The following is a 56,484-nucleotide window of genomic DNA, read 5'->3' on the forward strand; positions in this document are numbered from 1 at the left end:
GTGAGTGAGGCGGTTGCCACCGGGTTGGCGCCGGTGCCGTGGTAGTCGCTGAACGCCGCCGACTGGTTCACGAACACCTGCCCGGTGAGGTTCGCGGACAGGTTCACCCCGGCCGCCATCGCGGTCTGCTCGGCTGCCTCCAGTACCCGCTCGGTGGTGGAGTACACGCTCGCGGTGAGCGCCCCGCCCGCGGTGATGGTCTCGCGCATCAGCCGCAGCGAGTCCGGGGTGTCGTCGGTGGTGATCACGAACGACACCGGGCCGAAGCGCTCCCTGGCGTAGGTCTCGCGCTGTTCGGCGTCCCACGTTCACGATGGCGGGGGTGCGCACCCGCGCGTCGGCGAACTCCGGGTGGGTGACACTGTGCGGCCGCAGCGCCGCCTCGCCCAGTTTCTCGGCGTGTTCCAGGCGGTGCAGGATGTCCTCGTTGGCGATCGCGCCGAGTACGCCGGTGGCGGTCGCGGGGTCCTCCAGCAGTCGGGACACGGCCTCGGCCAGGTCGGAGCTGACCTCCCCGGGGGTCTTGTGCCCCTCGTCGGTATCGACGCCGCGGCGCGGCACGAAGATGTTCTGCGGGGTGGTGCACATCTGCCCGCTGAACAGCGACAGCGAGAACGCGAGGTTGTCCAGCATGCCCCGGTAGGCGTCGGTGGAGTCCACGACGACCGCGTTCACCCCGGCCTTCTCGGTGTTCACGAACGCCTGCCGGGCGTTGGCCTCCAACCAGTCGCCGAAGGCGGTGGAACCGGTGAAGTCCACGATCCGCACCTCGGGGCGCAGGGCGAGGTCGGCCGCGCGCTTCTCCTCGGGGTGCTCGGTGGCCAGCAGCACCGTGTTCGGGTCGAGGCCCGCCTCGGCCAGCACTTCCCGCGCGATGGCGACCGTGATCGCCAGCGGCAGCACCGCGCCCGGGTGCGGTTTCACGATGACCGGGTTTCCGGTGACCAGGCTGGCGAACAGCCCGGGGTAGGCGTTCCACGTGGGGAAGGTGTTGCACCCGATGAGCAGGGCGGTGCCGCGTCCCACCGCGCGGAACCGCTTGTCCATCACCAGCGGGTCACCCTTGCGCTGCGGTTTCTCCCACCGCACGGTTCCGGCGTAGGAGGTGATCATGTCGTAGCCGTAGGCGACGGCCTCCAGGCCGCGGTCCTGGGCGTGCGTGCCGCCGGCCTGGAACGCCATGACGAACGCCTGCCCGCTGGTGTGCTGCACCGCGTGGGCCATCTCGAAGCTGCGCTCGTTCAGCCGCCGCAGGATCTCCAGGCACACCCCGGCCCGCCCGTCGGGGCCCGCGTCGCGCCAGGACGGCAGGGCGTCGCGGGCGGCGGCCAGCAGACTCTCGGTGTCGGTGCGGGGGTAGCGCACGTCCAGCTTGATTCCGTAGGGGGAGCGCTCGGTGGCGATCCGGTCGCTGGTTCCGGGCTGGTCCAGCGGGAAGTCCGCGCCGAGGTAGCCCTCGAAGGCGGCCTGCCCGGTCGGCGCGGCCTCCTGGCCGTACACCTTGGGGCTGGGCGACTCGGGGTAGGGGGTGTAGAAGTGCCGCCCGTGGATGGCGGCTACTGCGGCGTCGAGGGTGGTGCGGTGCTGTTCGGCGAGTGCCGCGGGGGTCGTGCTGGCTGTGGCCACGATCCGTTCTCCCAACCTGGAGGCTGTGCGCCTATTGACAGGACGCCTGCGGGGAATGCTTCGCTATGCGGTATTACTAACCGACCGTTCGTTCAGTACGCAAGGTCCCTGGGCCGGAGGCGAAAGGACACTCACGATGGCCCACCACACCCCTTCCCGCGACTCCCGCCCCGCCCGGCCGCACGGCATCGGCGCCGCACCCGACCCCGGACCGCTGGACCCGATGGAACGCGCCTCCCGCGACGAGCTGGAGACCCACCAGCTGCGCCACCTCCGGTGGACGCTGCGCCACGCCTACGAGAACCAGCCCTTCTACCGGCGCAAGTGCGACGACGCCGGTGTCACCCCCGACGACCTGCGTGACCTCACCGACCTGACCCGCTTCCCGTTCACCACCAAGCAGGACCTGCGCGACGCCTACCCGTTCGACGCGTTCGCCGTCCCCATGGACCGGGTGGTCCGGGTGCACGCCTCCAGCGGCACCACCGGCGGAGCCTCCGTGGCGGGCTACACCCGCGCCGACGTAGCGACCTGGTCCGAGCTGGTGGCCCGCGCCATCCGCGCCTCGGGCGGGAAACCGGGGGAGAAGGTGCACGTCGCCTACGGGTACGGCCTGTTCACCGGCGGGCTCGGCGCCCACTACGGCGCCGAGCGGCTGGGCTGCACCGTCATCCCCGTCTCCGGCGGCAACACCGCCCGGCAGGCCGACCTGATCGCCGACTTCCGACCGGACACGATCATGGTCACCCCCTCCTACCTGCTCACCATCGCCGACGAGCTGCGCGCCCGGGGCACGGACCCGCGGGCCACCTCGCTGCGCACGGCCATCCTGGGCGCCGAACCGTGGACCGAGGACATGCGCCGGGAGATCGAGGACACGTTCGACCTGCATGCCGTGGACATCTACGGCCTGTCCGAGGTGATGGGGTCCGGCGTGGCCAACGAGTACGTGGAGACCAAGGACGCGCCGCACGTGTTCGAGGACCACTTCCTGCCGGAGATCGTGGACCCGGACAGCGGGCGGCCCGTGCCCGACGGCGGCGCGGGCGAGCTCGTGTTCACCACCCTCACGAAGGAGGCCATGCCGGTGGTGCGCTACCGCACCCGCGACCTGTCCCGCCTCCTGCCGGGTACGGCCCGGCCGGCGTTCCGCCGCATGGCCAAGGTGACCGGCCGCAGCGACGACACGATCATCCTGCGCGGTGTGAACCTCGTCCCCTCCCAGGTGGAGGAGCAGGTGCTGCGCCTCGGCGCGCTCGCGCCGCACTTCCAGCTGGTGCTGCGCCGCCCGGACCGGCTGGACGAGCTCACGGTGCGGGTGGAGCACCGGCCGCAGGCGGGCGAGGCGGCCGCGGCCGCAGAGGAGCAGCTGGCCAGCGCGGTCAAGGAACGGCTCGGAGTGAGCGCCGCTGTGGAGGTGGTGCCGCCCGGGACGCTGCCGCGCTCCTCCGGCAAGACCTCCCGCGTCCGCGACGAGCGCCCCGGGTGACGGTGTGGCGTGCGGCACCGCTGCCCGCCCCGCCCGGGCGGGGCGGGCGACGCCGGCCCGGCAGGGGCGGTAGATTCCCGTACCATGCCTCCTCCACCCGGCGCTGCCGACAAACCCTCCCCGCGCCGTACCGGCCGTCCGGGGTACGACGCGGAGTCCGTGCTGCGCGTCGCCGTGCGGCTGTTCAACGAACAGGGCTACGACGGCACCAGCATGGGTGACCTGGCGCGCGCCCTCGGCGTCACCAAGTCCGCCATCTACCACCACGTCTCCGCCAAGGAGGAGCTGCTGCGCCGGTCCCTGGACCGGGCACTGGACGCCCTGTTCGCTGTCACCCGCGAACCCGCCGCCACCAGCGGGTCGGCGATCGACCGGTTGGACCACGTGTTGCGGGGCAGTGTGCGGGTACTGGTCGCCGAACTGGAACACGTGACGCTGCTGCTGCGGGTGCGCGGCAACACCGAGGTGGAACGCCGCGCCCTGGAGCGGCGCCGCGAGTTCGACCACATCGTCAGCGAGCTGGTCCGCCACGGTGCCGAGGAGGGGGACATCCGACCCGACATCGACCCGGCGCTGGCCAGCAGGCTGATGTTCGGAACGGTGAACTCGATCGTCGAGTGGTACCGCCCGGGCCGCGGCCTGGAGGCCGACGAGCTCGCCGACGCGCTCGCCGCGATGGCGTTCAACGGGTTGCGGGCCTGACCGCGGAAACCCTCGCCGTTTGTTCCCCGCCGGAGGAGACCACCCGGATCCCGTCAGTGGAGAAACAGGATGAACCTGCTGCAGCTGCCGTCCGTACTGGTACACGGGATCGCCGCGTTGCAGCGCGGCCGGCGGGTGGCGACGGCGCGGGAGGAACTCCGGAACCGCACCCCGCGTGAGGTCGGCGAAACCCTGGAACTCCACGGGAACGACCCGCAGCCTCGCCAGCCCCGGCTGTGTTCGGTAACCGGAACCACCCTGCGCGGCGGCGCGGAACCCGAACGGGCGCCGCTGGTGGGGGACGAGTGCGTGTGGTGGGCGCTGCGGGTGCACCCGCGCAGCGCCTGGTACAGCAGAACCATCCACCTGCCCGTGGTGGAGGTGTCGCGCGCGCCCTTCCACCTCACCGACGGCCAGCGCAGCATCCGGGTCGCGCCGGACACCGCGACGACACACGAGCGGGTGCGTGTCACCCGCTATTCCGAGGAGCACCCCCGGGCGTTCGCCGACCGGCGCACCCCGGTCACCAACCGGGTCAACGCCCGCTTCCCGGAGGTCGCCGACTACGTGCGGGGCCTGATCGGTGTCGCGCGCGTCGACTTCACCGAGTGGGCGGTGCCGGAAGGGGTTCGGGTCACGGTGTCGGGGTGGCTCGTCGACGACGGAACCGCGGACGAACCGGTACTCACCGCGTGGCCGGACCCCGACGGAGGGAAGGAGGCCGTACTCACCATCAGTGTCGCGCAGGACGCCGACATCCGGGAGGTGTCCGGCCTGTCTCCCGAGGGGGCCGAAAGCCAAGGTTCCCTGAGCCAGCAGCAGCGCATCCTTCAGGCCGGCGGCGGCTGCCTGGTGGTGTTCTGCGTGGCCGCCGCCCTCGTCGTGGTCGTGGGCGTCGTGGCCGCGCTCGCCGGGTAGGGGGTGGTTGCTGCTGTAACGGGGAGTGCCTCGCGTCTCGGACACCGCGCGTTCGGTCCTGTAGAGACCAGCAGCCCCAAGTGGTGCCATACCTTGTACGAGTTGGAGGTAGCCATGGCGATCACAGCATCCGAGGCCCGAAAGAACCTGTTCCCCTGATCGAGCAGGTCAACAACGACCGCACCTCCGTGGAGATCAACTCCCGACGGGGCGATGCGGTGCTGGTCTCCTGCGAGGACTACGAAGCGTTGGAGGAGACCGCGCACCTGCTGCGTTCTCCCGCGAACGCCCAACGGCTGTTGGAGAGCCTCGCTCAGGCCCGTCGTGGCGAGTACGAAGAACACCCGCTGTCACGATGAGGCTTGTCTTCACCTCCCACGGTTGGGAAGACTACAAATACTGGCTGGCCACGGACCGGGCGACTCTGAAGCGTGTCAACCGGCTCATCGACGACATTCTCCGGGACCCGTTTGAAGGATAGGAAAGCCCGAGCCACTGCGCCATGCCTTCGCTGGCAGTTGGTCCCGGCGCATCAGCGAGGAGCACCGGATCGTCTATCTCGTCGCCGGGGATGACGTCGTGCTCCTGCAGGCCCGTTACCATTACTCGTAACCGGTCGGATCCCAAGGACCGGGACGTTCTTCGCTCACCGGCCGACCCGTTACTGGACCCGACCGAGGGCCACGTATGGGTGCGAGGTACGTGACCTGGCCGACACTGTCGGTCTTACCGAGAGCATGGGAGCCTTACGGCGAGTGTGCGGCAAGAAGAACATCGCTCGTGTGCATTCGGTGATCAGCGACAGGATCTGAGGGAACACATGAACGCGGTCGAGGTGGAGCGCAAGCGTGACCTGGGGAGCAGAGCCGATACAGTGCTCACCCGGCTGGTAGAGCACGGATGGATCCCTTCGACTCCGGTAGCGGAGACCGACGATTACTACTCGCGTCCCGACGTCGACTTCATGGCCACCGTGGAGTGCCTCCGGCTGCGCCAGCGGGACGACTTCGCCGAACTCACCTACAAACCCCCCTCCAACGCGGCGACACACTCGGCCGAGGAGGTGATCTCCAAGACCGAGGTGAACACGGAGCTGGCGCACGGCCAGGCGCAGCAGGCGCAACAGCTCCTCGCCGCCCTGGGTATGGTTCACCTGGTCCAGGTGGCCAAGACACGCACGACGTATCACCACCCCCGAGAGAACGACCTGGTGGTGACGGTCGACGAGGTGGTCGAGGTCGGCACGTTCGCCGAGGTGGAGATCCTCAGCGCTGACACCGGAACAGCGGTAACGAAGTTGACAAGGACGGAGACCGAGCTGGAGCTGTCGGAGCTGCCACCAGTGTCCCTGCCCTACCGGGACCTGGCCATGCGAGCCGGGTCGCCACTCCAACGGACCGGCGGAACGTGAACGGCTCTCGCTTAGTTGCCCCAGCCCTGGGGACGAGGAGATGCACCCCCGTGCGGAACATGGGGAACGACAGGTGGCCCAGGCTCGCGGTTCCGGGGTGGAGAGGCTCCCCGGGGCCGGTAGCAGCGCATTCTTCAGGCCGGCGGCGGCTGCCTGGTGGTGTTCTGCGTGGCCGCGCTCGCCGGGTAGGGGAGGGCTCGGCGGAAAATCCGGGTGACGTGACCGAGTCCGCGTTTCGTGTACTCGGGAACCACCCTGCTCGTCACCGGTTGTGGAACGGCAGCATGGCGTCGCCGAGCCGCCGTCGCTCCATTATGTCGATCACGTAGTTGAGTACGTGGCTGGGAGAGTTGGTTCCGGCGAAAACCATGGGATCCACGCCCAAACGGGGATCGAACTTCGCGGCATGATAGATAACCGGAACCCGAATTCCAGCGCGATGGAATTCGCGCACCATGTCGATGCCGGCACCAGGATCACCGTGCCGTTCTATGTCGCTGATCACCAGGTCGTAGGAATATCGGTAGAGGAGCTCCAACGCCTCCCCCGTTGTGGTGGCCTGGTCCACCCGCATGTCCATCTCGGTGAACAACCTGGTCAGTGCGCTGTTGTTGCTCGGTATGTCGTCAACCCACAGTATCCTGCCGCTCCTGAGGTAAACGGCGGCGTGTTCCAGTCGGTTCACGGCCGAACGCCGCTGCTTCACGGTGTCGGGCTCTGCGGAATGAGACTCCCCGCCGGTAGTGTCCTCGTCCGCTTTCTCGATGAGCTGTTCCGCGTCCTTCAGGGTTATCTCCAGCCCGGGGCCCTTGATCTCCGCAATGTGGGGAACGATCCTGTTGAGCAGCGGCCGGCGTAACGAGAGGAACACGACGGAGGCGAAAACGACCCAGAGCAGGGTGGGAAGCGCACTGGCCAGTTCCACCCACAGGGATTCCGGCATTGGTACTCCTGAACCGCGGCGGTTGCGGACATACGCGGAATCCTAGTAGGGAATTTTCCTCCCGGTGCTGGAGGTGCGGGTGCTATTTCCGGGATTCCGTACGTGCGGCGGTGCCGGGCCGGCGGAACACGCTGGGAAAATGCTCCCCGCGGTGCGATCGTGGCAGTTGATTTCCCCTCATCACCGTGTGACACGTTTTCTTTACCCGAGGAGTCCTGGCGCGGTGGAGGATGCGGTGTTCTCCCGCTGAATCCTCGTGGTGGCACGATTCCGTGTGCTGTGGATGCTGCGCTCTGAAAACAGTCGCCAGGAACGCGCTGTTCGCCGCGTTCTCGCGGCCTCACCACGAGCACCCGCACGGTTCGTTTCGGGGTGCCGCAGCCTCCACGTGGCGCCCGCTCCGCCGCGTCTGTACGCCTACGCCACGGGAGCCCCCATGACACCCCCGCCCCACCTCCGCAACCGCCGAAGGCCGGCATGTCCACCGGCGCCAAGCTCGGCATCGGCTGCGGTGGATGCGCCGGCGCCCTCCTCATCGCCGCAGTGTTCGCGGTCCTCATCCAGACAGTCGTCGGCGACGGCGACAGCAGCCCCAGCCAGGCCGACCAGGACCAAGAGCAGCAGGATGAGGAGGGCCAGGATTCCGGCGATAAGGACGCCGACGAGAACGATCAGGAGGACGACCCCCCGGAGTGGCTGGAGAACGGCTACGTCAGCGAGGCCATGTTCAAGGAGCGAGACCTCACGTGGCCGCTGACCGTGGACGAGGGATCCCTGCGGTGCGAAGCCGATGAGGCCGTCGTCTTCGTCGACCCGGATAACAAGGACTACGCCGTCAACGGCGCCGCGACCGAGGCAGGCTACGACGACATCGACCCGGTGTGGGCCGACGATGAGGACACCATTGCCGAGCTGGAGGACGCGGGTGCCGACGAGGGCAACCATCCCCGACCTGAAAGTTTCCATCGGTGATCTGGTCGACACTGGCCTGGAGCTGTGCGAGTGAGGCCGGATCCGGCCGTTCCCCTGACACTGCGCGACCGCCGGGCTACCGTCGTGGTGTAGCGTCCCCGCCCCCGGGCCAAGGAGACCGGAATGACCCCCGGCGAGAAAACGGTCGCCACCGTCGACCGCGAACCGTTCATCCCCACAACGATCTACGTGCGCAGCGAGGAGACCGGGTGGTTGGTCCCGCTGTACCGCGACGACGACCCCGACACGTGGCGCTCCCACGTCCATTCCGACCAGCCCGTGGTCACCGCCACCGAATACGACCCGCGCCTACCCGAACACCTGCGTGACCCCACCACAGGGCGGGGGGTGATGGCGACCTCTTCCAGCAGCGGCCGGTCGATCATGGCCCGCATGATCGACACGTTGGAGCTGGAGCCGGGCATGCGGGTGCTGGAGATCGGCACCGGAACCGGCTACTTCGCCGCCCTGCTGGCCCACATCGTCGGGGATGGCCTGGTCGCCAGCGTCGAGAGTGATCCCGTCCTGGCTGAGCACGCCCGGACCGCGCTGGATACGGCCGGGTACACGGTGCGGGTGGTCACCGGTGATGGCGCGGCCGGCTGGCCCGAGGGAGCCCCGTATGACCGGGTGGTGGCCACCGCCGCCGTGCACACGGTGCCGTATGCGTGGGTGGCCCAGACCCGACCCGGCGGGGTGGTGGTCGTTCCGTGGGCGCCGACGTTCCACCCGGATGGCCCATTGGCTGTGCTCACGGTTGGTGAGGACGGCACCGCCCAGGGCCGGTTCGCGGGGTCGGCGCACTTCATGCCGCTGCACGAGCAACGCCTCGACCCCGCCGAGGTCAACCGGATGCACGAACGGTGGGACGTCGAGGGGGTTCCGGACTGCACCCGGTTCGGGGTGACCATCACCCCTGGCGATCAGCGGGTGTGGCTGGACGGGCCGGACAACCGGATAGTGCCATTGGAGGATCACGGCTGATGGGTAAGCATGAGAAGGAAGTGAACTGCTCCGGGTGTGGCGGGAAGAAGCAAGTGCAGCGGTCGTATGACGGCAAGGTGGTGTGGGAGCCGTGTCAGCTGTGCGGCGGCACCGGTAAGCAGCCCTCCTGAGCAAGCAAGGCCCGGTGCCACACGGTGCCGGGCCTATGAAACGAACCGTCCCGTGGCAGGGGGCGCCACGGGGCCAGGGTTACAGCCGGTCGGCACGGACCTCGTCGAGGAACGCTGTCTATCCGGAGATGGAGTTGGGTGGCACTGTTCCTGGGATGGGGTAGAATGACGCTGGGAATTGAGTACAGAAGACCCCCGGCATCGCATCGCCGGGGGTCTTCTTGTTGTGTTACAGGCGGTCGGCGCGCACCTCGTCGAGGAACGCCTTCCACTCGGTGGCGGAGAACGACAGGTGGCCAGCCTGGCGGTTTTGGGTGTCGCGGACAGCGGTCACCGGACCCTCAGCGACCTCGACGCACGCGCGTTCGCCGTTGCTGTAGCTGGACTTGTGCCATGTCGTGGTGGGAGCGTGAGCGCTCATTTCGCGATCTCCTTAGCTGCCGTGGTCAACATCTGTTCTGAGATGGTCTCGTCTAGCGACACAGCCCATAGGTTGGCAAACACTGCGTCGTACCGGTCCACCTCGCGATCCTTGTCAAGGTAGAGCTCACCTGCGAGATGGTTCAGATACACCGTGGTGGGCTCCGAAGGTTCGCCCGTGCCATTGACCGGAAAGCCCAGCATGATGAACGCGCCGGATCTGACCCCGGGGTGCATCCCGGCGGCAAAAGGGACCACCCTCAAGTCGATGTTAGGCCGCTGACTCAACTCAGCGAGGTGCTGGAGCTGGGCAGCCATGACATCCGGGCCGCCGACCGGGCGTTTCAGTACTGCCTCGTTAATCACCACCCGCAACATCGGCGGCTCGATGGTACGTGTGACCAGGGCCTTTCGAGAGGTTTGGACGTGAACGAGGCGGTCGATTTCCTCGGCTGCGGAATTTGGCCTTGATTCCGTGATAAGAGCCCGCGTGTAGGCCTCGGTTTGCAACAGCCCCGGAACAAGCTCCGGCTCGTACCAGCGGAAGTCCGAGGCTGCTTCCTCCAACCCGATGTACACGTCGAACCCCTCAGGGATCACATCCCCGAAGCTGTGCCACCATCCACGCGCTTTGGTCTCCTTGGCGAGTGCCTTCAGTGCGTCGGTGAGGTCGTCGGGAGCGCCGTAGAGCCTGCACATCGCCTCGACGTCGAGGGAACGCAGTGCAACCTGCCCGCTCTCGATACGCCAAACTTTCGCTTCCGAGAACTCCATCTCATGCGCAGCCAGTTTGACCGTAAACCCCGCTTGGTTGCGCAGCTTTCGGAGGTGGCGGCCGAGCTGGCGCTTGGGCACTGTCGAGCCGGTCGTGCCTGTCGCCGTATTGCCCATAGGGCCTCCACGCTCGGTTTGGGGCAGTGCGTTCCTTCGCAATGAGAGCACCAAGTACATCACATTGCAATGCCCCGGTAGCAATCGAACCCATCATTGCGAAGATTCGCAGTGAAGTATTGCACAGCGAGTTTTTCGAATGACAGACTCACTGTCACGTACCCCACCCCCTACGTGACAGTGCTTGGGACACAAGAAACCCCGGGCGCGGTAATGGCTGGCTACCGACCGCGCCCGGGGCGTTACAAGAAGCCTCCGCGAGAGTGGACGCTCTCCGGAGGTGTGGCCACCGACTGGAATGGAGTCGATGACATGCCCCAGTTTATTCGCACTCTCGCGTCCCTGTGGACGCTGCTCCTGATGCTGGCTGTCGCCTTGTTTCCGCCCGCGCGGAGCTACCGGGACCGCCAGGAACGCCTGGAACCGTGCGTCGCGGTGCCGCTGGCGGCCCGCCGTCGGGAATCAGCACGCCGATTCGCCGTGCCGCCGCCGAGAGCGTCGGAAGTACTCCCGGAGCCACTGACCCACCCGCTTCCCGAACCCGAACTGCTCGATCCCGAGGAGTACAGTCTGGTGCGGCCCTACGTGACCGAGCTCGAGCGCCTGCGCCAGGCGCGAGAGGAAGAGGGGTACTGCCCCGCCTGTGGTACCGCCGTCCCCGCGCCGGGCCCTTCCGCCCCACCGGCATACGGCGACGGGTTGGACGACCTCCGCGCGGAACTGTCCCCGCTGGTGCGCGCGTGGAAGTCCCAACGCGAGGAGAACCGTGCGGGGGTGGTCCGGTGAGTATCCCCGGGAGTTGGTCTTCTCCGTTGCTGCGTCCGGGTGATGTGGCTGAGGTGTTCGGTGTCACCACCTCGACCGTCAACGCCTGGGTGCGTGAGGGCCGCCTGGCCCCGGTGGTGGTTACTCCGGGCGGGCACCGGCGGTTCGCGCCCGGCCAGGTTCAGGACCTTATGGCCGCCACCCGTCACCAGAACGGGAGGGGTGGTGACACGTGAATCTCACCCCGCAGGAACGCCAAGAGCTGCGTGACCTACTGGAGCAGCTCTCCCAGGCTATGGACGACGACGCCCTGTGGCCCGGCCAGATCCGCGACATCCTCCGGGAACTGCACGCACGCGTGGTTGCCTGGCTCGGCGACGAGGACGCGGAGACGGTTCCCCACCAGCACAGCGCTGGGGGTGGTGGTGGCCCGTGCGAGGAGTAGAGCCCGGGTGGGGGCCCGGCATGTGGGTGCGGTTCCCCCACGAGGAAGATGGCACCACCCCGTGGGATGTCGTCACACAGCAGGCTGACGGGATGCTGCGGATCGCACCCCGCGACAGGGTCGGCGACGCCCCCACGGTCACCGTCCACCCGGACACGGTGGAGCGGCTCTCCAGTGGAGACCTGTCGTTCCTGCAATGCCGGTGGCCCGTGGGGCTGCCAAGGGTGGGCCGGTGCGGCACGCCAACCCGCGCACCCTGACCGACTGGATCCCGGTCGAACTCCGCGAGTAGACCCCACTCTGACCGCGCGCCTTTTCTCGACCGGGCGCACACCTCCCGTTGCCCGGGTGCTGCCACTATCTCCCAGTACCCGGGCGTCCCACTCTGCCCGCGGGTGTCCTTCCTCTTCATCGTGCGTCCGGGGGCGGCCGGATTTCCGTGTTCCCATAGGGGCGTGCGCACAGCGGTGGAACGGTATGGTCAGATCCTGACCGCATTTGCCGGCATACCGGCCATGTGGAATCACAAAAGAATAACGCCACGCATTGTCGCAGGTGAAAAAGGGTGCGCCCCACGCATGTGGGGATGGGGCCGGGCGAGGTCACCTGTGAGCTGCGCTGGCAGCGGGTGCACATACGGGCGGGAGTCTGGTCGCGTTCTCGGCCTCGGTGCCCCAACGGGATCGCGTGTGATCGTGTCCGGCAGGGCGTGCGTCGCAAGGACGGATGTGGTCTCCTGGCTTCGTCGTGGTGATGGAGGCCACGCCGCCTGGCAGTGGTCCGTTTTTGAGGGGTGTGCGTGCTATGTCCAAATATCCAGAAGTTGCACACACGGGCATGCGCGCGACCTAGAAGACCAGGTCAGAGAGGATGCTCCCCGCGCACGCGGGGATGGACCCGCCGGTCACATCATCGGTGTGTTCCAACAACGATGCTCCCCGCGCACGCGGGGATGGACCCGCGGCCGCGCCCACGCTGCACGCCGCCCCGACATGCTCCCCGCGCACGCGGGGATGGACCCGCGCGACATCCGCAGATTTATACCGTCCGCTTATGCTCCCCGCGCACGCGGGGATGGACCCCTGATGGAAGAGCAGTACGTAGAAACTCCGGAATGCTCCCCGCGCACGCGGGGATGGACCCTCACAACACAGCGAACACAGCGAGAGGGCGTCCATGCTCCCCGCGCACGCGGGGATGGACCCGGCGGAGAACGCTGACCGCCACGAGGCGGGGAATGCTCCCCGCGCACGCGGGGATGGACCCACCGGAAGGGCTCCGAGAATCCCGCCTATGATATGCTCCCCGCGCACGCGGGGATGGACCCAAGATTTGATGCGTTGGTGCGGGTCGCACATGATGCTCCCCGCGCACGCGGGGATGGACCCTCCGAATGCCATGCCCCGACACGCTGCCGGTGATGCTCCCCGCGCACGCGGGGATGGACCCTGCGCATGGTCGCCAGAGCGAGCACGGCCCGCATGCTCCCCGCGCACGCGGGGATGGACCCCGGAGGTCAGGCCAGAGACTGCCCCGCTGTCCATGCTCCCCGCGCACGCGGGGATGGACCCGCTGCGCAGTTCCGCGGTGTGGCGATGGCCGTATGCTCCCCGCGCACGCGGGGATGGACCCGGCGTCCTCGTCCTCGTCGCCCTCAGCAGCGAGATGCTCCCCGCGCACGCGGGGATGGACCACGGGAATCCGGGAAATGATAACGAGAGTTCAGATGCTCCCCGCGCACGCGGGGATGGACCCGTGACCGCTACCAGGTGGTTGTGGCGCCACTCGATGCTCCCCGCGCACGCGGGGATGGACCCCGCTTCCACCTGCGCGGGAGGACGAGTTCGAGATGCTCCCCGCGCACGCGGGGATGGACCCCCCAGGCGCGGGCCGCGCTGATGGTCGGTCCATGCTCCCCGCGCACGCGGGGATGGACCCTTTTCCGCCAGATCGGCATACGGCACCGGCACATGCTCCCCGCGCACGCGGGGATGGACCCCGAGAAGCGGTGCGGGAGTACCTGGAGAAGGAATGCTCCCCGCGCACGCGGGGATGGACCCAGGTCGCGGCGCACCCGGCCGCCCAGAGGCTCAATGCTCCCCGCGCACGCGGGGATGGACCCGGATCGCTCAAGTACTCAGCAACGAACTGGGTATGCTCCCCGCGCACGCGGGGATGGACCCAACCCCCACCTGCTGCAGCAGGTCCAGCAGGAATGCTCCCCGCGCACGCGGGGATCACGCGGGGATGGGTCTTGGTTCGTGGGGAAGGTAGCTGCGGACCCTCTCTGTCCTTGCTGTTCAGGGCGCTGTTCGCTCGCCCCCGACACAAGTACTACAGTTCGTAGTGGTCGTTTCCGGTGGGGAGCGTACGCACAGTGATCCCGACAGTGGGCGGAGGTACGGGGCGTGGTTGAGGGGCTGACCACCACCATCCACATCGCGTCGCTCGTCATGGCCGGTTGGTGCCTGGTCTCCACGTTCCGCGACCAGCCGATGGTGGTGCCGCACCTGGCCGGCATGACCGTGCTGTGGCTGATCCTCATCGGCCAGGCCGTGACCTCCACCGTCCTTATCACCGGCGGCGCGCGCCCGGCGGAACCCGTGGTCTTCGTGTCCTACCTGGCCACCGTCGTCCTGCTGCCGCCCGCCTGCGCCGTGTGGGGGCTCATGGACCGCAGCCGCTGGGGCCCCGCCGTCATCGCCGTCGCCTGCCTGGTGCTGCCGGTGCTGATGGTGCGGCTGGAACAACTCTGGGGGCCCGCCGTTGCCTGACCCCGCCAGCAGCCGCTCCGGACCGGGCCGGGTCCTGGTCGCGGTCTACGCCGTCTTCGCCCTGGCCGCCACGGCCCGCGCCTCGGTCCAGATCCTCACCCGCTTCCACGAGGCGCCGCTGGCCTACCTCCTCTCCGCGGTGGCCGGGCTCGTCTACATCGTGGCCACGGTCGGCATCGCCCGCCGGGACCGCGCCTCCCACCGCGTCGCGCTGGCCTCCTGCACCGTCGAACTCGCCGGGGTGCTGATCGTGGGCGCCGCCAGCATCCTCGACCCCGCCGCGTTCCCCGACGACACCGTGTGGTCCCGGTTCGGCAGCGGCTACCTGTTCATCCCCCTCGTGCTCCCCGTACTGGGGCTGTGGTGGCTGTCGCGGCTGCGCGCCGGCGAACGCGAACCCGCCCGTTAGGCGGTGCCGCTACTGCCGCGCAACCCCGCCGGCGGATATCCTCGCTCCCATGGCACAGCAGGAACGTCCCACCGAACTCCCCGTCGTCGTCACCCCCGCGTGGCTGGCTCGGTACCGCGACACGGTCGTCGTCGCCGACGTGCGGTGGTACCTCGACGGCCGTTCCGGACGGGACGCCTACCTCGGCGGACACATCCCGGGGGCGGTGTTCGTCGACGTGGACACCGATCTCGCCGCCCCGCCCACCCCCGAGGGCGGCCGCCACCCGCTGCCCGACCCGCGGGACTTCGCCGCCTCCCTGGCGGCGCTCGGGGTCGGTGACACCACACCCGTCGTGGCCTACGACGACTCCGGCGGCGCCACCGCCGCCCGGCTCGTGTGGATGCTGCGGGCGCTCGGCTCGCCCGCCGCCGTACTCGACGGCGGCATCCAGGCCTGGGAAGGGCCGCTGGAGACGGGCAACCCCGCACCGCCGCGCCGGCACCGCACCCCGGTCCCCTGGCCGCCGGACCGCGTCGCCGACACCGCCACCGTGCGGGAGGAACTCGACGATCCCGCCCGGCTCGTTCTGGACGCGCGCACCCGTGGCCGGTTCACCGGTGCCGAACCCGCACCGGTCGACGCCCGCCCGGGCCATGTTCCCGGGGCGCGTAACGCCGCGTGGCAGGACAACCTCACCGCCGGCGGCGGGTTCGCCGACCCCGCCGTGCTGCGCGAACGTTTCGCTGCCCTCGGCGCGGACACCGCCGACACCGTCACCGCCTACTGCGGGTCGGGGGTGACCGCCTGCCACGACCTGCTCGCCTTGGAGCACGCCGGCTACACCCGCACCCGCCTCTATCCCGGGTCGTGGAGCGCCTGGGGCGCCGACCCGGAACTCCCGGCGGAAACGGGCGAGGGGTAGCCGGGAGAGCACCGGGAGATCTTCGGTTTAACACCGCGTGACCTGCGATGTTGGGTCAGCGGGCGGTCACGCGGTGCGTCTGGCGGCTCGGGGCGCACCTGGAGCCATGGTCGGTTATACCCTGCCGAACACGGCGGCGGCGCGCCGGGGCGGTGAATTCGAAACCGGAACTAAGGGCTGTTTCACTTCGTTCTAACCCGTGCGAGTGACGCTGGGAAACGAAACCGAGCCCGGCGGTGCAGTCTCCCCGCCGGGAACCGTACTCGTCGTCCGGAGGATCCACGTGAGCGAGACCGGACTCAACAACGGCGCCCCGTTCAACCAGAACCAGAACGCAGGCGACCCACGGCCGGAGAACGGGGAAGGCCAGCAGCCGCCGGCTCCTCCGCACGGTTCCTGGGCCGCCCCGGCGGCACCCCCGCCCGGTGGCGCTCCCGGCGGTGCCGCCGGCGGAGGGACCATGCCGGGAGGGGGAGCGGAGGGGCCGCCGCCGTTCCCGCCCGACCCCGCCGCCGGGGCTCCCGCGCCGCCGCCCGGGCCGCAGCGGGAGAGTTTCTGGAAACGGCACAAGGTTCCCCTCGTCGCGGCGGTGACGGCACTGGCAACCAGCCTCGTCGTCGGTCCGGCCGCGGCGGTCGGGACCGTCGCCCTCCTCGGCGGTGAGCAGAACCAGCCCCAGAGTTCCCTGTCCGGGAACCAGGCCAGCAACGTCTCCAGCGGCGACGTCAGCGAGGTCGCCGAGAGCGTGCGGCCCAGCGTCGTGTCGATCGAGGTGGGGGAGGGCGCCGGGAGCGGCGTCGTCATCAGCTCCGACGGCCGGATCCTCACCAACAACCACGTTGTCGCCCAGAGCGACGGCGACGCCGTGAAGGTGCAGTTCAACGACGGCGACACCGCCAAGGCGAAGGTGCTCGGCAAGGACCCGGTCTCCGACCTCGCGGTCCTCGAGGCCCAGGGGAAGAAGGACCTCGCACCCGCGGTGTTCGGCGACTCCGACAAGGTCGAGGTCGGCGCGGACGTGGTCGCCATCGGGTCCCCGCTGGGACTGTCCGGAACGGTGACCTCCGGCGTCGTGAGCGCCAAGGACCGCCCGGTCAACACCGGAGTCGTCGAGGGGGACCAGGGCCAGGACCGCCCGGACTCGCCGTTCGACCTTCCGGGCGGCGGCGAGGACTCCCCGCAGGCGCGGACGTCGACCGTCATCAACGCCATCCAGACCGACACCCCCATCAACCCCGGCAACTCCGGCGGGCCGCTGGTGAACATGAACGGTGAGGTCGTGGGGCTCAACACCGCCATCGCCGGTACCGGCGGCGGAGCGTCGAGCGAGTCGGGCTCCATCGGTCTGGGGTTCGCGATCCCGATCAACCAGGCCAAGCCGATAGCCGAGCAGCTGGTCGACACCGGGACCGCCACCTACGCGGCAGTCGAGGCCACCATCGCGCCGAACCGGGACGGCGCCGGGGCCAGGGTGGTGGAGGTCAACGGCGGCGGTGCCGCCGACGAGGCCGGCCTGGAGAGCGACGACGTCATCACCAGTGTCGACGGGGACGAGGTGGACGGCCCCGACGCCCTCATCGCGGCGATCCGGTCGCACCAGCCGGGAGACACGATCACGGTCGGCTACCAGCGCGGCGGAGACCAGGAGGAGACCGAGGTGACCCTCTCGGCGCAGTCAGCGGACAGTATCGGCGGCTGATCCGGCGGTGCCGCTCCGGACGCGGCGGAACAGCGCCTCCGCGTGCGAGTAAAACCGAAAACAACGGGAACGTTCTCACATGAAGTTGGCGGCGGGCGGACCGTCCCCGTCGCGCCCGCCGACGGTGGCCGTCTGCGCATTCCTTCCCCATGCGCAGGCGGCCGCGCGTTTCGGGGGCGGCTACCGGGAGGCGAGGGCGTGTTCCGGCTGCCGCGTCCCGTCGGCGGGCACCCGCGCCGCGTTCCCGGAACGGCCCGGGGAGCGGGCCAGCGTCACCACCCCGGTCGCACCCAGCAGGGTCGCCCCGCCGGCGACGGCCGCGTTCCACGGGTCGGTGGGAAGCCGCTCCCCGAGGAAGGCCACGCCCACGACGGTGGCGGCCAGCGGGTCGCTGAGCAGCAGGATGGCGTAGGCGAGCGCGAACCGGCCGCTGCGGTAGGCGTTCTGCACCAGCACCGCGCCGCACAGCCCCACCGCGACCGCGATCGCGGTCAGCGGGTGCACCAGCGCCACCGGGTTCTCCAGCACGGCCACCCCGACGAGGCGTGCCAGCGCGGAGGACACCCCGTAGGCGGCCCCGCCCGCCAGGGCGAGCGCCCCCGCCCGGACCGTGCCGCCGCCCCACCGCGCGACACCCAGGCACCCCAGCATCACCGCCGCGCACCCCACCGACAGGGCGACCGTCTCGCCGGGGGACAAGACGGGTGTTTCCGTGTCCTGGGGGAGGCTGCTCACCAGCCCCGCCAACGCGACCGTGACCGCGAACGACCCGGCGACCTGGGCGAGGGTGAGCCGCCTCCGGGTGAAGAACGCCGACAGCAGCACCGCGAACGGCAGCCCGCTGATACTGATCGGCTGGATGACGACCAGCGGAGCCTGGGTCAGCGCCCAGATGTGGGCAGCGACCCCACTGGCGGTGAGCAGGGTTCCCGCCAGCCAGTGCGGGCTGCGGCAGAGGTGCCGCAACAGCCGCAGCTGGTTGATGCCGACGGCTGGAGCGCTGAGGACGGTCCGCTCCTGCAACGCCGCCCCGGCGGCCACCGCCAGAGCGCCCGCCACGGCGACGAGCACGACTCCTGTCATGGGCGGTTCGACTCCTTCCCGACGCTGCTGGTTGGCCGCCCAGGCCCTGTTCAGCGGACGCGTGTCCGTACTACGCGGCGCCCCGGCACCGTGCTGGCCGCGTTCCCGTCAGTGGACAGAGGATCCGCTCCGCCTCCCTCCCGGCCGCGCCGGCACGGCACCGGCCGCGCCGCCCGCGACGGACGATGCCCACCGAACAGGACCCAGGGCACACCACTGCCCCCGGCATGGTCGGACAGGGAGGGTGAAACACCGGTAAAGCTCTGCGGTGCGGAAGCTCACTCCCACAGGGTAGGAAGGTGGAAACCGATGACCGCGCCGCCGCCCTCCCGGTTCCGGGCGAACACGGTACCGCCGTGTTCGGCGGCGATGTCGGCGACCATGGACAGTCCCAACCCGGAGCCGGACATGCCCCGCGCCGCGGGGGAGCGGTAGAACCGCTCGAAGACGTGGCCGAGCTCCTCCTCGGCGATGCCGGGGCCGCGGTCGCGGACCTCCACCCGGCCGCCGGCTATGGCGACCTCGATGGGCTGGGAACCCTCGGTGTCGAACTTGGCGGCGTTCTCCACCGGGTTGGACAGGGCCCGCTCCAGGGAGCTGGGGCGTCCCCGCACCACGCTCCCGTCGGCGTCCACGGTGACCTCCCGGCCGGTGCGCCGCTGCACCCGTTGGGCCACCCGCTGGGCCAGCTCCCGCAGCTCCACGTCCTGTTCCGGTTCGTCGCGCCGGTTCTCCGTGGCCAGCTCGACGAGCTCGTTGACCAGGTCGGTCAGTTCGCGCGCCTCCCCCTGCAGGTCGTCGATGAGGCGCTGGCGGGCCTGCGGGTCGAGCTGGTCGAACCGCTGCAGCACGCTGGCGTTCGTCCGGAGGCTGGTCAGCGGGGTGCGCAGCTCGTGGGAGGCGTTCTGCACCAGGCGCCGCTGCTCCTCCCGGGAACTGGCCAGCCGGGCCAGCATCGCGTTGAACGCCCGCCCGAGCCGGCGGACCTCGTTGCGCCCCGCCTCACCCAGTTCCGGGGTGACCTGGTCCACCCGGCCGGTGGAGGTGACGTACTCGGCGGTCTCGGTGAGCCGCACGAGCCGGCCGGTGGTGCCGCGGCCCACCAGCCACCCCGTCAGGGCGGCCCCGACCAGTACCGCCAGACCCACCACCAGCGTCTGCAGCGCCAGCGAGTCCAGGATGCGCTCCGTCGGCGAGAGGCGCTGTCCGACCAGGACCGCACCGTTCCCGCCGCCGAGCGACACGGCGGCGATCCGGTAGTCCTCCTCGTTGGCGCTGTCGTTGCGGGTGGCCACCACACCGGGCTCCCGCTCGGCGGCGGTCTCCCGGTCCTCCTGGCGCACCGGCAGGATCTCCAACGCGTCCCCCTGCCGCACCGGAACGGCGACGCTCCCGTCGGGGCGCAGCACCTGGAAGGCGAACGTGTCCGAGTGCAGCACCTGCAGCGAGTCGGGACTGATGCTGTCCCGCCCCGCCTGCGGTTCGCTCAGGTCGGAGGAGAGGCTCTCCACGGTGGAGTCGAACTCGTCGCGCGCGTCGGTGCGGATCAGTGAGGCCGCCGTGTTGTAGGCCAGCGACCCCACCAGGGCGATGACGAGGGCGGCCACCAGCGCGAACGCCACCGCGAACCTGCTGCCGAGTTTCCACTGCCCCACCGGGGCCGGGCGCGGGACACGCATCACTGGCCGTCCTGGGGCCGCAGGGTGTAGCCCACGCCGCGCACCGTCTGGATGAGCGGCGGCGCCTGCGGGTCGGACTCGAGCTTACGGCGGAGGTAGCTGATGTACACCGCGAGGTTCTTGGACTCGGGCCCGAAGTCGTAACCCCAGATGCGGTCGTAGATCGTGACGTGCTCCAGGACGATGCCGGCGTTGCGCACCAGCAGTTCCAGCAGGTCGAACTCCGTCTTGGAGAGGTCCACCTCGCGGCCTCCCCGCCACACGCGCCGCCCCGCGGGGTCGAGGTACAGATCCCCCACCTGCAGCGGGGGCTCGGGCCGCCCGTCCTCCAGCGTGGGGCTCGAACGGCGCAGCAGGGCACGCACCCGCGCCAGCAGCTCCTCCAGCTCGAAGGGCTTGGGCAGGTAGTCGTCCGCGCCGGCGTCCAGCCCGGCAACCCGGTCGGAGGTCTCCACCCGCGCGGTGAGCATCAGGATCGGCGTGCGGTCGCCCTCGGCGCGCATCACCCGGCACACCCCCAACCCGTCCACGCTGGGCATCATCACGTCCAGAACGACCAGGTCCAGCGGTTCGGCGTGCACCGCGGCCAGGGTCTGGGCCCCGTCGCTGGCGGTGCGGACCTCGTAGCCCTCCAGCTGGAGGGCCCGTTCCAGGGAGTCCCGGATAGCGCGGTCATCGTCGGCGATGAGGAGACGGCCGGCTGAACTCATGGCAGCCATACTGACGCATTCGGGTAAGGGGCTGGTAAACGACACGATGCCGCTGGCCGGTCGGGGCGCCGCGCGGAACACGCGGCCGGGTGCGGAACGCGCGGCCGGTGTGACCCACCATCGGGGGCGGGTCCCGTTCGACGGGCGCGTGCGCGTCGTCGTGGTGCCGCGCCGGCGGTGTCCGCGTGAGTCGGCGGAGGAGCCGCGGACAGCGCCCGTTGAACGGGACCCGGTGGGCTGAACCCGCTGCTGGCGGGTAGTACGGAACCGTTGACGGAAGGAGGTGCACCATGGACAGCACTGCCCCGGACCGGTGGGTGGTCGTCGGCGTGGACGGGTCGGACTCCAGCCGCTACGCCCTGGAGTGGTCGGGAAACGAGGCCGCCCTGCGCGGGTTGGGGATACGCATCGTGAGCGCTGTCGGCAGGATCGAGGCGGACGGCCCCTTCGGCGACCTCGTCGGCGGCGGGGACGCGTCGGCGTGGTCGCGTTCGCGCGACGCCCGGGCGCTGGTGGACTACGCGCGGGAGTGGATACTGCGGATCTTCCCGGAACTGCACGTCGAGACCCGCATCGCCACCGAACGGCCCGCGAACGCCCTCCTCGCCGAGGCCTCCGCGGACGACGCCGCCGCTGTCGTCGTGGGGTCGCGCGGTCTGAGCGGGCTGGCCGCGGCGTTCATCGGTTCGGTCGGGGTGGAGCTGGCGGCGGACTCCCCGGTGCCGGTCGTGGTCATGCCGAAGAAGCACGAGAACGTCCAGGGGGTCAAGGGCCGCATCATCGTCGGCGCCGACGGGTCCGAACCCAGCCGCAGGGCCGTCGAGTTCGCGTTCACCCAGGCCTCCCAGCGCGGTACCGAGGTGGTGGCGGTCTGCGCGTGGCAGCCGATGGCGGCGTTCGCGTCCTCGGTGGGGCCGGTGCCGCCGGACGCGTTCGACGACGACGCGGTGGCCGAGTCGGCGCGCAGGACGGCCGAGCAGGAGGTGTCCGGGATGCGGGAGCGCCACCCCGACGTGGAGGTGGACATCCGGGCGGTGCGCGCCCACCCGGTCGTGGCGCTGCTGGAGGTGGGTACGCCCGCCGACCTGATCGTGATCGGCTCGCGCGGCCGCGGCGGTTTCGCGGGTCTGCTGCTGGGGTCGATCAGCCAGTCGGTGCTGCACGGCGCGAAGGGGCCGGTCGCCATCGTGCACTGACCCGCCGCTTGACGCCGGGACGGTGGCGCGATTCACTCGGTACCGACTGGTTGGTATCCAATGAGCGGAGGCGGACAGTGCAAGCATTGCGGGTACACGAGCCCGGGGAGCCGCGCGACGTGCTGCGACCCGAGGAGATCCACCCTCCCCGGCCCGGGAAGGGTGAGGTGCTGGTCCGGGTCCGCGCCGCCCCCGTGAACTTCCCGGACGCCCTCCTCTGCCGCGAGATGTACCAGGTGAAACCGCCCATGCCGTTCACCCCCGGTGTGGAGCTCTGCGGCGACGTGGTCGAACCGGGAGAGGGCGTCACCGGCCTCGCCGAGGGCGACCGGGTGATCGGCGGGGCCGAGCTCCCCGCCGGCGCGTTCGCCGAGTACGCCCTCATGTCCGCCGACAGCGCCTACCCCGCCCCGGCCTCCCTCGGCGACGACGCGGCCGCGGCGATGTTCATCGCCTACCAGACCGGCTGGTTCGCGTTGCACCGCCGTGCCGGGCTGCGCGAGGGCGAGACCGTGCTGGTGCACGCCGCCGCCGGCGGTGTCGGCAGCGCCGCCATCCAGCTCGCCAAGGCCGCCGGGGCGCGGGTGATCGCCGTCGCCGGCGGCGCCGAGAAGGCCCGCACCGCCAGCGAGCTCGGCGCGGACATCGTCGTCGACCGCAGGAGCGACGACTTCGTCCCCGTGGTGAAGGACGCCACCGACCAGCGCGGCGCCGACGTCGTCTTCGACCCGGTCGGCGGGGACGCGTTCGCCCGCTCCACCAAGTGCGTCGCCTTCGAGGGCCGCATCGTGATCATCGGGTTCGCCAGCGGAACCATCCCCACTCCGGGCCTCAACCACGCGCTGATCAAGAACTACAGTCTGCTGGGGCTGCACTGGGGGCTGTACCGGCAGCGCGCCCCGGAACTCGTCACCGAGGCGCACCACCACCTCACCGACCTCGCCGACAGGGGGCTCATCTCCCCGCTGGTGAGCGAACGCGTCGACGCCGGATCCCTCCCCGACGCGGTGCAGCGCGTCGCCGAGGGGTCCACGACCGGACGGCTCGTCTTCCGTCCCCAGACCGGAACAGGAGAACCCCCCCATGCCTGACGCGTTCACCGCGGACGGCGCGACCGTCGTCGTCACCGGCGGCGCCAGCGGCATCGGCTACGCCCTGGCCCAGCGTTTCCTGCGCGAGGGCGCCGCGCGTGTCCTGGTGGCCGACCGCGACCCGGACCGCACCCGCAACGCCGCGATCGAACTGGGGGAGCGGGCCCACCCGGTCACGCTCGACGTGACCGACGAGGACGCCGTCGCGAGCGCGGTCGCCAGCATCGAGGAGGAGCACGCGCCGATCGACCTGTGGTGCTCCAACGCGGGGGTCGCCGCGGGGGACGGGCTCGGCGGCGACGCCGACTGGGAGGCCTCCTGGCGGGTGCACGTGCTCGCGCACGTCCACGTCGCCCGCGCGCTGCTTCCCCGCATGGCCGAGCGCGGCCGCGGGCACCTGCTCGTCACCGCCTCCGCCGCCGGCCTGCTGACGCAGCTGGACAGCGCGCCCTACTCGGTGACGAAACACGGAGCCGTCGCGCTGGCCGAGTGGTTGGCGATCCGCTACGGCGACGCGGGGGTGGGCGTCTCCTGCCTCTGCCCCCAGGGGGTGCACACCCCCATGACGGCCGGGGACGGCGCGGACTCGGCCACCCGGTTGGGCGGGGCCTACCTGGAGCCGCACGAGGTCGCCGACACCGCGGTCTCGGCCCTGCGGGAGGGACGGTTCCTGGTGCTGCCGCACCCCGAGGCGGCCGAGTACGAACTGCACCGCAGCCAGGACCGGGACCGGTGGATCGCGGGCATGCGGCGCGCCTGGGCCAAACTCCGCGGCGCGGCGCAGGGCGGTACGCGTTCCCGCTGATTCCGCGGTCGCCCACGCGACGCACGCAGCGTGGAGGTGTTTTCCGCCGGTTCCGGTGCGAGTGGCGCGTTTCGCCGGTCACGGGCTCGGATGCGCATTCCGTGAATAACATATTTTGTGGAATTTCCTGAAAATTCGGTTCCTTTTCTTACTGTTCGGTGGCCCCGCCTGTCGCGAAAAGCCTGCGGGATTCGCGGTTGGATAATGGAATGGTCGGGGAGGGGTTTCCACGGAACACGGAACCGGAAGGAAGAGCATGCGGATCTCGGGCAGGGTGCTCGCGCTCGGCGGGTGCGTGGTGCTGGCGGTGGCGGGCTGCGACGGCGACGGCGGTGACGGTGGCTACGGCGCCCCGGAGACAACGGGGGAGGAGACCACGGCCTCCCCCGAGACCGACGGGTCCACGCTGAACGCCACCGAGGACAGCGACGCGGGGGAGGCGGTGGTCGACGCCGAGGGCTACACCCTCTACCTGTTCACGGCCGACTCCAACGACCCGCCGGCGTCGAACTGCACGGACGCGTGCGCCGAACAGTGGCCGCCCGTCACCGTCGACGGGAAGGTGACCGCCGACGGCATCGGAAACGACCGCACCGGAACCGTCGAGCGGGGGGAGGGGGAGGAACAGGTCACTCTCGACGGTTGGCCGCTCTACCGCTACGCCGGTGACGTCTCCCCTGGTGACGCCCATGGTCAGGGAGTCAACGACTCGTGGTTCGTGATTACCCCAGAGGGAGAGAAATCTGACTATTCGGGCCCCGAGTCGCCGTCCACCCCCGAGGACGGTGGGGGCGGCGGGTACTGACACTCCCCGCCCGGGCGGGCCACACCGCCGCTCACGGCCGGAATGCTTCCGAACACGGCGGTGATGCCGGTGTTTCTAGACCTTTGGTCTAAACCAATTAGCCGGACAGCGGTTTCGTACTCCATGATGCGAGAACTCGATTACCTACGAGGAGCCGCTGTGACTGATCTGGTAGCTGATACCGACGTGGCGCCCACTCGCCACCAGGGACTGATCGAATGGGTACGCGAGATCGCTGCCCTGACCCAACCGGACGACGTCGTCTGGTGCGACGGTTCCCAGGACGAGTGGGAGCGCCTGACCGGTCTGCTGGAAGAGCAGGGATCGTTCATCCGCCTCAACCCCGAGCTGCGGCCGAACAGCTTCCTCTGCCGTTCCGACCCCAGCGACGTCGCCCGGGTCGAGGACCGCACGTTCATCTGCTCCGAGCGCAAGCAGGACGCCGGCCCCACCAACAACTGGGCCGAGCCCAACGAGATGCGCACCACGCTCAACGGCCTCTTCGACGGCTGCATGCGCAGCCGCACCATGTACGTGGTCCCGTTCTGCATGGGCCCCCTGGGCGGCAACATCTCCCAGCTCGGCGTGGAGATCACCGACTCCGCCTACGTCGCCGTGTCCATGCGGATCATGGCCCGGATGGGCGAACCGGCCCTGCGCGAGATCGAGAGGAACGGCACCTTCGTCAAGGCCGTGCACTCGGTCGGCGCGCCGCTGGAGCCGGGCCAGCAGGACGTCGCCTGGCCGTGCAACAGCACCAAGTACATCACGCACTTCCCCGAGACCCGCGAGATCTGGTCGTTCGGTTCCGGCTACGGCGGTAACGCCCTGCTGGGCAAGAAGTGCTACGCCCTGCGCATCGCCTCGGTCATGGCGCGCGACGAGGGCTGGCTCGCCGAGCACATGCTCGTCCTGAAGGTCACCCCGCCCAAGGGAAGCCCCCGCTACATCGCGGCGGCGTTCCCCAGCGCCTGCGGCAAGACCAACCTGGCCATGCTGAACCCCACCATCCCCGGGTGGAAGGTGGAGACGGTCGGCGACGACATCGCCTGGATGCGCTACGGCGAGGACGGCCGGCTGCGCGCGATCAACCCCGAGGCCGGGTTCTTCGGCGTCGCCCCCGGCACCGGTGAGGACACCAACGCCAACGCCGTCAACACGCTGTGGGGCAACAGCATCTTCACGAACGTCGCGCTGACCGACGAGGGCGACGTGTGGTGGGAGGGCCTCACCAAACAGCCGCCCGAGCACCTCGTCGACTGGAAGGGGCGCGACTGGACCCCGGACTCCCCGGAGCCGGCCGCCCACCCCAACGCGCGCTTCACCACGCCGGCCGGGCAGGCGCCCACCATCGCCGACGAGTGGGAGGACCCCGCCGGGGTGCCCATCGACGCCATCCTGTTCGGCGGGCGGCGCGCCTCCACCGTGCCGCTGGTCACCGAGTCCTTCACCTGGCAGCACGGCGTCTACCTCGGCGCCAACGTCGCCTCCGAGAAGACCGCCGCCGCCGAGGGCAACGTCGGTGAGCTGCGCCGCGACCCCTTCGCGATGCTGCCGTTCTGCGGCTACAACATGGGGGACTACTTCGGCCACTGGCTCCGCGTCGGCAAGGCCACCGAGGCGGAGAAGCTCCCCCGCATCTTCTACGTCAACTGGTTCCGCAAGGACGGTGACGGCCGCATCGTGTGGCCCGGCTTCGCCGAGAACAGCCGCGTCATCAAGTGGATCGTGCAGCGGCTGGACGGGGAGGCCAACGCCGCCCGGACGCCGATCGGCAACGTGCCCGACCCCCAGGACATCGACACCAGCGGGCTGGACACCACCAGGGAGGACATGGACTTCGTCCTGTCCGTGGACCGCGACGCCTGGCGGGAGGAAGCCGACCTGGTGCCGGAGTTCTTCCGCACCTTCGGCGAGCACCTCCCCGACGAGCTCTGGGACGAGTACCACGCCCTGCGGGAACGGCTCGGCTAGCGCCCGTCGGACAGGCCCTCAGGGCCTACTCGGAGCGGCGGCCCCCTCCAGGGGTGGGGGCCCTGCGCAGGGGCGGCCGGGTGCGGCCGCCCCACCACAGCCGCACGGCCGAGCGGGAGCGGCGCCCCGGGCGCCGGTAGAGGCGGTTACGGGCGGCCTGGCGGCGCATGTCGCGCATGTAGGCGTTCTTCGGCAGCGTGCGCACCGGCCGGGGAAGCCGCGGGTAGACGACACGCAGCACCCTGCCCAGCCGGTCGAACCTCCGCTGCTGGCGCGGCCCCCACGCGATGCCGAACCCCTCCCGCAGCCGGGGCGGGAGCACCCCCGCCGCCAGGAAACGCTGCGCCCGCACCGCCGGGCGGAGCAGCGGGTTGGCGGGGGCGAACAGTTCCGCCGCGATCTCCCTGCCCTCGGGGGGAACCTCGATGCTGTCCACCATGCCGGCCCAGTAGCGGTCGAACGCGGCGCGGCTCGCCGGCCAGGAGTCGGCGGGACAGCCCAGCGCGGTCGCGAACACCGCCGACTGGGCGTACAGCTCGTCCTTCTCCCCATCCGGCATCGGTCCCATCGCCAGTTCGTGGAACCGCACCGCCCCGGCGTACAACGTGGCCGCCACCCACACCTGCAGGTCGGGATCCAGACCGTGGTAGCCGGGACCGGCCACCTTCGTGTGCATCGCCCGCACGATCGCCGCGATCCGGTCGGCCTCGGCGCGGGTGCCGAACACGGTGCCGTACACGAACGTCAACGTCCCCCGCAGCCGATTCACCGGGCGGGAGGTGAAGTCGCTGTGCTCGCGCACCCCCCGGCCCACGCTCGGGTGGGCCACCTGCAGCAGGATCGCGTAGGCGGCCCCGCCGAGGACGGCCGCCTCCCCGGTGACCCGGCGGATCGCGGTGTCGTCGCGGAACAGTCCCTCGACCATACCGGCAATCCTAGTCGCCGCGTCCGCGCCAGTCGGGGAACCCGGCGGCCGGGTCACGTCCACGTCAGCGGCAGCTCCACGGGGGAGCGGTGGATCAGGGTGGGCTCCATCCCCACCTCGGCCCCGCGGGCGATCCGCACCTCGGGGATCTCCCGCAGGAGAGCCCGCAGTGTGGCCTGCACCTGCTGCCGGGCGAGCAGTATCCCGGGGCAGGCGTGCGGGCCGTGCCCGAACGCGAGGTTCGGCCGCACGCGGCGGGTCACGTCGAGAACGTCGGGGCGCTCGTGCGCCGCGCCGTCCCGGTTCGCCGAGCCGAACGCGACGAACACGACACTGCCGGGCGGCAGCTTCACCCCGGAGAGTGTCACCGGGGCGGTGGTGAGACGCCGGAACCCCTGCAACGGCGGGTCGAAGCGGGCCGCCTCCGCCGCCGTGTTCGGCACCAGGCCGGGGCGCCGGCGCAGCGTCTCCCACTGCCGCCGGTCGGCCAGCAGGTGCAGGACGGAACTGCCGAGCAGCGCCGTCGTGGTGAGGTAGCCGGCCAGCAGGAAGTTCTGCACGCTCGACACCACCTCCCCGCGCCGCTGCCGGGAGAGCCCCTCGTCCCCGGGAACGAGGGCCCGCACGAACTCGGTGCACACGTCCGCGCGCGGGTGTTCCCACCGGTCGCGGACGTAGCTGTCCAACAGGTGCTGCAGCGCCGCCACCTCGCGGGCGGCGCGGAGCTGTTCCTCGTGGCCGAGGGGGCGGAACAGCAGCTCCTCGGCGCGGCGGATGCCGTGGAACACGGTGGGAACGTCGCGCGGGCCGAGCCCCACCAGCCGCCCCAGCACCTCGGCCGGCAGCACCCGGGCGTAGTCCCGCATCCACTCCGCACCGCCGCCGGCCGCCCGGCGGACCAGGTCAGACGCGCGTTCGTCGACGAACGGCGCCAGCTCCTCCACTCGCTGGCGGGACAGGCCCCGGTTGTGCGGGACGCGCAACCTCCGGTGCTGCTCCCCGTCCGAGGAGATCACCGTGGGTCCACCGCCGATCCCGTTGCCCAGCTCCGCCAGCACGTCGCCCGGCAGCGCCACCTCGGGCCGCAGCGCGTTCGCCGAGGAGAACTCCTCCGGGCGGCGCAGCACCTCGCGGGCGTCGGCGTCCCGCGCCACCAGCCACGCCTCCAACTCGGGGGAGAACGTGAGACCGCCGGCGCGGCGGGCCCGCGCGTAGTGCGGGTAGGGGTCGCACTGGAACGCCTCGAACGCGGCACGGTCCACGGGAAGCCTCCGGGAAGGGGCCGGGAAAACCACCACCGCGATCCTGTCCCATCGCGGGCGGCGCCACAAGGGCGGCCGGCAGGCAGCGGTGCCCCTCGGCCGCCGGGGCACTGCGGGTGGTGGCGCTATCCGCCGGTGCCCGGGAACACCTCCTGGGCCTTGGTCCTGATGCCCTCCCGGAGCACGGACCACGCCTCCGGGTCGCCCTTCGCCAGCGCGGCCGCCGTCGACTGGATCTGCTCCAGGGAGGCGTGCGGCGGGATGGGCGGGACGGCGGGGTCGGTCACGAACTCGATCACGCTGGGACCGGGGGTGTCCAGAGCGCGCTGCCACGCGTCCCGGACCTGGTCGGGAGAGTCCACCCTGGTGCCGCTGGGTCCCAGGCTGGTGGCGAACTCGGCGTAGGGCAGGTTCGGGAGCCGCTGGGACGGGAGGAACTGGGGCGATCCGCTCATCGCCCGCAGCTCCCAGGTGACCTGGTTGAGGTCGCCGTTGTTCAGCACGCCGACGACCAGGCGCGGGTCGGACCACTCCCGGGCGTAGTGCGCGATCGTGATCAGCTCGTTGATGCCGTTCATCTGCATGGCGCCGTCGCCGACCAGGGCGACCACCGGCCGGTCCGGGTGGGCGAACTTGGCGCCCGTGGCGTAGGGCACCCCCGGTCCCATGGTGGCCAGTGTCCCGGACAGCGAACCGCGCATGCCGGGCCGCATCGAGATGTAGCGGGCGTACCAGTTCGCCGCTGAACCCGAGTCCGAGGTCAGGATGGCGTCGTCGGGAAGCAGCGGGGACAGCTCCCAGAAGACCCGTTCCGGGTTGACGGGGTCGGCCTCCACGTGGGCGCGGCCCTCCAGTACCTCGTGCCACCGGCGGACGTTGGACTCCACCGTCTCGCGCCACGAACGGTCCGTGTTCCGCCGCAGCAGCGGCAGCAGTGACCGCAGTGTCGCCTTCGCGTCCCCCAGCAGGTTCACCTCGAACGGGTAGCGGAGGCCGATCATCGTGGGGTCCGCGTCGATCTGCACCGCCCGCGCCTGGCCGTACTCGGGGAGGAACTGGCTGTAGGGGAAGCTGGAGCCGACCATGAGGAAGGTATCGCAGTCCCGCATCAGCTCGTAGGAGGGGCGGGTCCCGAGCAGCCCGGCGGCGCCGGTGACGTAGGGGAGCTCGTCGTCGAGGACGTCCTTGCCGAGGAGTGCCTTGGCCACACCCGCGCCGAGCGTGTCAGCGACCTGCGACAGTTCCTCCCGCGCCTCCCGCGCCCCCTGGCCGGCGAGGATGGCCACCCGCCGGCCGGAGTTGAGGACCTCGGCGGCCCGCCGCAACTCCTCGGGTTCCGGCTCGACCCGCCCATGCGCCGCGTCGAGGCTTCCGGGAACCATCCTGAAATCGTGGGTCGGCGGGGAGTAGTCCAGTTCCTGCACGTCGCCCGGGACGATGACGGCGGTGACGGTGCGGCGGCTCTCGGCGATACGCATGGCGCGGTCGAGGACGTTGGGCAGCTGTTCGGGAACGTTCACCGTCGCCAGGTAGTCCGAGGCGACGTCCTTGTACAGCGCGTGCAGGTCCACCTCCTGCTGCATGGACCCGCCCATGGCGCTGCGGTCCGTCTGCCCGAGGACGGCCACCACGGGAGTGTGGTCCAGCCGCGCGTCGTAGAGCCCGTTGAGCAGGTGGATCGCCCCCGGACCCGACGTGGCCGCGCACACCCCCACCTTCCCGGAGAACTTGGCGTAGCCGGCCGCTTCGAAAGCCGCGAGCTCCTCGTGGCGGGACTGGACGAACACGGGGGCGTCGCTGGAGCGCTGCCACGCCGCCAGCAGGCCGTTGATGCCGTCGCCCGCGTACGAGAACACCCGCTCCACGCCCCAGTCGTGGAGCCGTTCGAGAATGTGGTCGGACACCTTCTGTGACACCCTCGCTCCTTGCGCGCTGCGATGGGACACGAGCAGGGGCCGGCCGTACCGGGCCCCGCACGGACACGGGGCCGCTATCCGACCGGAGGGAAGCGGAAACCCGCGCCGGCGCGTCCACCGCGCCCGGCGGCCCGCCTCCGGCACCGCGCGGCCCCGCGCCGCGCCTCGGACACAGCGCGTCGGGGCTACCCCCGGGTGCGGTTCGACCGCGCCAGCAGGTACAGCAGGTAGGGCGCCCCCAGGATGCCGGTCACCACGCCCACCGGCAGCTCCCCGCCGCCGAAACCGGTGCGGGCGAGCGCGTCGGAGAGCAGCACGAGCACCGCGCCGCATCCGGCGGCGGGAAGTATCCCGACCGCGCGTTCGGCCAGCAGCCGCCGCACGATCTGCGGCGCCGCCAGCGCCACGAACGCCACCGGCCCGGCCACCGCCGTCGCCAGCGCGGAGAACCCGGCGGCGGTGAGCAGCAACCCGCCCCGCGCCAGCCGCACCCGGCCGCCCAGCGCCACGGCGAGGTCGTCGCCCAGCTGCAACAGCCGCAGCTGGCGGGACAACCCCAGCGCCAACGGGGTCAGTACCGCCAGCGCGGCCGCGATCGTGGCCACGTGCGCCCAGTCCCGGTTGGCGAGGCTGCCGGTCAGCCACACCGTGGCGCGCTGGGCCGTGTCGATGTCGGCGCGGGTGATCATGTAGGAGGTCACGGAACCGAGCACGGCGCTCACCCCGATCCCCAGCAGCACCAGCCGGTTCCCGGAGACGCCCCGCTGGTAGGCCAGCAGGTACAGCAGCACCGCGGTGGCTACCGCCCCGCCGAGCGCGAACCCCGCCACCTGCAGGGCGGTGCCGCCGAGCACGGCGATGGCGGCCGTGGCGGCCGCGGCCGCGCCCGCGTTGATCCCGATCACGTCCGGGCTCACCAGCGGGTTGTGCGCCAACCGCTGCAGCAGCATCCCCGACATCGCCAGCGCCGCCCCCACCCCGGCGGCGGTCAGCGCGCGCGGCAGCCGCATCTGCACCACGATGTGGTTCACCATCGGGTCGGCGGTGCCTCCGGTGAGGGCTCGCACCACCTCCCGGGGCTCCACCGGGAAGTCCCCCATCGTCAGGGACAGCACCAGCGCCGCGGCCGCGAGCGCGGCCATGGCGGTGCCCACCGTCAGAGCGGGGGCGTCCAGCCGCAGCGACACGTCCCACGCCCGGGCCCGCACGATCCACGCGCCGGGCGGGCGGGCGCGTACGCGCCGCGGCGCGGCGGCGGTTCCGGCGGAGGCCGCCATCACATCCCCGCCCGCCGCTGGCGACGCACGAGGTAGATGAACACCGGTGCCCCGACGAGCGCCATCACGATCCCCACCTGCAACTCCTCCGGGCGGACCGCGACCCGCCCCACGATGTCGGCGGTCAGCAGCAGAGCCGGGGACAGCACCGCCGTCCACGGCACGATCCACCGGTAGTCCGGACCGGCCAGGGCGCGTGCCGCGTGCGGCACCGCCAACCCCAAAAAGCCGATCGGGCCCGCCGCCGCCGTGGCCGTGCCGGCCAGCAGCACCACGGTGACCCCGCCCAGCAGGCGCACCAGCCACAGCCGCAGCCCCAGCGCCTGGGCGAGTTCGTCCCCCAGCGCCAGCGCGTTCAGCTGCCGCACCAGCGCCACGGCCATGACCAGACCCACCGCGGCGAACGGCAGGGCCTGCGCCAGCATCTGCGACTCGGCGCCCGCCAGTGAGCCCACCGACCAGAACCGGTACTCGTCCAGACTCGTCCGGTCCCGCAGGATCACCGCCGAGGTCACCGACCCCAGCAGCGCCGACATGGCCGCACCCGCGAGCGCGAGCTTCACCGGGGTGACACCGTCGGAGCCGAGCGACGCCACCCCGTAGACCACCACCGTGGCCACCGCCGCGCCGACGAACGCGAACCACACGTAGCCGTTCACCGCCGTCACGCCGAGGAAGGTGATGGCCAGCACCGCCGCCAGGGACGCGCCGACGTTCACCCCGAGAATCCCCGGCCCGCCCAGCGGGTTGCGGGTCACCCCCTGCACCACCGCCCCCGCGACACCGAGGGCGACTCCCACCCCCACACCGGCGAGAGTGCGCGGGACCCGCAGGTGGGTCACGATCAGGTCGGTGTCGGAACCGGTGAAGTCGGCGTAGGCGGCGTACACGTCGGCGGGGGACAGCACCTCGCGTCCCACCAGCAGCGACGCCAGTGCCACGGCGGCCGTCACCAGGGCGGCCACGGCCAGCCCCGCGCCGCGTGCCCCGGCACCGCGCAGTAGCCCCGCCTCGGAGGTGCGCTCGTGCTGGCTGGTTCGGGCGGCCGCACCCGCGTACGTGGTGCCGGTCGCGGGGGCCGCCATCAGTCCCGCGTGTCGAACTGGTCGGGGTGGATGGTGCGCGCGATGTCCGCCACGACCCGGGCGCTGCGGACCCCGGCCGAACGGTCGGCGAACGTCCACTCGTGCACGTTGCCCTCCTCGACGGCGGTGACGTTGGCCAACGCCGGGTCGGAGGTGATCTCCTCCACCGACGGTGCCGCGTCGGCCGCGGTCATGTCGGCGTCGCAGCACACGTCGACGAAGATGTGGTCCGGGTCGCGGGCGATGATCTCCTCGGTCCCGAAGTTGGCGTGCCGCTCGTCCTTGACGTCGGCGGCGGCGTTCGTCCCGCCGGCGAGGTCGATCATCTCGGTGGCGAAGTCCGACGCCGCGGCGGCGCGGAACCCGTCGTCGCTGGGCCGGGCCACCATGACCTCCGGTTCGGACCCGGCGTCCTGAACGGCGTCCTCGACGTCGGCGACCGTCTGCTCCATGTCGGCCACGACCTCCTCGGCGCGGTCCTCGACGCCGAACACCGTGCCCAGGTCGCGCAGGTCGCCGTAGATGCTGTCCATGGTGACCGTGGAGGGGTCGATGGCCTGGTCGCCGCGCCCGTCCTCGCTGGGGCACAGCGGACTGAAGATCCAGCTCTCCACGCCGAGCTCGCGCAGGCTGGCGCGGGTGTCGAACCTCCCGTCGGTGAAGACGTCGTTGAACCCGGACAGGACGAAGTCGGGCTTGCGGCTGAGCATCTCCTCCCGGCTGGGGATCTCCGGGTAGTACTTCTGCTCGGACTGGACGTCGGCGTAGTCGTCGATGACCTTCGCGTCCAGGTAGGCGGTGCCGACCAGCCGGTCGCTGATCCCCAGGGCGTGGGCCATCTCGATGGCCGGCTGGTACACGGCGAACACCCGCTCGGGCGGGTTCTCGGCGGAGATCTCGACGTCGATGTCGCAGTTGCGGACCGTCTCGGCGTCGCCTCCGGCGTTGTCGGAGGACGCCTCGGGGGAACCACACGAGGCGGTGGTGAGGGCGGCGCAGAGCGCCACGAGCGACGCGTTCCGGATGCGGCGCGCCGCGGCGGGGTACGCGTTGTGTGCTGGCATGCGGGCCAACCATCCTTCGTGGTTCGGGCAACCGGACAGCCGTAGCCGGTCTCCTGGCTCCCGGAGCCGGGTGTCACCACCCCACACCCCTCCGCCTTCCCGGGACGAACGCGCCCGGTGGCGCCGTGGAGGAGTGTCCTCCGGTCACAGTGGCGAGGACCGCGCCGGATTCCCACCGGCTTCCCGTTCACTACGACAACGCGGAAGAACGTCTCATAACGGGAGGTAAGCCGCAACCCTCCCACGGTGAACATCCCCGGAAAAGAACGTCGTGACCAGCGAAAACGCGAGTCCGAATGTGTGGGGTGTCACCGGTGAGCACGGTGCGTGCGGGAGCGCCGCTCCCTGTGAGGGAGGGGTGTCTACGGGGCGGGCGGCGGGGGCGACTTTCCCGTCACCGGGCCGTGGAAGGTGGACCCGCGGAAGTCGACGTGGTCGCCGCCGTAGGAGGGGGCGGAGACGTCGCCGTGCACAGTTCCGGCCTGCACCGCGGTTCCGCGCACGTCACCCTCGACCCGGTTCCCGGCGTCCGTTCCGGGAGGCGGGGTGAACTCGTCACGCAGGGCACGCACCGCGGCGGTCGTGTCCGGGTCGTCGGTGAGCAGGCGGCACAGCGCGGGCCGCCACTCGGCGACCACCTCGCTGGCCAGTTCCGGTGAGTCGAGCGCCTCCGAGCGGGAACGCTCCAACTCCGCCGCCACGTCCTCACGCCCGTCCCCGAGCAGCACGGCCACCCGGTCACGCACCTCCGGCCACCGGTCCGTGGCCATAGCTCGAACCAGCGCCCGCGCTCCTGAAGTGGCCAGCTCGCCGGTTACGTCCATGCCCGGACCTCCTTCCGCCGCGGCCCGGGAGGACCCGAACCCGTTCCACTACCCAACAGAACGGTTCCCGCCGCGACTTCGTTGTATGCGGGGCCGGGGACAGTGGCCGGATCGGGCCACAACCCCCCGTGTGGCGGATCTCGGGGTTCCCCGGTGGGGTGTTCCTCCCGCATCCTGGGACCGCGCGGGACCGAGCGGCCCACTGTGGGACGGCGCGGCGGGGCTCCCGCGCGGGGAAGGCGGGTGCGATGGCGGAGCGCTACGGCGGCGACCACGTGGACTTCAGAAACGGCACGTTCCACGGTCCGGTTGTCGGTGTCCAGCACGTCTACGGTTCCGGCATGGCTCCGGAACGCAGCCCGCTCGGCATACCCCTGGGCGATCTCTCCGACCACCACGCGCTGCAGTTCGAGGTGCACGAGGCACTCGACACCGGAAGCGGGGAGGACTCCTCCCCGCTTCCGCCCTACCTGTACCGGCCGCGTGTCGACGACCGCCTGCGCGCCGCCGTGTCCGGGGCGTCCCGGACCAGCCGGATGGTGATGGTGGTCGGCCGCTCCTCCACCGGGAAGACCCGCGCGTGCTGGGAGGCGCTGCACGCCGCCCTGCCTCCCGACTGGCGCATGTGGCACCCGCTGACCCCGGACCGCCCCGGCGCGGTGGTCGAGGCGCTGAGGGAGGGGCGGGTGCGTCCGCATACCGCCATCTGGCTCAACGAGGCCCAGATGTACCTGCGGCCCGGGGAACGGGGCGGGGTCGCCGAGGCGCTGCAGGAGCTGCTCGCCGATCCGGCGCGCGGCCCGGTGCTGGTACTGGGCTCCCTGTGGCCCCAGTACTGGGCGGAACTGACCGGGAACCGGCGCTCCCCGGTCGGCACACTGCTGGAGAAGGCCGAGGACATCCGGATGCCGGACGCCTTCACCGGCGACGAGCTGCGGGCCAACGAGGACCTGGTGGCCTCGGACCTGCGGCTGCGGCGCGCCGCAGCCTACGCATCGGAACGGCGCCTCACCCAGACCCTCGCCGGCGCACCGGAGCTGCTGCGCCGCTACGAGCACGCGAGCCCTGCAGCGCGGGCGGTGCTGGAGGCCGCCATGGACGCCCACCGGCTCGGCGACGTCTACCTGCCACTGCCGCGCGGTTTCCTGCGCGAGGCCGCCATGGGATACCTGTCGAACGAGGACCGCGCGGCGTTGGACAAGGGCTGGTTCGACACCGTGGCGGCCGAGCTCGGAGAGCCCCTGGACGGGATACCCGGCCCCCTGACGAGAGCGCGGAAGAGGCCGTACCAGGAGGATCCCAGCTACGAACTCGCCGACTACCTGAAACAGCACGGGCGCGAGACGCGCGGCTGGATCTGCCCGCCCGCCTCCCTCTGGGAGGCGGCCTGCTCCGAGAACCTCTACATCCCGGGGAAGGAGACGTTCGCGCGTGCCGCGCAGGACCGGCTCCGGTACGCGCACGCCGAGGCCCTGCACCGCGCGCAGAACGATCCGGCGGGCCTGGTTCAGGCGTCGGCATTGCGGTTGCGGGCGGGAGACCGTTCGGAGGCGGAACAGCTCGCTGCGGACGCGGCGGTCCAAGGCCGCACCGCAGCGCTGTGGGAGCTGGCCCGTACCGAGCTCGACGGCGACCGCACCGCCGCGCGTCGGGCCTACCTGCGCGTCGCGGAACTCGACGACCCGTCCAAACTCGCTGACGAGGCAGCCACCCGCAACACCGGGGAGGAGCGGGCGCAGTTGATCGACCTCCTGGGGGAGAACGGCGGCGTGGGGGCGCTGCTGCACTGCGCGGATCGGCTCAAGCGCCGAGGCGACTGGGACAACGTCCGGCGGTGCTACGGCTATGTCGCCGCGTCCGGGGACAGACTGGCCAGGGACACCGAGTGGGAACGAGCACAGTGGGAGGACCAGCAGCGCCGAGCGTGTGAGGCCGCCTCCATGGGTGACACCGCGGAGCTGAAGCACCTGCTGGAACAGCGCTTCGACACCGGGTGCCCGGACGCCTTCCTCGAACTGGCCCGGGAAGCGGTGGCCTCCGGCGCCGCGACCGTGCTCACGAGGTGGATATCCCCGGTATGGAACCCGAACGCCCGCGAAGCGAGGGGGACACCTGTCGGTTCCGGGATCCTCGACGTCGCCGCCGAGTCGGGTGACAACGCCTTCCTGGACGATGTCGCCCTCCAACTGACACGCCAGGAAGAGTGGGAGCAGGCCGTGCGCTTCGCCCTCCGCGCCCTCGCGGAGGGCGGCGGCGTTACTGGCGGGCCCAGGGTCGTCATGGCCGTGGAGAGACTGGTGCTGGCGGGGCGGATCGACGAGGCGGAGCGGGTCTGCCGTCAGGGAGGCGGGGAACTCGCGGCGTGGCTGGTGCGGATACACCTGCGCAGAGGTGACTGGGACAGGGCCGAGGAGGAGGTGTTCGCGCGGACCAGTGAGCGGGGCGCGGCCACGCTGGAGAAGGAGGGGGCGGCCCGGATACTCATCCGCCGGAGGCAGCGGATGGGGGAACGGGCGGAGGCCGAACGGCTGCTGCGTTCCCTCGCCGGGACCGACGCCGGATCTGTCCCCGCGTCCCACGAGCTGGCCCGGATGCTGTACCGGGACGGGCGCACGGCGGAAGCGGTTCCCCTGCTCACACCCGACCTCGGCAGCCCGGACGTCCACACCTGGATGAGCCGTGTCCTGCTGCGCGACGACGGAACGGAACGGGTCGCCCGCTGCCTGGCGGCGGAGTCGGACGGGGACGACCTCGGCCGGGTGTTCGTCCTCCTGTTCACAACCGGCTGGTTCGCCGAACTCGCCGGGGACCCGCAGCGGTCCGCGACGATCCACCGGTACGCCTTCGGCCTGGGGGAGGAAGCCGCCGCTGCCGGACTGGAGGAACTGGTGTGCGGTGCTCCTCCGGAGGGGGACGGCACGCGCGGGGGCATCGACGCGGAGACGGCCGACGTCCTGAGGGAGATGGGCCGGCTCGCCGAACTCGCGGGGGAGGACGAGAGAGCGCTGCGCCTTTACCAGCGGCTGAGCGGCCACGGGTATCCGGTCCCCGATGTCCCCATGGGCGACGTGCTGCCGGCGTACCACCCTTGCGACGCCATGGAGGAGGAACTGCTCGGCAAGAGAAGAGCGGAACTCACCCCCGAGGAGTCGGAACGCGTGCGGCAGGCTGAAGGAGAGGACACTGACGCCGTCCGCCTCGCCGGAACGCTGGTCTGGGCGGGGGTCCTGTTCTACGAGAACGGCAGACCCGGCAACGCCGAGGTCCTCCTCGACCGGGCGCTGCGCCTCGGCGGACCCCGCGCGGTACCGCACCTGGCGCGTGCGCGCCTGGCTCCGCCACGAGACCTCCCAGGGCCGCACCCGCCAATCCCGTGATTCGACCGGGTTTTCCACTCTGACCGGCCTGGGGGCACGGGCGGAGGAACGGACGGTTCGGGAGAGCGTCGTCAGTATCCGCCCCGTACTCGCGAGGGACGCGGCCCTGCGGGTAGCCGCCGACATGGTCCGTTCCGGGGAGGCAGCACTCGCGGATGAGGCACTGGGGGCCGCCCACGGCGAGCGTCTCCACCTCGGTTCGGACACCAAGTACCTCGGTATCGACCCGCCCCCGGTCGAGGAGCTCGTGCACGAGGGTGACCGGGAGGGTGCCGAGGCGGCCGCGGAGCTGCTGCACGAACTCGGCTACTTCATGGACCTCGACAGGGCCGCTCAGCGTCTCGAAGCCGAGGGTGACTGGGACAACGCGGCGCTGCTGTACCGGCTGTCCGCCCATACCACCTCAGAGGACGAGGAACGTCTCGCGGCCGCCAGGGCCGCCGCCGAGGCTGCGGGGGAGAACGGCGGCCGACTTCCTCCAACCCCTCCGCCGGCCGGGGGCCTTCGGACGCACGTACTGCGCAGCGAACGCGCGGGAGAGTTCGGCGAGGCCGAACGGTTGGCGCGGCTGGCCGCCGACGCCGGGCACGGCGAGGTGCTGGAGGAGTACGCGCGTCGACGCGTGGACGAAGGATCGTCTACTGAACACTGGAACCGCATCCTCAACCACGGGCTCGATACCGATGGTCGGGAAGCCGACCCCTGGTGCCCCCAGCGCGGCCCGCGCGGCGACCTGCGCCCCTCGCCGCGCCTCGACTCCGCAGGACGCAGGTTCGTTTCCGCGCCGGAGGCGTCCCTCCCCGGCAGGATCACGGGAGCTCGCCCTCCGCTGTCTCCCGCCGGAGCACCGCTGGCGTGGAGCTTCATCGGGGGCATGCTCCTGTACACGCTGGCCGACCCGGCGGCGTCGGTGTACGTCGACGCCATGGGAACCGCAGGGATCGTGCTCAGCATCCTCCTCCTGCCGGTGCTGACCGCACAGGCGCGCGGGAAATGGCGTCTCAGGTGGAGCGGCGCGACCCTGCTCCTGCTGTACGGCTGGTTCTGGAGCCCCGCCATGATCGCCGTCCAGGTGTCTCCCGCATCGGAAGGGGGATCCTGGACGCGGCGCGTCATAGCCGTACTGACGCTGCCGTTCTCCGGTGTCGCCCTCTCGCTCGTCCAGTGCCTGCACGGTCCGTTGGGTACCCCCGCTGCGGTGGCTGTGGGATGCGCCACCGTGCTGGTCGCTCTCGCCGCAGCGCGTGTTCGCGAACGCGACAACCACCGGGACTATCTCCTCTCCCTCCGGGAGGACACCATGTGAGGGAATGGGGAGGGAGCCGCTCCCGGACCGAGCCGCGCCACCACCCCTCGCCGTCCGGTGGTCACTTCGCCACGGCGTCGTACTCCGCCTCCTCGTCCTCGAAGGTGTGCAGGAGCAGGTCCTGGTCATTGGACAGGCGGGCCGTGTGCAGGACTCCCGGGTCGGGGGTCCAGGCCCGGCACTCCACCCGGTCCTCGGGGTCGTCCGGGTCCAGGAGAGCGGTCTCGTCCATGTCGCACGCTGCGTAGGGAGCCCGGGTCTCCACCCGGTAGTGCTCCTCGACCACGTCCCGCGTGACCGGCAGCGGGGTGAGCTCTAGGTCGTACTTGAACATGACGTCGCTGACCTCGGTGATCTCCAGCTCGGCCGTGAGCTCGTCCCCGCGGTAGGTGACCGTGCAGGTCACCGTCTCCCCGGCCTCCCGCTGGGCGGGAGGGCACTCGGCGGAGGCGTTCTCGTCGACCACACCGCCGGACTCGGACGCGGCCTCGATCCCCGCGAAGGCCAACCGCTCACGCAGCGGCGCCACGCCGTCGGGGTCGTTCGGGATGTCCGACCTGTACACCCGGGACTTGGAGTCCGGTATCGGCTCCTTGGTGAACTCGTCCACGTCCACCTCGACCGGTCCGGAGTCCTCCTCGGCGCTGCTCCCGCCGGAGCCGCCGCACGCCGCGGCCCCCGCCAACCCGAGCGCGCACACGGACGCGAGCAGTGGACGTCCGGGCCGGACACAACCGTGTCGCATCGTCGACCTTCCAGGGAAAAGGGGGGATGGATGGCAGGGGAGAGGGCGGTAGCACGGACCCGCCCCACTCCTGGTACGGACAGCGGCGGTTTGTGGTTCACCGGTCCGCGCGCGGGAACCACCCCGCGACCGTCCGGCGCGCCACCCGCCGCCAGCGGGACGCGGGCAGCTCGGGAAGCGCCGCCAACCGCTCCGCGTAACCGCCGGAACCATGCGAGGACGCAGCGGGGGCGGCGGAGGCGGCACCGGTGTCCTGGGTCCCGCCCGCACCGGTGCCGGGAGGGGCGCCACCCTCCAGGAACGCCTGGGCGGCGTCGTCGGACGCCACCAGTCGCGGCCGGTCAGCCGCAGCCCCAGCGGCCTCCCGGTCGCGCGGCCGGCCCGGCGCGGTTCCCATCATGTCCTCCCGAAGCAGTGAACATCCGTGTCCCGGTCCCGCCGGTGCCCGGTCACCCGGCGCGGCGCAACGCCTCCGCCGCCGCCCGCACCGCGGCGACACGGGTGGCATCGGCGACCAGGCGCGGGTCGAACGCCGCCGTCGCCGCCAGGTGCCGGTCGTAGCCGATCCGGACCACCGCGGCACCGCTCTCGCGCAGAATAGCGCCAGCCCCCTGGGCGTCGAACGTCGGATCCTCCTCCGGTGCCTGCTCCACCAGCACCACCACCGTCCGCGCCGGCAGGGAGCCGCTGCCGTTGGCCACCATCCAGTCGAACGCCCGCCCGATACTGACCGCTCCGTCACGGGTGGCCGGCGTCACCAGCACGTGGGCGTGCGCGCTCGCCTGGGCCGCCTGGTTGAACCCGTCGAACACGTCGGCGCCGCGGTCGATGAGCGTCACCCCGAAGAACCGTGTGAGCGGCAGCAGCGTCCGGTGGAACGTGGCCGTGGTCGTCGCCTGGTCCGAGTGGTCCGCGCGGACACTGGGCAGGGCCCACAACCGTTCCCGCGGGTGGGCCAGGTGCGGCGCCACGTCCGGGAACGACGCCAGGTCGGCCGAACCGTGGTCGAGTTCCTCCAGCGAGGACTCCGGCCGCACGCCGAGGCGCCGCGCCAGCGACTCCGAGCCCGGCGTGATGTCCATCGCCAGCACCCGGTCGTTGCGGTAGTGCGCCAGTACCGACGCCAACAGCGCGGTCACCGTGCTCTCCCCGGCACCGGTGCGGGGGCGGCTCACCACCACCCTGCGCCCGGTGGTGACGGTGCGCTGCAGCGCACCGCCGAGCTCCAGGGGCGTGCGGACCCGGTGCGGCGGCAGGAACGGTGCGGCCGCCCACCGGCCGGCACGGCGCGTGAGCGTGTCCCCGTGCCGGTTCGCCGCCGCGGCCCCGTACGGTGATGCGCCCGCGCCCATAGGGCTCCTCCCGTCTTCCCGGTCGTCTTCCCGTCGGTCTCAGAACGTGGCCAGCAGCCGCTGGTACGTACCGAACACGCCGATCGCCACCGGCACGATCGCCACCACCGCGACCGCTTCCACCCGGTCGGCGCCCCGACGCAGCCGCGCCCGCACGTGCGGCGGCGGGTCGACCGCGAGCACCCCCAGCGGGACGGCCAGGCACCCCAGCAGCAGGCCGCACGCCGCCCACACCCCCCACGGGGCGTGGTCCGCGGTGGCAACCGCGAGACCGGCCACGACGGCCAGCGCCGCCGCCAGCAGCGGAGCCTTCTCCAACGTGAGCGGGAACATCCGCGAACGGCTGCCCAGCACCACGGCGAACAGCGCCGCCAGCGCCGCCGTCCAACCGGTGAGGTCGGAGGCCAGTCCCACCCCCGTGGCTACGGCGGACACCCCCACGGCCGTCACGGACACCACCATGCCGCGGTGCGTGTCCGCCAGGGCGGCGCGGGCGTCGCTGCTGGCCACCTCGGCTCCGTCGCTGCGCCGGTCGTCCAGTACCGTCAACCCGGAGAACGTCAGCGCCAGCCGCAGCACCAGCCCCAGCAGCACGACACACGCCACCACACTCACGGCGGCCGCGCCGGAGAACCCCAGTCCCGCCGCGGAGGCGGCCGTCCACAGTACGGCGAGCAGGAGCGCCACCCCGCCCCCGACGAGGCCGCCCCGCCCCAGACGGGAGGTGGCACCCAACAGCAGCACCACCGCGGCGGCGACGAGCGCCGCACCGCACCACCGGCCCCACTCCGGCCACGCGTACAGGTCGGCGGCGAACCACACTGCCAGGCAGAGCACGGCCCCGCCACTGACGGACAGCGCGATCCCCAACGCGGCGCGCCAGAAGCCCCCGAGGACCGCTCCGAACGCGACCGCCAGCACGCCCAGGGCCGCCGTGGCCACCATCCCCGGCGCGTTGCCGGTCGCGCCCCACACGACAGCGGCGAGAACCACGAGGAGCACCCCGGTCGCCGCCCCGGCGCTCCACCGGGCTGCCGCCGGTCCCCACTGGCCCGGAGCCCCGTCGAGCGCCGTCCCCACCGCCTCGGGAACCTCGTGGACGACGGGGGCGGGCAGCGGGTCGTCGCCGCGGGTCAGCCGCAGCGTCGCCCCGTCGGGGACGCCCCGGCCGGACAGCGTGGCGCCACCGTCCAGGAGGTCACCCGCGGCGGTCGTGAGGTGGAGCGGGGTCGCCGGGTTGCGGACCGGTTCGTCCAGCATGCGCAGCACGTCCGGCATCAGTGTCCCCACGGGCTCCTCGGCGGGCACGACAGCGTCGACCTTGTGCCGCTCCCCGACGAGGGTCACCCGGCTCCACGTGGTCATCGGGCCTGTCCAATCGTCTCCGTCACCCCGCGGCACCCGCGGGGGTTGTCACGTACCGGCGGTCAGGACGGGAGGTCCGTGGCCGCGACGCGCTCAAGGTACCCGTTGCCGACCAGCCAACGGATACTCGGCAGCTCCGGCGGCTGTGCGAACCCCTGGGCGCCGACGTCGAACCGGACCCCGTCCGGTCCGCCCTCCCGCGCCGCCACGGCGGAGGCCTCCACCTGGAACGGGAACGCCACCCGGTAACGGTGGTAGGACTCCCGCAGCGCGGACCCCTCGGCCCCCCGCACCGCCTCGGGAAGGTCCCGCCGCGCGAGAGGCGTCCGGTCCGGGAACAGCACCGAGCCGCTCTCCTGACCGAGCGCGTCCACCACCTGGCCGCGTTCCAGCGTCACCTGGACACCGCCGGCGCGGCCGTCAAGCCTGTCCCGCACGGTGGAGGTGAGTTCGGAGGTGAGCTCGTCGGCCTCCCGCTCCTCGTCCGCACCGAGCGGCTGCGGGTCGGACACCGCCGAGGCCAGCTCCTGGTACAGCCACCGGCACGCCTCGTCCTCCGTAGCGAACTCCGGACCGGTGCGGCCCTGGTCGAACTCGATGATGCCGGCCGAGTAGCCGTCCGCACCCTCCTCGGTAACGAGGTAGTAGCTGGACACCTCCTCCGGGCTGGGACGCTCGTCCCCGGGAAGCACGTACAGGTCCGGCGGGACCCGGGCGTGGCCCAGCTCCTCGCGCAGCATCGGGAACGTCACCTCGGAGCCCACCCAGTCGGCCGGCAGCGGCGCCGACGTCGCCTCCGGGCTGGCCTGCTGCTCCTGCTGGTCCCGCCCGTCCAGCTGGGTCTGCACGAACGACCAGCCGACCGTGCCGGCGCAGACGGCCGCGGATACGCACACGCTGATCACGACCTTGCCGAGGTTCTCGTCCAGGCGCCGCCGGGAACGTTGCGGGCCGAAGAACACCGCCTCCCGGAGCCGTTTGCGACGCACCGCCGTCGACTCCAGCAGCTGGCTGTCGTAGTCGCGTGCCATGGCGGGTGTCCTTCGGGCCTGGTGGATGGTGGTCCTGCCGGGGGCCGACCGCACGGAACGGGAGGGGCCGCCCCCGCGGCCCCTCCCGTGGTCGGGTCGGATGGTTCGCCTGGGGCGGGGTCAGATCCCCCGCACGGCGGCACCGGCCCGGCCGAGCGCCGACTGGGCGGTCTCGTCGTTGCTCTCCAGGGTCTGCCGGACGAGCCGGATGATCTCCCGCACCTCGTTGCCCGCGTTGTGCCACTTGAGCTCTTTGGCGCTGTACTCGTCGGAGACCCCGGTGGCCTCGAAGTCGGCCATGGCGCTGCTCACGTCGACGTCGTGCTCTCCGATGATCGCTTCCAGACGCGTCATGACGCTGTGGATGTTGGTCTGGGCCTCCTCCGAGGCGCCCAGGTCGTAACTGTTGCGTCCGTTGCCGCTCATCAGGGGCTCCCAGGGGTCGCGGGTCGGGGGTTCTAGACCGTCTTGAACTTCGCGGCGTCGAAGTTGGCCGTGGACATGTTGCGGTTGGCGTCGTCGGCCATGGTCTGGTTACCGGTGGAGAAGGCCGACTGCATGCCGTACTGTCCCTCGTTGATCGACCCGAGTCCGGCCTTCAGGTCGGCGGTGATCTCGTCGGAACGGGCCTTGAACGAGTCGAACGCGGCCTTGCCGGCGCCGTTGAACTTCCCCGACAGCGGCTCGGCAGCCTGGATCAACTGTGTGATGAGGTCAGCGAGCTCGTCGCTGGACCCCGAGGTGCTGCGGGCCAGTGTGGTCAGGGTCTGCTCGCCGAAGTCCCACCGTGACATCTTTCCACCCGTTCTCACGTGTCGGCGGCGTGGTGGCGCGCCCCTCACCGGCGCTCGCGGGAGAGGCCCCCGGGCGCGGGCGCCGCTGGTGCGACGCTGCCGGGCGCGCCGTTCCAAGTAAAAGCCATTTTACTTTATGTCACCGCCTACCGGCATAATGCGGGCGCCAAAGGACACGACAGGCCTTCGCGAAGGCGCGACGCGGCGAGGAGCGACTGCGGTGAAGTTCGAGCTGGTCACTCCCGATGACGGCGGGGAACCGGCCCCGGAGGAACGGGACGGGGACGGGACCCCGGACGGCATGGGGCCCGATTCCTCCGGTGAGGAGGAGCAACCCGGCCCCGCGGCCCGGGTCCGGGAGGCGATGGCCCGGGTGACCAGCAGTGTCAGCCGGGACGCGGCTCTGGCGGGACAGGCGGTGGGGAGCCTGCTGGAACGCGTCGAGCGGCAACGGAGCCTAGCCGGTTCCGGCCAGACGGCAGCCGAGGCTCCGGTCACGTTCCGCCCGCACCGGTTCACCGCATCCGAGCAGCGCACACGGACCACGAGCGGGAGGGAAACACCCCCGTTCCCCGAGAACCCCTGAGGCCGCCGCGCGAGCGTGGCCGATATCGGCCACGCCCTGCGGCTGTGACATATGGCACCGGACATGACAGGCGCGGCGGGACGGTCCGTATACCCGGCCCCTGCCGTGGTTGCCCGAGAGACGACGGCGCGGGAGGCACCCCCTGATGAGCGGATGGGACATCAGCCCCGAGGGCGTGAGCGCGGTACTGACCGACGTGGGGACCGAGCTGGGCGACGAGGACCAGACCAGCGGGTTGAGCGGACACACCAAGACGTTGGGCGAGGACATCGCCGAGGCCGCCGAGGTGGCGGCCAGCGAACCCATCGCCACCGCCCTGGAGGAGTTCGTCGATGCCTACCGGGACTACCTCCGGAAGATGACCGCGATCACCTCCAGCGCGATCAGCGGCTGCAGTACGGCGGTGACGGCCTACATGGACGGCGACACGGACATGGCCCGCGAGTCCCAGAGCAACGCCGGGGACATCTCCGACCTCGACCTGTGACACCGACAACCGCCAAGACATGGAACGTAGCGCTGGTGACGACGGGACGGTCGCGCGGTGAGTGAAAACGAGACGAACGAGCTGTTGACCCCGGAGGGGATCCCCGTTCCGGAGGTGAGACCGGAGGAGCTGGAGGCCGCGGCCAAGGCCATCGACACCGACGGACAGAACATCGCCGACTCGGGGAACAGCATCCAGTCCACCTGGCAGGGGCTGGCTGAGGTGTACTCCGCTCCCGAGTCCGGCGAGCTGCTGTCGGCGGTGGACGCGGTCTCCAAGCTGGGCGAGGACGTCAACGACGCGCTGGAGACGGTCGCCGACGCACTGCGGACGTTCGCCGAGGAGGCCGCTCCGCTCAAGAAGAAGCTCGCGTCACTGAAATCGCAGGCCAGCGAATTCCTGGAGGGCGTCGAGGACGTCGAGGAAGTACGCGACGACGACGAGGAACGCGAGGAGCACAACAGGATCAAGACGGCCATCGACGATGCCGTCGTTGCGTACCAGGCCGCCGAGCGCAAGTGCGCCAACAAGATCACCGAGCTCTTCGACGGCACCACGTTCGTCCCGGACAAGGGCGAGATCCTCACCGAGGGCCGTGAGGCCCACGGGGTCGAGGAGATCCCGGAAGGGGCCGCCACCCCCTGGGGCACCTCCCAGGAGGAGGACAAGATCTGGATCGCCGACGTGGGATGGGGCGTATGGGACGTCACCGGTGGGGCCACGGTGGACAGGCTCGCGGATATGGCCCGGCTGTCCGGGTTCTACACCGATGAGGGATGGGGTGTGGAGTCCGCCAGTGACTGGTGGGGCAACGTCTACGCGTACGGGGAGCAGAGAAACAAGGAAACAATGGCGCTGGTGGGCCTGGTCAAGGTCGAGGACTCCGGCTTCGGTGTGTGGGGTGATTGGGAACGCCGGGACGGGGTCGCTGAGGACGCCTGGAAGGGCATGGGCGACTCGATCGTTCCCGTCAGCGAGTGGGAGCAGCGACCGGGCTACACCATCACGGTCGGCGGCATCAACGCGGCCGCGAGCGTCGTGGGCGGTGCCGGCCTGGCCCGGGGCGCTGCCTCGAGTCTGCGCGGGCTGAGGCAGAGTCTGCCCGCCGCCAGCAGGGGCGACCTCTCCCTGCCGGACCGGAGCAGCTTCGACCTGTCCTCGTCGTCCTCCTCACCGGGGAGCTCCCCGGACGGGGGCGATCGCGGTTCCTTGTCCGGTGACGGGCTCGATGACCTGCGAAGCGACGCGTTGGATGACGCGGCTGACCTGGAGGACCGCTACGAGACGCCCTCCCGGGGAACTGGCCACGAGACACCCGGCAGCGGGGAGGCGCCCGGTCAGGACGGCTCCGACCGCGGAGAAACCAATCGGAGTCAGCAGGCGGAGTCTCCGGAGTCGCTCTCGGATGACTCCTCCTCCCAGCCGGACGGCAGTGCCGAGCGTGCCCCTGTCCGGGAGGACGTGGGCGACACCTCCGGGCGGGAGGCTCCATCCAGTACGCAGCGGGAGAGGGATACCGCCTCCGCCCCGGATCGGGAGGCCAGCGGTACCAGGAACACGGAGGACTCCCCGCACCGGCCCGAGGAGGACATCTCGGCTCGGCAGCTGCAGCAGTGGACTCACCTGGCTGATGAGGTCGGCTGGGAGAGGGCCATGGAATTGGCCGGCATCGAGAGGGTGCCCGACCAGGACATGGCCATGGCCGGCAAGGGGCCGGATGCCTCTGCTTCCCAATCCGACTCAGAGACTTCTGCGGACAGTAATCCTGGTGTTTCGTACCAAGAGCAGCCCACCCGTTCGGAACCTCAGCGGACTGGTGGCGGATCTCCCACTCCGGACGTCTCCTCGGACGGCATCTCCTCTGGCCCGTCCTCCGGGAATGGCGGTTCGTCCTTTGGTAGAGAGGGAGGGCTAAACCATGGTGACGGAGGAGGATCTCCATATACTGACGGTACAGATAGGGGGGATGGCAGTTACGAACATGATCAGTCACGAGACGCTGAGGAAAGCGGTGGTGAGGAAGAGCTCCGGCAAGACCAGATAAAAGAACTTTCGCAAGAGATACGCAACGGCGCTTCTCCTCCTCCTGGATCTTTGGGCGTGGAGGCTCTCCGAGAAAGTTTGGATGCACCTGAATTGAAGGGAACAAATAGGATACCACCAAAAAGCAATACTGCTATCATGCGGTATGATATCGAGGGTGTAGATTCAAATACTTTAGCTGCGAGTAGCGGGAAAAAAGAAAAGGATAACGGTCTTGTTAAATCCTTGGAAGAGCCGGTTTTTGAAACAGAAGAAGGGGGAAATAGTGGTCGATATGATTCTGAAGTGAAACTTTTGGAGGATATCGACTCTCGCATTTCTAAAGATTCAACTGGCACGATTGAGATGTATACGGAGCGCCCGCCTTGTATCTCGTGCCAAAATGTTGTTGACCAGTTTATTTCTAAATACCCTGGCATCGATATAAAGGTGACTTGGGGAGAAAGAAATATAATAGCTATAGATAGTTCAAGTGATTACAAAGATCCTAATATAGGTTTTTATAATTCTGATGACCCATACGACAAAAAATGGGTTATAGAGCAACTTCCGGAGACTGCTCGAAAGCACGATATGAAAATTTGGCAAAAGAAGTATGGAGGTTGACGATGCATAATGAACATAAAGAAATTGATTATCTGATAGAAAAAGCAATTTCTTATGGATTTGCTTCTCGAGAGTCCATCAAGGGTTGTACTGATGAGCAAATAGAAGAACTTCAAAATCAAAATAAAGATATTTTATTGCCTGGTGACTATGTTTACTTTATGAAAAAAGCAGGAGGATATCCTTTCAAATATTTTAGCGTAGAGCTGGATATAAGGTCAGCCATTTGTGCTGTTGACATTGCTGAAGAATTTGTTGAAGAGGCTCCTGATTTTGATTTATCGCAAAAACTTTTTATAGGTAATTATAAATTTGATGTTATATTTTTCTTTAAAAAAGGATCTTCCGCATTGTATTCTTTTGATGAAGTGGAGGAAGAAAAAGCGGGGGACTCTTTTACTTCTTTTCTTTATTCTAAAATAGAATCTTTCAAAAAAGATATGGATGGAGCTGAAAGGCTCAAAAGGAAAATGGAAAACTAGGAAAAACTTTCTGGTTTTTGTTTTTATTTTATTCATTTCCTGGAGGGGTAAATCTTTGTAGACGTGCGGGAAGAAATAACCCAGTCCGGGGACCTGGGTCGTGTAGCCGAGGTGGCGCGTTGCTCCGATCAGGCGCTCGCCAACGCACCGGGTGAGGCGCTCGCTTGGACACGTACGGCGCAGGAGCGGTTGAGCCTGGGGCAGTACGGGGCGGCCCTGGACGGGATCGAACAGGCGAGGGCATGGGGCGGTGAAGCGTCGTGGATGGTTCACGTTCTGGCTGGCGCGAGCCTGGTCTGCCTCAACCGGCCGGACGAGGCGCTCATCGCCGGGGAGGCAGCGCTCCGTCTGGCCCCCGACCGGGCCAGTCCACACATGCTCGTGGCCATGGCCAGGGCCGCACAGTACCGGCGTGGTGATCCAGAACCGAAGGCGCTGGCTGGCCAGCGCCCGAGCGGCCTGTGCGCGGAGCCTGGAACTGGACGTGAACCAGGATCCCGGGCTGCTCCTGCAGGCGGGCCGTGTCCACCGCTGGCTCGGTGGCTACTCCGCCGCGTCCTCCTCCCTACGGGACGTTCTGCGTCTGGACCCCGAGAACGTTCCAGCCAGGCGGGAACTCGCCGAACTCCACGCCCGCGGGATGCGCCTGCGGCGGGCGCTGCTGTTGTACCGGTCGATCCTCGCGACCGACCCCGGAGCGGATCTCGGCCGCTCCTTCCAGGAAACCTTTTCCTACGTGTTCCGCTGGATCTTCGCCACTTCGGTGATCGTCGGTTTCAGCTCGGCCCTGGCGCAGGTTGCCGAGTCCTATCCGGACAGTTCCGCCCACGCGGGGCGGATCTTCTTCGGTTTCGTGCTGGTTCTCATGGTTGCGTGGCCGACACTCCAGCTGCTGAGCGTTCTCGGACCCGTTCTGCGCCTCCTGCGGGAGCTGCGCGGGATCGTTCTCCAGGCCGCGCTGGTCCTGGCGATGGCAGTCTCGGCCGGGGCGGTTTCCTGGACCTCGGGTGCGGTCGCGGCGGGGTCCTTCGTGGCGTTCCTCGCGTCGTTCGCGGGATACCGCGTCGCCGAGAAGCGGGGGTGGTCGCTATGAACATCCCCGTCCGTCGCTGGGGGAACGTTCCTGAGGCCGCGAACCGACTCCGGGAAACCGGACACTCCGCCCCCGAACGCCGTTCCGATAAGCTCGGCCATCCGTAGCCGCCCACCGGACTGCGCTGCGGCGCGCCCCGGAAACGCCCCCATCCCACCAGTGGCACCGGGGCCGGTTCGGGGCGCCGAGTGCGGAACCAGCTCCGGGGCCGGCGACCGCCGCGAAACCGCCGGCAGAGTCCGGAACCGGTCCCGTCCCGCTCCCGGTCAGGCGGGCTGGCCCCCGTCGGGGCGGAAGTGGCGCAGCAGCTCGTCCAGCCGACGCCACGCCGCCGGGTCGGTGCCGCTGCCCAGGGGGAACCACACGGCGGGAAACATCGACGGCCCCAGGCGGTGCCCCGTGCTGGGGGCGTCCAGCGCGTGGGCCAGGCCCGCCTCGGCGACGCCCTCCGGGCCGACGGCCATCCCCACCGGCACCGGCAGGGAGGGGGCGCGGGGCTCGTAGGTCCCGTCCGGGCGGCCCGGCAGGCGGTAGGCCGTCAGGCTCTGCAGCGTTCCCTGCCCGGCGAACTCCCGAACCACCTCGGGGAGGCTGCCGAGCGGGAGCTCCTCCCCGGCGGAGCGGGCCGCCATGACCGTGAGGCTCTCCTTCACCCCGGAGCGGACGCGCGACACCCGCTGGGTCCCGAGGAACGGGCGGCCCTCGGGACCGACGAGCACCGTCCAGGTCGGCTGCGGGGCCCGCTGGCGGCACAGCGCGGTGAGACCGTCCCGGTCCCACACCGCCAGCGCCGGTTCGCTCGTTCCCCACCCGGCCGGAGCGGCGCCGGCGAACGTGCGTGACAGCGACTCCGCCGCGCCGCCGAGCCTGAGGTCCTCCGTGGCCGGGTGCAGCAGCCGCAGGTCGAGGAGGAGGTGGCCGCCCAGCTCGGATGCTCCCGCGCGGAAGGTGGGCGACGGTGCGGCCGCGGCCTTTCCCTCCCTCTTCCCGGAGTCCGGGAGGCGGTGTTCGGGAGCGGTGACGTAGCCCGCGTCGTCGTCCCACACCAGAGGAACGCCGGTGAGGCCGTCGTAGTGGCCGCTGCCGTCGGACTCGCGCACCACCCACCGGCCGCCGGGTTTGGTCAGCACGGTGCGCAGCGGGAACGTGACGCGGGAGTGGGCGGGGGTCACCACCTGCAGCCCCTGGCTGTTCGCGGCGCTGGCCGAGACCGCGTCGGCCAGCCACGAGGAGAACCAAACCACGGGCCGCTCCTGGAGGGCGACCAGCGCGCCGGTGGTGCTGTGGTCCACCGCGGGGTGCCGTGCCGTCACCGGTCCTCTCCCTCCCGTTCGGGCCACACGGTGCCGCCCACCCTGGCGGTGAGGCTGTCGGCGAACCGGTGGGCCAGCTCCGCCGCCGCCTCCTCGGTACTGGAGGCCCGCACCTCCACCCACCAGCACGGTTCGGGCATGCGGGCGGCGACGCGGGAGCCGAGCAGCCGCGCCACCTCGCCGGGTACGTCGACCCGGCGGGCGGCCTCGATACTCACCAGGGCGACGCCGTCACCCCGGTGCAGCTGGAGGAGCGCGCCGCCGCCCGCCTCCCGCACCCGCAGGTCGGGGCCGGTGTCCACCATCGCGTCGGCCAGGGTCCGCATGGTGGGGGACTCCCGCACCAGTGCCACCACGTCGTGGGTCACGTGTCCTCCTCGTCCGGGTCGAACAGTGCGGTCTGCACGAGGCGGGGGGACTTGCCGCGCTGGATCCACCGCCCCCGCCCCGGCGGCTGGGCGTTGGCGTACACCCGCGGGAAGAGCTGCCCCTCGCCGCGGTCGCCGGACATGAGCAGGGAGGTGGTGCCGCTCTCCCGCACGGCCTGCACCAGCGGGTCGTACATTCCGCGGCTGGCCCCGGCGACCCGGCGGGCGACCACGAAGTGCAACCCGATATCGCGCCCGTTGGGGACGAACGGCACGAACGGCGCGAGCGGCTTCTGCCCGGCCGTGGTGAGCACGTCGTAGTCGTCGGCGAGCACCACGATGCGGGGTTCGGTGGTGGAACCGCCGGGGGAGTCCGTCTCGGCGTCGTCCGGCATCCGCCCCTCCAGCTCCTTGGCGACACCGCCCGCGAGACCGCCGCACACGCGCGCGTTGCTGGCGTAACCGCCCAGGTAGGGCTCGGGGATGGCCTCGCGCAGCGTCCGCCGCGGGTCCATCACCGCGAACACCACCTGGCCGGGGCCGTAACGGGCCATCAGCCCCTCGGCGACCAGCCGCAGCACGTTGGTCTTCCCGCACTCGCCGTCGCCCAGCACGAGCAGGTTCTGGTCGCGGTCGAACAGGTCGAGCGGCACGGGATCCAGTGCGCGTTCGTCCACCCCGATCGGCACCCGCCGGTCCTCCTCGTCCGGCCCGGGCAGTGTGCTGGCGGGCAGCCGCAGCGGCAGGGTGCGCACGGGCGGTGCGCCCGGCCCCCGCCACGCCCCGTTGACGGTGCGGGCGGTCTTCTCGACCACCTCGCCCAGGTTCTGCCCGTCTGGTTGGGAGTCGATCCGGGGCAGCGCCACCTGGGCGAACAGTTTCCGCTCGGTCAGCGCCCGGCCCGGGGTGTCGGTGCTGATGGTCTCGGCGAGCTTGCGGTCCACCGAGGAGTCCGAGGGGTCGTTCAGCCGCAGCTCCACCTTCTGCCCGAAGTTGGACTGCATGGTCATCCGCACGTCGTTCCAGCGCAGCATCGCCGCCACGACGTGGATGCCGTACCCGCCGCCGCGTTGCAGCAGGTCGGAGACCATGTCCTCGATCTCCTCGAAGTCGTCGCGGATCTCCCCGAACCCGTCCACGCACAGCACCACGTCCGTGCAGGGGATCTCCGGAACCTCGCCGCGGGCGTGCATGCGGCGCAGCCGCTGCACCGAGTCGATGCCCCGCTTCCGGAACACCTCCTCGCGGTGTTCCAGCATCCCCCGCAGCTCCTCCACGGTGCGCCGCACCCGTTCGCTGTCGGTGCGCAGCGCCACCCCGCCGACGTGCGGCAGCTCGGACAGGGGCTGCAGTCCGCCGCCCACCAGGTCGAGGGCGTAGACCGCGACCTGGCTCGGGGTGTGGGTGAGTGCCAGGGACAGCACCATGGTGCGCAGCAGCGTCGTCTTTCCGGTCTGCGGCCCGCCGATGACGGCCATGTGGCCGCCGGAGGACGCGAGGTCCAGGCTCCACAGGCCCTGCCACTGCCTTCCGGGGTCGTCCAGCACCCCCACGGGAACCTCGAGGGGTGACACGTCGGAGGGAAGACGCATGCCCGCCTCACCGACCTCGGGCTCTCCGGTGACCGCGTCCAGCGTGGTCGCCTGCGGCAGCGGCGGCAGCCAGACGCTGCGCGTGGGGTTACCGGCACGGGACAGCTGGTCCACCATCACGTCCAGCAGTGTGGGGCCGGCGGTGCGTTCCGGCAGCTCCTCACCGCCGCCGTGCTCCGCCGCGGCCGGTTCGTCCCCCAGCGGGCTCCCGCCCGCGTTGTGGGCGGGGTAGGGGAACGGCCGGGGGCGCCGCTCCTGCGACCGCTCCTCCTTCGCGGCGACCGGCCCGCGGTACCCGCCGGAGACGTAGCTGGCCTTGAACCGCTGGTAGACGGTGGTGTCCACCTTCAGGTACCCGAACCCGGGCAGGGAGGGCAGGTGGAACGCGTCCGGGCTGTCCAGCACGGTGCGGCTCTCCTCCTCGGAGAAGGTGCGCAACCCCAACCGGTAGGACAGGTAGGTGTCCAACCCGCGCAGCTTGCCGCCCTCGATCCGCTGGCTGGACAGCAGCAGGTGCACCCCGATGCTGCGGCCGATCCGCCCGATGGACAGGAACAGTTCGATGAAGTCGGGCCGGGCGGTCAGCAGCTCGCCGAACTCGTCGATGATCACCAGCAGGTGGGGGAGCGGCGGCAGGCTCGGGTCCTGCTCGCGCCTGCGGGCGTAGTCGCCGATGCTGGCCACGTTGCCTGCGTCCCGCAGCACCTGCTGGCGGCGCTGCACCTCCCCGGACAGGCTCGCGTAGGCGCGTTCGATCAGCGCGGCGTCGTCCTCCAGGTTGGTGATGATCCCCGCGACGTGCGGCAGCCCCTCGAACGGCGCGAACGTCGCCCCGCCCTTGTAGTCCATCAGCACCATGCTGACGTCCTCGGGCGGGTGGGCGGTGGCCAGCGCCAGCACCAGGGTCCGCAGCAGCTCGCTCTTCCCGGACCCGGTGGCGCCCACGCACAGCCCGTGCGGTCCCATGCCGAGCTGGGCCGACTCCTTCAGGTCCAGGATGATCGGTTGCCCCATGTCGTCCACGCCGACGGGGACCCGAAGGAACATGCGCTCCCCGCGCGGTTCCCACAGCCGCGCCACGTCCATGTCGCCCGGGTCCCCCACCCCCAGCATGGTGGGGAAGTCCGCGCTGCCGTTCTCCACGGCCGCCTCCTCGGCCGACTCCCGCGACAGCCGCAGCGGGGACAGCATCCGCGCCAACCCGTCGAGGACGGCCGCGGCGACGTCGTCCACGGCGGCGGTCAGCACCGGAGGGTCCTCGGAGCGCAGGTCCTCCATGCGCACCCGGTCGCCGGAGACCGTCAACCGGATGTTGACCTCCCCCGGTTCGGCGACCTGCTCACCCACCAGGTGGAGGACGGTCGCGCCGAGGGCGGCGGGCGACACGTCCTCGTCGGGCCGCGCGAGTTCCTGGGCGAGGCCGCCGTGGGTGTCGTGCACCACCAGCAGCCGGCGCATCATCCGGTAGGCCTCGCGTTTGCCGAGGCCGCGCCGCACCTCGGCGGCGAAGTCGGTGCGGGTGCGCAGCTCGTCGGCGAGCAGTGTCCCCAGCTTCGCGGGGGTGGAGGCCACCAGCCGGGTGTTCGTCCCGCCGTCGCGACGCTGCCGGTCCAGCACGTGCGGCAGCCACTTCACCCAGTCCCAGTCCCCGGAGCGCGACTCGGGGTAGGCCACCGCCAGTGCCGCGTCCTCCGGGGCGTGGAAGGCGCCGAACTGGGCGAGCAGCGCCCGCACCAGCCGCAGGACGTCGGCGCGTTCCCCGACCACGCTGACGTCCCCCGCCATGTCGAGGGGGACGGTGAACGGCATGTCCGGCACCGTCTCGAACCGCCGGATCGCCGCACGGGCCTCGGAGAGCATGAACGGGTCGTTGGGGGACAGCGCGGTGCCGCGCTCGGCCAGCTGCAGCGGCCGTCCCGGCATGACGCCCGTGCCGGCGCGTACCCGCAGGAAGTCCCGGTCCCTGCGGCGGCGCTCCCACAACCGGGTGGGGTCGCGCACGATGTCGTACAGCGCCTCCGGCGGGGGGTCGAGCTGGCGCGCGTGGGCGCGGGCCTCGTTCTCCCACGCGTTGAGGTCCTCGCGCAGCTCCTCCAGGTACTCCAGGTACAGCTCCCGCTGGTTGCGGCGCTGCCGGGCGGACTGGCCGCGCCGGGAGAGCAGCATCCCCAGGGCGGCGAGCACAGCCACGACGAGAACCACCGCCCCGAGGGCCATGAACGCCGGGTTGCGCAGCACCATCATTATGGTCAGCGACGACATCATGCCGACCATCGGCAGGATGGTCATGAGCGGGTTCGTCTGCGCGTTCCCGTCGGGCAGGGTCGGCGGCGCCTCCACCTCGTAGGGGTCCTGTTGCGGAGGCGGGTACACGGTCCGGGCCGGCCGGTGCGCGATACGGATCGTCACCACGGTTCCTCTCATTACGGGACGCATAGATCCTAATGCCGACACGTGGCACAACCCGGTGCGCGGGCGAACGCCGCGGCGGGCACGACGCGGTGGAGGCCGCCGGACCGGGGCGCCCGGCGGAGAGCGGACGCGGGAGCCCGGGGCCGTACCCGTGCGCCGTCACGTTCCGGCCGGCCGCGGACGCGGCGCCGGGGCTATGTCCGCGAGGCGGACGGTTCGCTCGGGTCCGGACGCAGCCGGGCCAGCCGGTCGTGCGTGTCGGTCCCGGGTTCCGCGCTGTACAGCACCAGTCGCAGGTCGCTGTCGGGGAAGCGCAGTGTCTGGCAGTCGAGTTCCAGCGTGCCGAGCTCGGG

General features: G+C 70.6%; 53 protein-coding genes, 1 pseudogene, 1 CRISPR repeat array and 1 riboswitch (1 of these 56 only partly in view). Of the genes and pseudogenes, 29 read left to right on the forward strand and 25 right to left on the reverse strand.

Translation table 11 applies throughout. The features are described 5' to 3' along the window. Positions 1-1,626: phenylacetic acid degradation protein PaaN (gene paaN, locus FHX37_RS00005; protein ID WP_342777586.1), on the reverse strand; the 1,626-nt coding region annotated here is incomplete at its 3' end. Between the two features lie 136 nt (positions 1,627-1,762). On the opposite strand from paaN, the gene FHX37_RS00010 reads away from it, so the two are divergent. From FHX37_RS00010 to FHX37_RS00035, 6 genes and pseudogenes are all read left to right on the forward strand, one after another. Further along, positions 1,763-3,115: an AMP-binding protein gene (locus tag FHX37_RS00010; RefSeq protein ID WP_141921425.1), complete on the forward strand. Its 1,353-nt coding sequence runs from the start codon at positions 1,763-1,765 to the stop codon at positions 3,113-3,115. 84 nt (positions 3,116-3,199) lie between these two features. Continuing rightward, positions 3,200-3,817 (forward strand): TetR/AcrR family transcriptional regulator, encoded by a 618-nt coding sequence (locus FHX37_RS00015; protein ID WP_141921426.1) that lies wholly within the window; start codon positions 3,200-3,202, stop codon positions 3,815-3,817. Positions 3,818-3,886: 69 nt separating this feature from the next. Further along, entirely contained in the window at positions 3,887-4,735 is an 849-nt protein-coding gene (locus FHX37_RS00020; protein ID WP_141921427.1) for a hypothetical protein, read from the forward strand. A 188-nt stretch (positions 4,736-4,923) separates the two neighbouring features. Further along, positions 4,924-5,094: a type II toxin-antitoxin system Phd/YefM family antitoxin gene (locus FHX37_RS00025; protein ID WP_281288254.1), complete on the forward strand. Its 171-nt coding sequence runs from the start codon at positions 4,924-4,926 to the stop codon at positions 5,092-5,094. Further along, a pseudogene (locus tag FHX37_RS00030) lies at positions 5,091-5,347 on the forward strand (Txe/YoeB family addiction module toxin). Before FHX37_RS00025 ends, FHX37_RS00030 begins: the two are co-directional and overlap by 4 nt. Before the next feature lie 208 nt (positions 5,348-5,555). Next, positions 5,556-6,146 carry a CYTH domain-containing protein gene (locus tag FHX37_RS00035; protein WP_141921428.1) on the forward strand — a complete coding sequence of 197 codons (591 nt, stop codon included), beginning with the start codon at positions 5,556-5,558 and terminating at the stop codon, positions 6,144-6,146. Positions 6,147-6,408: 262 nt separating this feature from the next. Here the strand turns inward: FHX37_RS00035 and FHX37_RS00040 are convergent, their stop codons facing one another. Next, positions 6,409-7,089: a response regulator gene (locus FHX37_RS00040; RefSeq protein ID WP_141921429.1), complete on the reverse strand. Its 681-nt coding sequence runs from the start codon at positions 7,087-7,089 to the stop codon at positions 6,409-6,411. Between the two features lie 477 nt (positions 7,090-7,566). Here FHX37_RS00040 and FHX37_RS00045 point away from each other — a divergent pair, with 477 nt between their 5' ends. The 3 genes from FHX37_RS00045 (at position 7,567) to FHX37_RS23790 (ending at position 9,176) form a co-directional block, all read left to right on the forward strand. Then, the gene (locus FHX37_RS00045) at positions 7,567-8,061 is read left to right on the forward strand and encodes a DUF2511 domain-containing protein (protein WP_141924921.1); all 495 of its coding nucleotides are present in this window, start codon (positions 7,567-7,569) and stop codon (positions 8,059-8,061) included. Positions 8,062-8,184: 123 nt separating this feature from the next. Beyond that, entirely contained in the window at positions 8,185-9,045 is an 861-nt protein-coding gene (locus tag FHX37_RS00050; RefSeq protein ID WP_141921430.1) for an rRNA adenine N-6-methyltransferase family protein, read from the forward strand. Further along, on the forward strand, positions 9,045-9,176 hold the full coding sequence (locus FHX37_RS23790; RefSeq protein ID WP_281288255.1) for a hypothetical protein: 132 nt from the start codon (positions 9,045-9,047) through the stop codon (positions 9,174-9,176). Before FHX37_RS00050 ends, FHX37_RS23790 begins: the two co-directional genes overlap by 1 nt. Positions 9,177-9,405: 229 nt before the next feature. Here FHX37_RS23790 and FHX37_RS00055 read toward each other — a convergent pair whose 3' ends face one another. Beyond that, positions 9,406-9,597 (reverse strand): DUF397 domain-containing protein, encoded by a 192-nt coding sequence (locus FHX37_RS00055; RefSeq protein WP_141921431.1) that lies wholly within the window; start codon positions 9,595-9,597, stop codon positions 9,406-9,408. Beyond that, a complete protein-coding gene (locus FHX37_RS00060) occupies positions 9,594-10,487 on the reverse strand; it encodes a helix-turn-helix domain-containing protein (RefSeq protein WP_141921432.1) in 894 nt (297 codons plus the stop codon). Before FHX37_RS00060 ends, FHX37_RS00055 begins: the two co-directional genes overlap by 4 nt. A 312-nt stretch (positions 10,488-10,799) precedes the next feature. Here FHX37_RS00060 and FHX37_RS00065 point away from each other — a divergent pair, with 312 nt between their 5' ends. The 8 genes from FHX37_RS00065 (at position 10,800) to FHX37_RS00100 (ending at position 17,483) form a co-directional block, all read left to right on the forward strand. After that, complete coding sequence (locus tag FHX37_RS00065) at positions 10,800-11,273, forward strand: hypothetical protein (protein WP_141921433.1); 474 nt, start codon at positions 10,800-10,802, stop codon at positions 11,271-11,273. Further along, a complete protein-coding gene (locus FHX37_RS00070; protein WP_141921434.1) occupies positions 11,270-11,488 on the forward strand; it encodes a MerR family transcriptional regulator in 219 nt (72 codons plus the stop codon). Before FHX37_RS00065 ends, FHX37_RS00070 begins: the two co-directional genes overlap by 4 nt. Continuing rightward, positions 11,485-11,697 (forward strand): hypothetical protein, encoded by a 213-nt coding sequence (locus FHX37_RS00075; protein WP_141921435.1) that lies wholly within the window; start codon positions 11,485-11,487, stop codon positions 11,695-11,697. Before FHX37_RS00070 ends, FHX37_RS00075 begins: the two co-directional genes overlap by 4 nt. Then, the gene (locus FHX37_RS00080) at positions 11,685-11,957 is read left to right on the forward strand and encodes a hypothetical protein (protein WP_141921436.1); all 273 of its coding nucleotides are present in this window, start codon (positions 11,685-11,687) and stop codon (positions 11,955-11,957) included. Before FHX37_RS00075 ends, FHX37_RS00080 begins: the two co-directional genes overlap by 13 nt. Positions 11,958-12,567: 610 nt before the next feature. Beyond that, a CRISPR array of direct repeats spans positions 12,568-13,941; the repeat unit is 29 nt; unit sequence ATGCTCCCCGCGCACGCGGGGATGGACCC. A gap of 164 nt (positions 13,942-14,105) precedes the next feature. Next, positions 14,106-14,471, forward strand: coding sequence for a hypothetical protein (locus tag FHX37_RS00085; RefSeq protein ID WP_141921437.1), 366 nt, complete (start codon positions 14,106-14,108; stop codon positions 14,469-14,471). Then, complete coding sequence (locus tag FHX37_RS00090; protein ID WP_141921438.1) at positions 14,464-14,880, forward strand: hypothetical protein; 417 nt, start codon at positions 14,464-14,466, stop codon at positions 14,878-14,880. Before FHX37_RS00085 ends, FHX37_RS00090 begins: the two co-directional genes overlap by 8 nt. 49 nt (positions 14,881-14,929) lie before the next feature. Further along, entirely contained in the window at positions 14,930-15,784 is an 855-nt protein-coding gene (locus FHX37_RS00095) for a sulfurtransferase (protein ID WP_141921439.1), read from the forward strand. A gap of 283 nt (positions 15,785-16,067) precedes the next feature. After that, positions 16,068-17,483 (forward strand): S1C family serine protease, encoded by a 1,416-nt coding sequence (locus FHX37_RS00100; protein WP_342777587.1) that lies wholly within the window; start codon positions 16,068-16,070, stop codon positions 17,481-17,483. A gap of 180 nt (positions 17,484-17,663) precedes the next feature. Here FHX37_RS00100 and FHX37_RS00105 read toward each other — a convergent pair whose 3' ends face one another. The 3 genes from FHX37_RS00105 to FHX37_RS00115 all read right to left on the reverse strand — a co-directional run bounded on the left by FHX37_RS00105 (position 17,664) and on the right by FHX37_RS00115 (position 20,955). Next, complete coding sequence (locus tag FHX37_RS00105) at positions 17,664-18,566, reverse strand: DMT family transporter (RefSeq protein ID WP_141921440.1); 903 nt, start codon at positions 18,564-18,566, stop codon at positions 17,664-17,666. A 278-nt stretch (positions 18,567-18,844) separates the two neighbouring features. Next, positions 18,845-20,245, reverse strand: coding sequence for a HAMP domain-containing sensor histidine kinase (locus FHX37_RS00110; protein WP_141921441.1), 1,401 nt, complete (start codon positions 20,243-20,245; stop codon positions 18,845-18,847). Beyond that, complete coding sequence (locus FHX37_RS00115; protein ID WP_141921442.1) at positions 20,245-20,955, reverse strand: response regulator transcription factor; 711 nt, start codon at positions 20,953-20,955, stop codon at positions 20,245-20,247. The genes FHX37_RS00110 and FHX37_RS00115 overlap by 1 nt, the downstream gene beginning before the upstream one ends. A gap of 290 nt (positions 20,956-21,245) precedes the next feature. Here FHX37_RS00115 and FHX37_RS00120 point away from each other — a divergent pair, with 290 nt between their 5' ends. The 5 genes from FHX37_RS00120 to FHX37_RS00140 all read left to right on the forward strand — a co-directional run bounded on the left by FHX37_RS00120 (position 21,246) and on the right by FHX37_RS00140 (position 26,826). Then, the gene (locus FHX37_RS00120) at positions 21,246-22,151 is read left to right on the forward strand and encodes a universal stress protein (RefSeq protein ID WP_141921443.1); all 906 of its coding nucleotides are present in this window, start codon (positions 21,246-21,248) and stop codon (positions 22,149-22,151) included. Positions 22,152-22,228: 77 nt separating this feature from the next. Then, positions 22,229-23,242, forward strand: coding sequence for an NADPH:quinone oxidoreductase family protein (locus FHX37_RS00125; protein ID WP_141921444.1), 1,014 nt, complete (start codon positions 22,229-22,231; stop codon positions 23,240-23,242). Further along, positions 23,235-24,047, forward strand: coding sequence for an SDR family oxidoreductase (locus FHX37_RS00130; protein WP_141921445.1), 813 nt, complete (start codon positions 23,235-23,237; stop codon positions 24,045-24,047). Before FHX37_RS00125 ends, FHX37_RS00130 begins: the two co-directional genes overlap by 8 nt. Positions 24,048-24,303: 256 nt before the next feature. Beyond that, a complete protein-coding gene (locus FHX37_RS00135) occupies positions 24,304-24,852 on the forward strand; it encodes a COG4315 family predicted lipoprotein (protein ID WP_141921446.1) in 549 nt (182 codons plus the stop codon). Positions 24,853-24,978: 126 nt separating this feature from the next. Beyond that, positions 24,979-26,826 carry a phosphoenolpyruvate carboxykinase (GTP) gene (locus FHX37_RS00140; protein ID WP_141921447.1) on the forward strand — a complete coding sequence of 616 codons (1,848 nt, stop codon included), beginning with the start codon at positions 24,979-24,981 and terminating at the stop codon, positions 26,824-26,826. 25 nt (positions 26,827-26,851) lie between these two features. On the opposite strand, the gene FHX37_RS00145 is transcribed toward FHX37_RS00140, so the two are convergent. The 7 genes from FHX37_RS00145 to FHX37_RS00175 all read right to left on the reverse strand — a co-directional run bounded on the left by FHX37_RS00145 (position 26,852) and on the right by FHX37_RS00175 (position 35,179). After that, complete coding sequence (locus FHX37_RS00145) at positions 26,852-27,751, reverse strand: oxygenase MpaB family protein (RefSeq protein WP_141921448.1); 900 nt, start codon at positions 27,749-27,751, stop codon at positions 26,852-26,854. Positions 27,752-27,804: 53 nt separating this feature from the next. Next, positions 27,805-29,013: a cytochrome P450 gene (locus tag FHX37_RS00150; protein ID WP_141921449.1), complete on the reverse strand. Its 1,209-nt coding sequence runs from the start codon at positions 29,011-29,013 to the stop codon at positions 27,805-27,807. Between the two features lie 125 nt (positions 29,014-29,138). Beyond that, on the reverse strand, positions 29,139-30,929 hold the full coding sequence (locus FHX37_RS00155; RefSeq protein WP_141921450.1) for a thiamine pyrophosphate-requiring protein: 1,791 nt from the start codon (positions 30,927-30,929) through the stop codon (positions 29,139-29,141). Positions 30,930-31,114: 185 nt separating this feature from the next. Beyond that, positions 31,115-32,206, reverse strand: coding sequence for a FecCD family ABC transporter permease (locus tag FHX37_RS00160; protein WP_141921451.1), 1,092 nt, complete (start codon positions 32,204-32,206; stop codon positions 31,115-31,117). Then, entirely contained in the window at positions 32,206-33,291 is a 1,086-nt protein-coding gene (locus FHX37_RS00165; protein WP_141921452.1) for a FecCD family ABC transporter permease, read from the reverse strand. Before FHX37_RS00165 ends, FHX37_RS00160 begins: the two co-directional genes overlap by 1 nt. Continuing rightward, positions 33,291-34,355 (reverse strand): ABC transporter substrate-binding protein, encoded by a 1,065-nt coding sequence (locus FHX37_RS00170; RefSeq protein WP_141921453.1) that lies wholly within the window; start codon positions 34,353-34,355, stop codon positions 33,291-33,293. The genes FHX37_RS00165 and FHX37_RS00170 overlap by 1 nt, the downstream gene beginning before the upstream one ends. A 26-nt stretch (positions 34,356-34,381) precedes the next feature. Further along, a riboswitch (cobalamin riboswitch) is annotated at positions 34,382-34,565 on the reverse strand. Between the two features lie 152 nt (positions 34,566-34,717). Further along, complete coding sequence (locus FHX37_RS00175; protein WP_141921454.1) at positions 34,718-35,179, reverse strand: hypothetical protein; 462 nt, start codon at positions 35,177-35,179, stop codon at positions 34,718-34,720. 248 nt (positions 35,180-35,427) lie between these two features. On the opposite strand from FHX37_RS00175, the gene FHX37_RS00180 reads away from it, so the two are divergent. Together FHX37_RS00180 and FHX37_RS00185 are read left to right on the forward strand one after the other, a co-directional pair. Further along, a complete protein-coding gene (locus FHX37_RS00180) occupies positions 35,428-38,556 on the forward strand; it encodes a hypothetical protein (RefSeq protein WP_141921455.1) in 3,129 nt (1,042 codons plus the stop codon). Next, a complete protein-coding gene (locus FHX37_RS00185) occupies positions 38,501-39,862 on the forward strand; it encodes a hypothetical protein (protein ID WP_141921456.1) in 1,362 nt (453 codons plus the stop codon). Before FHX37_RS00180 ends, FHX37_RS00185 begins: the two co-directional genes overlap by 56 nt. Positions 39,863-39,923: 61 nt before the next feature. On the opposite strand, the gene FHX37_RS00190 is transcribed toward FHX37_RS00185, so the two are convergent. The 7 genes from FHX37_RS00190 to FHX37_RS00220 form a co-directional block, all read right to left on the reverse strand. Beyond that, positions 39,924-40,607, reverse strand: coding sequence for a hypothetical protein (locus tag FHX37_RS00190; protein ID WP_141921457.1), 684 nt, complete (start codon positions 40,605-40,607; stop codon positions 39,924-39,926). Between the two features lie 97 nt (positions 40,608-40,704). After that, positions 40,705-41,007: a hypothetical protein gene (locus FHX37_RS00195; protein WP_141921458.1), complete on the reverse strand. Its 303-nt coding sequence runs from the start codon at positions 41,005-41,007 to the stop codon at positions 40,705-40,707. Between the two features lie 49 nt (positions 41,008-41,056). After that, positions 41,057-41,959 carry a MinD/ParA family ATP-binding protein gene (locus FHX37_RS00200; RefSeq protein ID WP_141921459.1) on the reverse strand — a complete coding sequence of 301 codons (903 nt, stop codon included), beginning with the start codon at positions 41,957-41,959 and terminating at the stop codon, positions 41,057-41,059. 39 nt (positions 41,960-41,998) lie between these two features. Continuing rightward, positions 41,999-43,324 carry a type VII secretion integral membrane protein EccD gene (gene eccD / locus FHX37_RS00205; protein WP_141921460.1) on the reverse strand — a complete coding sequence of 442 codons (1,326 nt, stop codon included), beginning with the start codon at positions 43,322-43,324 and terminating at the stop codon, positions 41,999-42,001. A gap of 62 nt (positions 43,325-43,386) precedes the next feature. Continuing rightward, positions 43,387-44,355 carry a TNT domain-containing protein gene (locus FHX37_RS00210; RefSeq protein WP_141921461.1) on the reverse strand — a complete coding sequence of 323 codons (969 nt, stop codon included), beginning with the start codon at positions 44,353-44,355 and terminating at the stop codon, positions 43,387-43,389. 120 nt (positions 44,356-44,475) lie between these two features. Continuing rightward, positions 44,476-44,781 (reverse strand): pore-forming ESAT-6 family protein, encoded by a 306-nt coding sequence (locus tag FHX37_RS00215; protein ID WP_141921462.1) that lies wholly within the window; start codon positions 44,779-44,781, stop codon positions 44,476-44,478. A gap of 32 nt (positions 44,782-44,813) precedes the next feature. Further along, positions 44,814-45,149, reverse strand: a complete 336-nt coding sequence (locus FHX37_RS00220; protein ID WP_141921463.1) for a hypothetical protein — start codon at positions 45,147-45,149, stop codon at positions 44,814-44,816. A gap of 220 nt (positions 45,150-45,369) precedes the next feature. On the opposite strand from FHX37_RS00220, the gene FHX37_RS00225 reads away from it, so the two are divergent. The 5 genes from FHX37_RS00225 (at position 45,370) to FHX37_RS00245 (ending at position 50,446) form a co-directional block, all read left to right on the forward strand. Then, positions 45,370-45,735, forward strand: coding sequence for a hypothetical protein (locus FHX37_RS00225; RefSeq protein WP_141921464.1), 366 nt, complete (start codon positions 45,370-45,372; stop codon positions 45,733-45,735). 145 nt (positions 45,736-45,880) lie between these two features. Further along, positions 45,881-46,222, forward strand: a complete 342-nt coding sequence (locus FHX37_RS00230; protein ID WP_141921465.1) for a DUF6507 family protein — start codon at positions 45,881-45,883, stop codon at positions 46,220-46,222. A gap of 57 nt (positions 46,223-46,279) precedes the next feature. Continuing rightward, entirely contained in the window at positions 46,280-48,871 is a 2,592-nt protein-coding gene (locus FHX37_RS00235) for a deaminase domain-containing protein (RefSeq protein WP_141921466.1), read from the forward strand. A 2-nt stretch (positions 48,872-48,873) separates the two neighbouring features. After that, positions 48,874-49,353, forward strand: coding sequence for an SMI1/KNR4 family protein (locus FHX37_RS00240; protein ID WP_141921467.1), 480 nt, complete (start codon positions 48,874-48,876; stop codon positions 49,351-49,353). Between the two features lie 412 nt (positions 49,354-49,765). Next, positions 49,766-50,446 (forward strand): tetratricopeptide repeat protein, encoded by a 681-nt coding sequence (locus tag FHX37_RS00245; protein ID WP_141921468.1) that lies wholly within the window; start codon positions 49,766-49,768, stop codon positions 50,444-50,446. 266 nt (positions 50,447-50,712) lie between these two features. Here the strand turns inward: FHX37_RS00245 and FHX37_RS00250 are convergent, their stop codons facing one another. The 4 genes from FHX37_RS00250 to FHX37_RS00265 form a co-directional block, all read right to left on the reverse strand. Next, on the reverse strand, positions 50,713-51,759 hold the full coding sequence (locus FHX37_RS00250; protein ID WP_141921469.1) for a DUF6177 family protein: 1,047 nt from the start codon (positions 51,757-51,759) through the stop codon (positions 50,713-50,715). Continuing rightward, positions 51,756-52,127, reverse strand: coding sequence for a hypothetical protein (locus FHX37_RS00255; RefSeq protein ID WP_141921470.1), 372 nt, complete (start codon positions 52,125-52,127; stop codon positions 51,756-51,758). Before FHX37_RS00255 ends, FHX37_RS00250 begins: the two co-directional genes overlap by 4 nt. Then, positions 52,124-56,128, reverse strand: coding sequence for a type VII secretion protein EccCa (eccCa, locus tag FHX37_RS00260; protein WP_141921471.1), 4,005 nt, complete (start codon positions 56,126-56,128; stop codon positions 52,124-52,126). Before eccCa ends, FHX37_RS00255 begins: the two co-directional genes overlap by 4 nt. A gap of 197 nt (positions 56,129-56,325) precedes the next feature. Next, positions 56,326-56,484 carry the final stretch of a helix-turn-helix transcriptional regulator gene (locus FHX37_RS00265; protein WP_141921472.1) on the reverse strand. Its footprint extends 696 nt past the window's final position, so only the last 159 of its 855 coding nucleotides appear in the window; its start codon lies off the right edge, out of view; its stop codon occupies positions 56,326-56,328.

The sequence above is a fragment of the Haloactinospora alba genome (assembly GCF_006717075.1).
Classification (GTDB): Bacteria; Actinomycetota; Actinomycetes; order Streptosporangiales; family Streptosporangiaceae; genus Haloactinospora; species Haloactinospora alba.

What these genes read in the sequence shown, in the direction of transcription:
- FHX37_RS00010 (WP_141921425.1), top strand. Translation starts at nt 1,763, where the DNA reads ATGGCCCACCACACCCCTTCCCGCGACTCCCGCCCCGCCCGGCCGCAC.
- FHX37_RS00015 (WP_141921426.1), top strand. Translation starts at nt 3,200, where the DNA reads ATGCCTCCTCCACCCGGCGCTGCCGACAAACCCTCCCCGCGCCGTACC.
- FHX37_RS00020 (WP_141921427.1), top strand. Translation starts at nt 3,887, where the DNA reads ATGAACCTGCTGCAGCTGCCGTCCGTACTGGTACACGGGATCGCCGCG.
- FHX37_RS00035 (WP_141921428.1), top strand. Translation starts at nt 5,556, where the DNA reads ATGAACGCGGTCGAGGTGGAGCGCAAGCGTGACCTGGGGAGCAGAGCC.
- FHX37_RS00040 (WP_141921429.1), bottom strand. Translation starts at nt 7,089, where the DNA reads ATGCCGGAATCCCTGTGGGTGGAACTGGCCAGTGCGCTTCCCACCCTG.
- FHX37_RS00045 (WP_141924921.1), top strand. Translation starts at nt 7,567, where the DNA reads ATGTCCACCGGCGCCAAGCTCGGCATCGGCTGCGGTGGATGCGCCGGC.
- FHX37_RS00050 (WP_141921430.1), top strand. Translation starts at nt 8,185, where the DNA reads ATGACCCCCGGCGAGAAAACGGTCGCCACCGTCGACCGCGAACCGTTC.
- FHX37_RS23790 (WP_281288255.1), top strand. Translation starts at nt 9,045, where the DNA reads ATGGGTAAGCATGAGAAGGAAGTGAACTGCTCCGGGTGTGGCGGGAAG.
- FHX37_RS00055 (WP_141921431.1), bottom strand. Translation starts at nt 9,597, where the DNA reads ATGAGCGCTCACGCTCCCACCACGACATGGCACAAGTCCAGCTACAGC.
- FHX37_RS00060 (WP_141921432.1), bottom strand. Translation starts at nt 10,487, where the DNA reads ATGGGCAATACGGCGACAGGCACGACCGGCTCGACAGTGCCCAAGCGC.
- FHX37_RS00065 (WP_141921433.1), top strand. Translation starts at nt 10,800, where the DNA reads ATGCCCCAGTTTATTCGCACTCTCGCGTCCCTGTGGACGCTGCTCCTG.
- FHX37_RS00095 (WP_141921439.1), top strand. Translation starts at nt 14,930, where the DNA reads ATGGCACAGCAGGAACGTCCCACCGAACTCCCCGTCGTCGTCACCCCC.
- FHX37_RS00105 (WP_141921440.1), bottom strand. Translation starts at nt 18,566, where the DNA reads ATGACAGGAGTCGTGCTCGTCGCCGTGGCGGGCGCTCTGGCGGTGGCC.
- FHX37_RS00110 (WP_141921441.1), bottom strand. Translation starts at nt 20,245, where the DNA reads ATGCGTGTCCCGCGCCCGGCCCCGGTGGGGCAGTGGAAACTCGGCAGC.
- FHX37_RS00115 (WP_141921442.1), bottom strand. Translation starts at nt 20,955, where the DNA reads ATGAGTTCAGCCGGCCGTCTCCTCATCGCCGACGATGACCGCGCTATC.
- FHX37_RS00120 (WP_141921443.1), top strand. Translation starts at nt 21,246, where the DNA reads ATGGACAGCACTGCCCCGGACCGGTGGGTGGTCGTCGGCGTGGACGGG.
- FHX37_RS00130 (WP_141921445.1), top strand. Translation starts at nt 23,235, where the DNA reads ATGCCTGACGCGTTCACCGCGGACGGCGCGACCGTCGTCGTCACCGGC.
- FHX37_RS00135 (WP_141921446.1), top strand. Translation starts at nt 24,304, where the DNA reads ATGCGGATCTCGGGCAGGGTGCTCGCGCTCGGCGGGTGCGTGGTGCTG.
- FHX37_RS00140 (WP_141921447.1), top strand. Translation starts at nt 24,979, where the DNA reads ATGCGAGAACTCGATTACCTACGAGGAGCCGCTGTGACTGATCTGGTA.
- FHX37_RS00145 (WP_141921448.1), bottom strand. Translation starts at nt 27,751, where the DNA reads ATGGTCGAGGGACTGTTCCGCGACGACACCGCGATCCGCCGGGTCACC.
- FHX37_RS00160 (WP_141921451.1), bottom strand. Translation starts at nt 32,206, where the DNA reads ATGGCGGCCTCCGCCGGAACCGCCGCCGCGCCGCGGCGCGTACGCGCC.
- FHX37_RS00165 (WP_141921452.1), bottom strand. Translation starts at nt 33,291, where the DNA reads ATGGCGGCCCCCGCGACCGGCACCACGTACGCGGGTGCGGCCGCCCGA.
- FHX37_RS00170 (WP_141921453.1), bottom strand. Translation starts at nt 34,355, where the DNA reads ATGCCAGCACACAACGCGTACCCCGCCGCGGCGCGCCGCATCCGGAAC.
- FHX37_RS00175 (WP_141921454.1), bottom strand. Translation starts at nt 35,179, where the DNA reads ATGGACGTAACCGGCGAGCTGGCCACTTCAGGAGCGCGGGCGCTGGTT.
- FHX37_RS00180 (WP_141921455.1), top strand. Translation starts at nt 35,428, where the DNA reads ATGGCGGAGCGCTACGGCGGCGACCACGTGGACTTCAGAAACGGCACG.
- FHX37_RS00190 (WP_141921457.1), bottom strand. Translation starts at nt 40,607, where the DNA reads ATGCGACACGGTTGTGTCCGGCCCGGACGTCCACTGCTCGCGTCCGTG.
- FHX37_RS00195 (WP_141921458.1), bottom strand. Translation starts at nt 41,007, where the DNA reads ATGATGGGAACCGCGCCGGGCCGGCCGCGCGACCGGGAGGCCGCTGGG.
- FHX37_RS00200 (WP_141921459.1), bottom strand. Translation starts at nt 41,959, where the DNA reads ATGGGCGCGGGCGCATCACCGTACGGGGCCGCGGCGGCGAACCGGCAC.
- eccD (WP_141921460.1), bottom strand. Translation starts at nt 43,324, where the DNA reads ATGACCACGTGGAGCCGGGTGACCCTCGTCGGGGAGCGGCACAAGGTC.
- FHX37_RS00210 (WP_141921461.1), bottom strand. Translation starts at nt 44,355, where the DNA reads ATGGCACGCGACTACGACAGCCAGCTGCTGGAGTCGACGGCGGTGCGT.
- FHX37_RS00215 (WP_141921462.1), bottom strand. Translation starts at nt 44,781, where the DNA reads ATGAGCGGCAACGGACGCAACAGTTACGACCTGGGCGCCTCGGAGGAG.
- FHX37_RS00220 (WP_141921463.1), bottom strand. Translation starts at nt 45,149, where the DNA reads ATGTCACGGTGGGACTTCGGCGAGCAGACCCTGACCACACTGGCCCGC.
- FHX37_RS00230 (WP_141921465.1), top strand. Translation starts at nt 45,881, where the DNA reads ATGAGCGGATGGGACATCAGCCCCGAGGGCGTGAGCGCGGTACTGACC.
- FHX37_RS00240 (WP_141921467.1), top strand. Translation starts at nt 48,874, where the DNA reads ATGCATAATGAACATAAAGAAATTGATTATCTGATAGAAAAAGCAATT.